Below are 57,671 nucleotides of genomic sequence, written 5' to 3' on the forward strand. Positions count from 1 at the left end.
GAGCGTTTTCCTCACCCACAATTAATGCCAGCCGATCCAGTGATGCGCGCTCGTGCTCGCTTGATGCTCTTTAATTTGGAACGCGAGTTATTTATCCACGTTAAAACCCTCGAAGACAGCAGCTCAAGCAAAAAAGCGCTTGAACTAGCACGCACGACCATCCGTGATAATTTAACGCAAATCGCGCCGCTATTTACCAAGCAAAAATTTATCTTGGGTGAAGAATTCTCAATGCTCGACGTTGCCATCGCACCACTACTATGGCGCTTTGAGCACTACGGTATCGAAGTCACCAAAGGCTTAGCGCCAGTGATGAAATATGCTGAGCGTTTATTTAGCCGCGAAGCATTCATTGACTCATTGACTGCCAACGAAAAAGCAATGCGCAAGTAATGCTGTGAAGAGGTGTGAGGCGCAAGCCCCACCTCACACTGCTCACGGAGAATCTTATGCAAATCGTGTCAACCAAACCTTATTTATTACGTGCGATCCATGAATGGTGCACCGACCAAGGCTTCACCCCCTTTTTAGTCGTTGCAGTTCGCGGCCAGATGCAAGTGCCGATGGAATACGTTAAAAACGGTGAAATCGTCCTCAATATTAGCTATAGCGCTTGCCGAAATTTAGAGCTAGCCAATGACTTTATTCAATTTTCGGCTCGATTTAATGGCGTATCACGCGATATCGCCATCCCTGTCGGCGCAGTGATTTCTATTTTTTCGCGCGAAAATGGCGAAGGAATGGGCTTTGAATACGAAGATAATTTTGCAGAAGCCGATAGCGCACCAGAAAGCGCGCCAGAATCATCGGACGATCCAAAAGACCCGCCGCCGCGCCCAACCGGCAAGCCGCAATTACGCGTCGTAAAATAAGTAACTGTTCAGATAATAAAAGTTCAGCCAATAAAAAAGACCCTTGCGGGTCTTTTTTATTGGCTGGTGCTTATTTATTCAGCTGCTGGCGTTTCTTCAGCAGGGGCAACAACCGCCGTCGGTACTACTCGCGTCATCACCGCAGCAAAAAAGGCGTCGGTATGGTGCTGCTGTGGTGTGAGTTGCAAATATTCATTCGCCAATTCAATCTCAACGCGCTCTTTTTTCAAGACTTCACGCGCATCAAGCAATTGGAAATCGGTATGATTGGCTAAAAATTGAGCCACAATCGCTTCATTTTCACTCGGCAAGAAGCTGCATGTGGCATACACCAGACGACCGCCGGCTTTTACCATGCGCGCTGCTGATTTCAAAATACTGCTTTGCTTGGCATTTAATTCCAATACGCCCTCAGCCGTTTGACGCGCTTTAAGGTCAGGATTGCGGCGCAATGTGCCCATACCAGAACACGGTGCATCCACTAAAACCACGTCCATTTTGCCAGCCAAACGCTTGATTTTTTGATCCGTTTCACTCGAAATCAATTGCGGATGCACGTTCGACAAACCCGAACGCGACAAGCGTGGTTTCAGGTTTGACAGTCGTTTTTCTGAAATATCAAACGCATATAAGCGGCCAGTATTTTGCATCATTGCGCCCAGCAATAATGTTTTGCCACCGGCACCAGCGCAAAAATCCGCCACCATTTGACCGCGTTTTGCGCCACACAGTAAGCCCAACAACTGACTCCCTTCGTCTTGCACTTCAACGCGGCCTTCCATAAACGCTTTGTATTTATTAATCGCCGGTTTGCCTTCAACGCGTAAACCCCACGGTGAAAATGGCGTTGGCGTGGTATTAATATCGCCAGCAGCTTTTAATTCTGCGGCCACGGCATCGCGCTTGGCTTTAATGCCATTCACCCGCAAATCGAGCGGTGCCGCTTGCAGCATCGACTGACCCAAAGCCAAGACTTCATCTTCGGTTTTACCTGAAGCCAACAGCGCATCAATCGCCCACTGGGGTAATGCTGCACGCACGTGGAGTGGTGCATCACGCAGCGACATACCCTTCATACCAGCAGCACGTTCTTTATCATTATCACCAAATACGCCTGGCAACTCACGCAGATTTAAATGCTTTATGCGGGTAAAAAACGCCAACAATAAATCGCGTGTGCTCGGTAATTTGCTCCCTGCATCACCACCGGCTAACCAATCGAGCTGTGGCAAATGGCGCAATACACCAAACACGGTTTCAGCCACGACGGCACGATCTTTAGGGCCTAGATTTTTATTTTCACGAAAATGGCGTGAAACCACGGCATCAGCAGGCGCATTAAAACCCAGCGCGGCGTTAAGCACATCCAAAGTAGCGGAAAGCTGAATAGGGGTCATGATTTACTCTCTTTATTAAATACGTTTCACACTCAAATGAGCGCTCATTCATTACTGATCATCGACATTAAGGTCGGCGCTGCTGCTGATTTTGCGGGCTAATCCACTCTAGCACTTTACGCCCATCCAACGTCACTTCCTTGGCCAAAATTTCAAAACTACCATCTTTGCCTAAATTGACCGACATTTTCACCGGCAGATTATTCCATTCCGGTGCCAACCAAAAATCAACTTGGCGATCACTCCATTGTGCGCGCATCAAAACCGCATCGACTTTAGTGGTGCCTAAAGTCAAAGTGGCCTCGCCTTTTAGTTCAAATACCACATCAGGGTAGCGTTTTTTGCCACTGAACAAGGACATGCCATAGCTCGTTTGTCGGCTGCCCATCAGCGCCAAATGCAAGGCGGCAGACAATAAATCTTGGTCACCTGCCTCTAAAGGCTCGGTTTTTTGAGCATTCGGTGGCCCGACCACGGCAGTTTGCGTGGCCCAATTAAAATCAACCGAATTTTTAGGTACGCTTGAGCCCAAACTCAAATCGGCAAAGCGAATTGGCGTAACACCCTGTTTGGCGCTAATTTTGCCTTCACTCAAATACTCAATTTTTTTGCCGACTGGATTGGCTTGTAAGCGCAAAACATATTGATCTTTATCGATTTTCCACTGCATTCGCGCATCAAACACCGTCCAGTAATAGCCAATATCCACCACTTTGGGAAAGCGTTTACTCGCTTCACGATTCAGTTGCGCCATCACCCGCGAGGCTTTATTGGCCACCTTACTCGCTGACTCGGCCACCGCAGTGGCGGCGACTGCCGGCTGACTGCTACTGGCGGCTTGATTTTCTGCCACCGCACTGGCGACATTCACGCCCAAACTATCACTGCCATCGACGCTCACCGGCATGTTTTCGCTAGCCACGGCGGAAGCAACAACGACTTCGGATGCGACAAGCGCAGCCGGTTTTGATGCGGTATTGAGTCGCGGCTTTGGCTCCGCGCTGGCGACTTTCGTTGCTATTGGTTTAACGATATTTTTAGTTGTATAAAGTGGCGCTAAAAACACTTGTTGCTGATCAGCTGCTTTCACATTCGCCAGCTCAGCCGGTTTTTCGCTCTCGTCTAAGCTTTGTTCGGCCAATTTACGCTCGGTTTTTCTCAGCGCAGTTTGCTCAAACTCCGGCTGCGTCCACCAATCATAAATCGGCCCAGCCAGCAGCAAGCCCAAATGCAGCAACACCGAAGCCAGCAAAGCCAATCCCAATAGATAGCGCCAAATTTTCATCCTTTAGCCACCCGGCGCTTGCAAAAAAGCGGCCGCATCATTGCCCGCGCTGACGCGTACCCGCGAGCCCAGCACTTCAAGCTGACCCGATACAAACCATTGCACCACTTTGGGATACAGCTGATGCTCTTGCTGCAAAATCCGTTGCGCCAAACTATCGGCACTATCGTCCAGCAGTACCGGCACGGCGGCCTGCGCAATAATCGGCCCGCTATCGAGCTCGGCCGTCACAAAATGCACGGTGCAACCAGCTAATTTAACGCCTTCATCAATCGCCCGTTGATGGGTATTCACACCGATAAACGCCGGCAATAATGAAGGATGCACATTGATCAAACGATTGGCGTAATGCTTCACAAAATCAGCAGTTAAGATCCGCATAAATCCAGCCAGCACCACCAAATCTGGCGCAAAGCCATCAATCAAGTTTTGCAACGCCGCATCAAACGCGTCGCGCCCCGCAAAGGCTTTATGGTCGAGCACCGCCGTGGTAATGCCACGCTCAGCCGCCCATGCCAATCCAGCAGCATCGGGCCGATTGGAAATCACCGCCGCAATCTGCGCGCCGGCAATCTGTGCGTTCACAATCGACTGCATATTGCTGCCACGACCTGAAATTAAAATAACAATATTTTTTGGCATAAATTTTAAACAATAAGTGAGGTATATGAATACAAGCTAGATACTAAAAAGGCTACATTCGTATACCCACTAAACGTCATACGATGGATTTAAAAATAAAAAAGCGAGACCGACCTTGGTCTCGCCTAGCACCTCGCAAAAAAGGCCGGCATCCATATTAATGTTTGCCTACCCATTCGCGATCAGCTGCGCTGTAACTTACGCCACTTGTGTTTGATGCTCTTCACCCACGCGAGCGCGAACTGTACCCATTTGGTAAACCGTTTCGCCTTCAGCTTCGAGCAATGCCGTTGCTGCAGCTGCGTCTTGCGCCGACATAATCACCACCATGCCCACGCCGCAGTTAAAGGTTTTGTACATTTCTTGTGGCGCAACATTGCCTTCTGTTTGCAACCATTGGAACAATTTTGGCATCGTCCAGCTAGCCGCATCGATTTGCGCCACGACATTGGCTGGCAATACGCGCGGAACGTTCTCAGTAATGCCGCCGCCAGTAATGTGTGCCATGCCTTTGACCGTCATTTCAGCCATGAGTTTCAACAATGGTTTCACATAGATGCGCGTAGGTGCCATCACCACATCGCCCAAGCTCTTGCCGCCATCAAATTCTGCCGCGTAGTCGGCATCGGCCAAATGCAAGATTTTGCGAATCAGCGAATAACCATTTGAGTGCGCGCCATTGGATGCCAAGCCCAACACCACGTCGCCAGCAGCAATCGTCGTGCCGTCGATGATTTTGCTTTTTTCAACGACGCCAACGGCAAAACCCGCCAAGTCGTATTCGCCAACTGGGTACATCCCTGGCATTTCAGCGGTTTCGCCGCCCGTTAAAGCGCAACCGGCTTGCTCGCAACCCGCTGCAATGCCTTTGATGACTTCAGTCGCGCTGGCAACGTCCAACTTGCCGCAAGCAAAATAATCAAGAAAGAACAATGGCTCAGCGCCTTGCACCAAAATATCATTCACACTCATACCCACCAAATCAATCCCCACGGTATCGTGACGATTGAGCTCGAATGCGAGTTTGAGTTTAGTGCCCACACCATCGGTGCCAGACACCAACACCGGCTCTTGGAATTTTTTGCTGATTTCAACCAGCGCGCCAAAACCGCCGATGCCGCCAAGCACTTCTGGGCGCATCGTACGTTTAGCAAACGGTTTGATGTTTTCAACGAGCTGGTCACCAGCGTCGATATCAACACCGGCATCGCGGTAACTCAGACTTTGTTTGGACATGGATTAAGGCCTCGTACTGGAGTGATCTGGGCTGAGCGCGGATGGCTTGGTAATGAGTTAACTCATTGACTGTCAAAACACCCGCCGTGTGCGTTAGAATAGAGAGCACATCAGCTAAACCACGCATTTTATATCAAAATTGACACTTCGCCTGCCCCCATTCACAGGAAGAATGCGTTTTCAGCGCATAAATTGCCTCCAAAACCGACAAGGTCGCCCTGAATGAATCAGCTCGTCCTTGATCTGCACCTGCCACAACCGAAAAGTTTTGATGATTTTGTGCGCGGAGAAAACGCCGAGCTGCTGTTTCAACTCAGCCAATGGGCCAGTGGCGATCGTACCGTTCGCGCAATTTATATCTGGGGTGAACACGGCGCAGGTAAAAGCTATTTGCTCGCGGCGGCCAAAGAACGACTCATCGACGCGCACACGGTGTATTTAGTCAATGCCAAACGCGATATGCTGCCGCAGACCCTTGCCAGCAATGCGGCGTTGATTGTTGATAATGTCGAAAACCTCGACGCCGAGCAGCAAATCGTTTTATTTGATCATTACAATACACTGCGTGAAGGCAATGGCCGGATTTTAGTCAGCGGCCATTTACCGCCGATGTTGCTGCCGCTGCGCGACGACTTAACCACTCGTTTGGGTTGGGGTTTGATTTATCAACTCAAAACGCTGTCAGATACCGATAAAGCCGCCGCATTACAACGCCACGCGCGCAGTTTGGGTTTTGAGCTCAGCGAAGAGCAAGTTGATTATTTAATGCGCCATGCCGAGCGCGACCTGCCCAATCTGTATCGGCAAATCGACACCATTAACGCCCTGTCTTTATCCAAGCAACGCCCAGTCACGCTCGCCCTATTGCGCGAAGCACTCAAAAACTAGCGCCTGTTGACGTTGACTTTGCTCGTGCATCGTTGCAGAGATTGGCCCAGCACAAGTCACTTCGCGCATCACTGAATCGCGTCAACTATCGCCCTCAATCAACGCCCCTCGCCATAAACTCAAGGCAAAATCCGCACGCCCATCGTGACCTGTGTCGCGCCTTGCCAACAGTCCGATGTCGCATCGTAACTGGTGCCAGTTGCCGTGACCGCCCCTGCGGTGGCCGAGCTGCGCATTACCCCTGAGCTGGGAATACCATCGTCAATTAAACGATCCAGCGCACACACAAAGCGCAAATCCACCGCCCCCGTGCCCGGCTGCATATAGTTGGTATTGGCCGCATAATTGCCGCTCGCCGCGCCAGCGACTGAGATCTGCCACGGCACACCAAAAATACTATTTAAATCGGCGGCAGTCAGCGTATTGGTGTTTTGCAATAAAATCAGCGCATCACTGGCTTCGGTCGCGTCACTCAGTAAGCCATTACGACTACCCGCAACACACAGACTCACGCCATTGCCCAATGCGGGCGCGGTGCCGGTACCCGGACAGCCATCCCCCGGATACGCACCGTATTTATCAAAATACGCGTTAAACGCGGTTTGCATTTTATTGACTTGCGCCGCCATGTTTTTCACCTTGGCGCTATCAATCAAATCTTTGCCCTTAAAAGCGCCCCCTAAAATCAAACCAATAATCACCAGTACAATCGCCATTTCAACCAAGGTAAAGCCCTGTTTTTGCCGCATTGTTGTTACTCCTATCCCATGCAAGATAAACCCGTCAATCCAGTTAAACCGACCAAATTCTTTCTTGAACCAGTCAAATAGCATTCAATATTTGTCATAATTAAAAGCAAAGCAAGGCCATTTGCGATAGCCCGTCACCAAAATCGTCAGTGTTCAAGCCCGACGCAGCACTTTTAAAACACGCACTCGGGTATAATCGGCAGATTGTTGTCAGCCATCCGCAGGTCCATTCACATGCAAGAACAGTATTCACCGTTTGAAGTCGAAGCCGCCGCCCAACAGCACTGGGAAGATGCACGCGCGTTTGAAGTCACTGAAGACGCCAGCCGTCCTAAGTATTACGCCTGCTCGATGCTGCCTTACCCATCGGGCAAGTTGCATATGGGCCATGTGCGTAACTACACCATCAACGACATGCTGGCGCGCCACCTACGGATGAAAGGCTTTAATGTTTTGATGCCGATGGGCTGGGATGCATTTGGCTTGCCCGCAGAAAACGCGGCCATCGCCTACAACAAATCGCCAGCGGAATGGACTTACGCCAATATCGCCGACATGAAGTCGCAAATGAAACCACTGGGTTTGTCATTTGACTGGTCGCGTGAAATCGCCACTTGCGACCCTGAATACTATAAGTGGAACCAATGGTTCTTCTTAAAAATGCTGGAAAAAGGCGTTGCCTACAAAAAAACCCAAGTCGTGAACTGGGATCCAGTCGATCAAACCGTGCTGGCGAACGAGCAAGTGGTGGATGGCCGTGGCTGGCGCTCTGGCGCTTTGGTCGAAAAACGCGAAATTCCAGGCTACTACTTTGGCATCACGCAATACGCCGAAGAACTGCTGGCCGACATCGATCAGCTCACCGGTTGGCCCGATATGGTCCGCGCCATGCAGCGCAACTGGATTGGCAAATCGGAAGGCGTGCGCTTTGCGTTTAATCACGACATCAAAGACGCCAACGGCAATCTCGTACAAGACGGCAAGCTGTTCGTGTTCACCACCCGCGCCGACACCATTATGGGCGTGACCTTCTGCGCGGTGGCAGCCGAACACCCACTGGCAACACGCGCTGCTGAACTGAAACCAGAATTACTGGCGTTCATCGAAGAATGCAAGCAAGGCGGCGTTTCCGAAGCTGAAATCGCCAGCCAAGAAAAACTCGGTAAAGCCACTGGCCTATTCGTCACTCACCCACTGACTGGCGAACCAGTTGAAGTGTGGATCGGCAATTACGTGTTGATGGGCTACGGCGACGGCGCAGTGATGGCCGTACCCGCGCACGACGAGCGTGACTTTGGCTTTGCCAAAAAATACGATCTACCGATCAAACAAGTGATTGCGATTGAAGGCGAAAACTTCAGTACGGATGCTTGGGCAGAATCCTACGGCGACAAAACGCGTGGCGTAACCATTAACTCGGGCAAATACGATGGCTTGAGCTTTAAAGCCGCTGTCGATGCAGTTGCTGCTGACTTGGCTGCTATCGAGGCAGGCGAGAAAAAAACCACTTGGCGTTTACGCGACTGGGGCATTTCACGCCAACGTTATTGGGGCACGCCAATCCCAATCATCCACTGCCCATGCTGCGGCGATGTGCCGGTACCCTACGTGCAATTGCCAGTCGTGCTTCCAACCGACTGCATTCCCGATGGCTCGGGCAATCCGCTCAAACAGCGCGCCGACTTTTTAAATGTCGACTGCCCAACATGCGGCGCAGCCGCACAGCGCGAAACCGACACTATGGATACTTTTGTCGATTCAAGCTGGTATTTCATGCGCTATTGCGACCCGAAAAATACCGATGCCATGGTGGGCGATGGCACCCAATACTGGATGGGTGCCGGTGCCAATACGGCAGGCGGTATGGATCAATACATCGGCGGCATTGAACACGCGGTATTGCATTTGCTGTACGCGCGTTTTTGGACCAAGGCGATGCGCGATGAAGGCTTGATCAACTTTGACGAGCCATTCAAAAACCTATTTACCCAAGGCATGTTGCTGCGCGATTGCTATTACCGCGAAGAAGCTTCGGGCAAAAAACGCTGGTTCTACCCGGCTGAAGTAGAAGTACAACACGATGAAAAAGGTCGCCCGATTTCAGCCATTTGCGTCGAAGATGGTCTGCCCGTGGTGATGGGTGGCATCGAGAAAATGTCGAAATCGAAAAACAACGTGGTTGAACCCAAAGACATTATCGAAAAATTCGGTGCCGATACCGCGCGTCTATTTACGATGTTTGCTGGCCCACCCGAGCAAAGCGCGGCATGGTCAGACAGCGGCGTAGAAGGTGCTTATCGCTACCTGCGTCGTCTATGGGGGTATAGCGTTAAACACGCTGATGTAATTAAATCAGCGAGCAATACCCTTGATGGCATTGAACTCAGTAAAGCGGACAAAACCTTGCGTTTTGAAATCCACAACACGCTCAAGCAAATCAATAACGACTACGAACGCCTGCAATACAACACCATCGTGTCCGGCGTGATGAAAATGCTCAATGCGCTTGATGCGTACTCGGAAAGCAATGCCGCAGTGATGCGTGAATGCTTTGGTCTGTTGCTGCGCGCGATCTACCCTGCTGCGCCGCATATTGCACACACCTTGTGGCTCGAGCTTAACTTTGCCGGTGAAATCGCGCATGCAGCATGGCCAGAGCCCGCTCTGGATGCGCTCACGCAAGACGAAATCAAAATGATGGTGCAAGTGAACGGCAAAGTGCGTGGCGAGATTTTTGTCGCCAAAGACGCCAGCAAAGACGCAATCGAAGCCGCCGCATTGGCTGATGAAGCGGTGCAAAAACACTTGACGGGCACGCCCAAGAAAGTGATTGTGGTGCCGAATAAATTAGTCAGCATTGTGCTCTAACTCTGCGTGGATGAATGGCCGTACCCGCTTTAGCCTTAGGTAAAATTAAAGCGGGCACGGCCAGTACTGCAATAAAACAGATTTCACAGAACCGATACATCAACGAGCAGCAGCGGCCGGTAGCAGTCAAAGCATCGACTTAATCCTGCGCCTTAAGCCGCCAGCATTAAGCACCACCTTTTTTGGAGTACCACATGCCCTTACGTTTGAAAACCCTCGTCCTTCTTGGGCTCTGCCTTAGCCTAATGGCCTGCGGCTTTCATTTACGCGGGCAAGGGCCGGCTTCGCAACTGAACTTTAAAACCATCCAAGTCAGCGGAGGTGGCAGCGCCGCGCAAGAGCTACGCAAAGCCATCATCGTGCAAGACAACGTTAAATTAGTGACCAGCGACGCGCAAGTGGCGGTCAATATCGTCAACGAAAGCAGCGACAAGCAAATTTTAAGCGTGAATAGCAAGGGCCAAGTGGTGCAATACCGCGTGTTTTACCGCGTTCGCTTTACCGCCACGCTCGACAAACAACCACTGATCGAAGACGGCAGCATCTCGCTGAGCCGCACCTTGCAGTGGGATGAAAACAATATCCTCGCCAATGAAAGCGAAGAAGGCAAACTGATTACCGAAATGCAGCGCGATTCTTCGCAGCAAATCATTCGCCGCATCAATGCCGCAGCCAAAGACGTCAATAAAGCTTCAGCGGCATCGGCAGCATCAGCGATTGCGCCAACACAGCCATAATGCGTAGCGAAGATTTAGCCGCCGCAGCCAAACGCAAACTCGCCCCACTGTATATTATTCATGGCGATGAAGCGCTATTGAGCCTAGAAGCGGTGCAAACGCTCAGAGACATCGCGCGGCAGCAAGGCTATAGCGAGCGCGAAGTGCTCACCGTGGAAAACGCGGCACAGTTTCAATGGGAACAACTCATCTCGGCCGGGCAATCGCTGTCTTTATTTGCTGAACTGCGGATTTTAGAATTACGCATCCCGAATGGTAAACCCGGTACCGAAGGGGGTAAAGCCCTAGAAGCCTTTGCTAGCAAGCTCCCCAGCGACACACTCACTATTATTACCCTGCCTCGACTCGATAAAACTGCGCTCAATAGCAAATGGATGTCGGCGCTGGCCAAAGCCGGTGAAGTCATCGAAGCCAAGGTCATCGAGCGCAATGCCTTACCGCAATGGATTAGCAAACGGCTCGCCGTCCAAGCGCAAAGCCTCAGTCCCGAGGCGATGGCGTGGTTGGTCGATCGGGTTGAAGGCAATTTATTAGCCGCATTGCAAGAGATCCAAAAACTCGCGCTATTACACCCGGCGGGCCTGTTAACGCTAGACGATCTGACGGCGGCCGTCGCCAATGTGGCGCGCTACGATGTGTTTCAATTGGGCGAAGCGCTGCTGGTCGGCGACGCCGAGCGCATCGTGCATATGCTGAGCGGCCTCAAGGCCGAGGGTGAATCGGCGGTGCTGGTACTGTGGGCGCTGACTGAAGAAACGCGTAATCTCTATCGTTTTGCCCAAGGCCGAGCGCGCAATATCCCCACCGCGCAACTGATCAAAGATTTACGCCTGTGGGGCAATAAGCAAAAACTCATCGAAGCCGCCGCCGCCCGCGTTAACCGCCGCCAACTGACCAATGCACTACAACAGGCCGCGCGCATCGACAGTTTGATCAAAGGCATTGGCGAAGGTGAAGTTTGGCATGAGCTGACCGCAATGGCGCTAAGTTTAAGTAGAGTGAACAATGCGAATCACCGCTAAGCAACACAGCGCCATCCAAAAAGCCGCTCAACAACACTTCGGCCCTAGCGCCACAGTCTGGCTATTTGGCAGCAGAGTCAACGATGCCGCCAAAGGCGGTGATTACGATTTGCTCATTGAAGCCGATTTAAACGCGGCGCAATTAATCCAAGCCAAATTAGCATTTTTAGTGCAACTGCACAGCCAGCCTTGCCTTGAAGATGAAAAAATCGACGTGGTACTCAGCAGCCCACAACTCACACAAGCCCCCGCCATTGTTGCGGTCGCCAAGCGAGAAGGAATGATCTTATGAACCCACTTAAACTGCGCAGCATCTTTCAAAGCTGCCAACTGCATGCCAGCACCATGCAAAATGCGCTCATGCAGCTAGATCAATTTGATCATCCCGACTGGGGTAATCTGACGATGGAACAACGCCAAATACTAGATCAACTGGCGTATCGCTTTGGTAAATTACAAGACACATTGGGCATGCTACTGCTCCCCGCAATCTGTGACTTAGCTGGCGAAGCTTTTCCACCCAATACGCCATTCGCCGAAAAGCTACAAAGATTAGAGCGTCTGACCGTCATTCCTAGCGTTAGCGAATGGAAAACACTGCGTGAAACCCGCAACACACTCGCCCATGAATATCCTGATGATCCGCAACTGAGTGCCCAATTGATTCAACAGTTTCTAACGGGAACACAGCATTTATTAAGTATCTGGCAGCACATCGCTACGCACCCACTGAGCCAGTCTTTGAGACCACTATGAAAGAACAAATCCTCGTCAATATCACCCCGCAAGAAACCCGCGTCGCTAGCATTGATGAAGGTGTAGTTCACGACATTCATATCGAACGCGCCGCGCATCGCGGCTTGGTCGGCAATATTTATCTCGGCATGGTCAAGCGAGTGCTGCCCGGCATGCAAAGTGCCTTTATTGAAATCGGCCTTGAGCGCGCCGCTTTTTTGCACATTGCCGACGTGATCGAGCAGCGGCAAAACCCCAGCGAAGTGCAGCGCATCGAGCGGCTGATTCATGAAGGCCAAGCCATTATGGTGCAAGTGGTTAAAGACCCGATCGGCAGTAAAGGCGCACGGCTCTCGACGCAAATCAGCATTGCTGGCCGGTTTTTGGTGTTTTTACCGCAAGATACGCACATTGGGATTTCACAGCGCATTGGCAACGATCAAGAGCGCGACCGTTTGCGCGTTCGGATGGAAAGCCTATTGCCCGACAATCATCGCGGCTACATTATTCGCACCAGCGCCGATCATGCCTCAGACGACGAGCTGCGCGCCGATATTGAATACCTCAGCTTGATTTGGGCCGACATCAAAACCAATTCGATCACCCTACCGGCGCGCTCGCTGTTATTTCAAGATTTATCGCTGCAATTGCGCGCGCTGCGCGATATGGTCACTACCGAAACCGACAGCGTTTGGGTCGATAGCCGCGAAAACTTCGCCAAAATGACTGAATTTGCCGGCCGTTTTGTGTCCGACGTGTTGCCGCGCATTCAACTGTATTCGGGCGATCGCCCCTTGTTTGAGCTGCACGGCGTCGAAGCTGAAATCGAGCGCGCCATGAGCCGCCGCGTGAACCTCAAATTTGGCGGCTACCTGATCATCGATCAAACCGAAGCCATGACTACCGTGGACGTCAATACGGGCGGCTTTGTCGGCACCCGCTCATTTGACGACACCATCTTCAAAACCAATCTCGAAGCCACCCAAGTCATCGCTCGCCAACTGCGACTTCGCAATTTAGGCGGCATTATCATCGTTGATTTTATCGACATGGATAATGAAGAACACAAAACGGCGGTGCTGAGCGAACTGAATAAAGCGCTAGACAAAGATCGCACCAAAATCACCGTTTCTAATTTCACCAGCCTCGGCTTAGTCGAAATCACCCGCAAACGCACCCGCGAATCCCTCGCCCACGTGCTGTGCGAGCCCTGCCCCACCTGCCAAGGGCGCGGCGAAATCAAAACCGCACAAACCATTTGCTACGAAATTTTGCGCGAGATTTTGCGCGAAGCCCGGCAATTTAACGCCAAAGAATACCGCATCCTCGCCGCACAATCGGTGGTCGATATGTTTCTGGACGAAGAATCGGCGAGCCTCGCGCAACTGGCCGACTTCATCAAAAAACCGATTTATCTGCAAGTAGAAACCGCGTATACGCAAGAGCAATTTGATGTGGTGCTGGTGTAAAAGAAATAAGGGTATATCTAGCTAAACCTTAAAGATAAAGGCTTAGCTAGATATACCCAAATAAACTAAATCAAACACCGTAAGCGAATACATCAGCTACATAGGGTCGCCTTCAGGCGACGAACAAGCCGGCGAAAGCCGACCCTACAAGACGCCACTTAGCATGAGCGACGACTATGTAAATTCATGCAAATGATCGCGTACCGCTTGGTCGGGTTTAAAGCCAGACACACAGCGCTGTAAAATGCCAATGATTTGCGTTGAATCATTGCCCACACAGGCAATGCTGAGATCGGCAATAATTTGCTCCAGCTCATCGAGCGTTAAGCATTGTTCGTTGGCTTTCATAATCCGGGCGTGCTCGGTGCCGCTAACATTGTCGCCAATCAGCAGTTCTTCATACAGCTTTTCACCGGGGCGTAAGCCAGAAAACTCAATGGCAATATCGCCCGCTGGATTGGCATCATCTTTTACCTTGTAGCCCGATAGATGAATCATCCGCCGTGCCAAATCCACAATGCGAACAGGCTGCCCCATATCCAGCACAAACACTTCGCCACTACCGCCCATGGCCCCCGCCTGAATCACCAATTGCGACGCCTCGGGAATCGTCATAAAAAAGCGATTAATCTCGGGGTGAGTCACCTTAACAGGCCCACCTTCTATAATTTGCTTACGGAACAAAGGCACCACCGAGCCGCTTGAACCCAGCACATTGCCAAAGCGCACCATACAAAAACGCGTTTTGACCGAAGGATCGAGCGCATACGCTTGTAAGGCCAACTCGGCCATTCGCTTACTCGCGCCCATGACATTGGTCGGGCGCACCGCTTTATCGGTTGAAATCAATACAAAAGATTCAACCCCAGCATCAATCGCCGCCGCCGCCGCTGCGCGAGTGCCAAAGGCATTATTTAAAATCCCCTCAGTAATATTAAATTCCACCAAGGGCACATGTTTATACGCTGCAGCGTGATACACCGTTTGCACCCCATAGCGCGCCATAATCGCCGCAAGGCGTAAGCCATTTTGTACCGAGCCCAATACCGGATGCAGCTCAATCGGCAAAGCGTGTTCTCGAATGATTTGGCTGAGCTCTTGCTCAATGGTGTACAAAGCGAATTCAGAAAGCTCGTACAACACCAAATGCGTGGGTTGATTTTTAATAATTTGCCGACACAACTCCGAGCCAATCGAGCCGCCAGCGCCGGTGACCATCACCGATTTACCGCTAATATTGCGGGCGAGTAATTCGTAATTGGGCGGCACCGGTTCGCGGCCCAATAGCTCATCAACGCCTACTTCGCGCGCATCGGCCAAACGCACTTCGCCACTGACCAAATCGGCCATTCCCGGCAAAATCCGCACTTCGACCGCTAAAGGCTCTAGCTGATTTACAATCTCGATTTGCCGCGAGCGCGGCGCAGAAGGCATCGCCAATAACACTTGATCCACCCGACCCAGCGTAATTTGGCCGTGCATTTGATCATTGCTAAAGACTTTAAGGCCGCCAATTTGCAGCCCTTGCTGAGCGACTGAGTCGTCGACAAAGCCAATCGGCTCGTATTCTTGCCCAGTACGCAAAGCCACCGCCAATTGCCGCCCGGCGCTACCAGCACCATAAATTAATACCGTCTTTCGCTCTTTGGATAGTGGCGCTAATTTGCGTAAAATACTCCGCGCAGCAAAACGGCTAGCAATAATAATCGCCATGGCCAATAGCCAAAAAATCACTAAAGAACCACGTGGAATACCGGTAATTTGCAACAGCTGAATCGCAGCAACAAAACCCAACAGCGCCAAACTCACCGCAGTGGCAATGGTTAACACCGCCCTATCCTCGATATATCGAATCACCGCCCGATACAAACCAAAGCGAATAAAAATCGGCGCGGCAATCATAGACGGCAAGAAAAACACCCACCAGGCAAATTGTGTAGGATAAGACCAATCATCTAAACGCAGTGCAATTGCAGCCCATAAAGCCAGGGGCAATAAAATAAAATCCAGCACTAAAATCAATAGACTTTTAGTTGTTCTAGGTAATGCAATTGCTTTATTTAACATAACTTACCTGAGTTTTGGAGCAAAACCAGCCTATTAATAACGCAGAATAAAAAAATAAAAATCAATGCGTTATCCCATCACGGCGAATAACCTTTAAAAAAGTCAGCAGTAGGATTTTTAAATCAAACACAAATGAGCGTCGCTGCAAATACGCCACATCAAAACCCACCTTAACCGGAATCGGCAATTCATCACGACCATTGATTTGCGCCCAACCAGTGAGGCCAGGCCGAATACGATCAACGCCTTTTTCAGTGCGAAGTGCAATTAAATCGTCTTGATTAAACAGCGCAGGCCGTGGGCCAACAAAGCTCATATCCCCGACCAGAATACTCCACAATTGCGGCAATTCATCCAAACTCGATTTACGCAAAAAACCACCAATCGGCGTTAAGCATGCCTTGGGATCGGCCAATAAATGCGTCGCAACGGCGGGGGTATCAATCCGCATCGAGCGAAATTTAGGCATTTTAAAAATGCGATTATTCACCCCGACTCGATCGGACCAATATAAAGCAGGTCCTTTCGAAGTCAGCCGAACCAATATGGCGACAACAATAATCGGTAAAATAAAAAATAAACTAACTAATAAAGCCAGCAAAAAATCAAAACCACGCTTCAACATAAACTCAAATCATCCTTGCTAACATATTTTCTATTAAACGAATCAGTGTTTCTTTTTGATCTGGCGCGGATTCAGCCACCAGCAAAGCTAAAGCAGCAAGGCCCACATCATTAATAACCGGCTGACCATCACGCATCAACGCGCCATTGCGATGCAAAAAATCCACGAACATAAATGCGCCAGTCCGCTTATTACCATCCGATAGCGGATGATTTTTAATCACAAAATACAGCAGATGGGCCGCTTTACTCTCAATGGTCGGATAGGCAGACTCACCAAAGACCGATTGATCCAAATTACCTAAAATCGCCGCAATGCCATCATCGCGCTCGCGCCCGAATAGATCAGTTGCCTCGCCACGGCGCATCAAATCGGCTTTTAATGCAGCAATAGCTGAACGCGCCTCAGTGAGAGTTGGTAGCACACCGCCAGCCGTACCGGCGGGCTCAGTCAACAAACCTTCGTCATAGCGTTGCAACAGCAGAAATGTTTGCGTGTAACGACTGACTATCTCAACCAAACCACGACCAACATCTGCGGTGAGCTCAGGCGCTTGCGCCGTTTTTCTAACTAAAGCTAAAGCAGCCTCTAGCTCGGCAGCGTTGCGCTCTAGCCGCGCCCGATCTAATGTCCAGCCTTGGGAGAGGTGATCCCGCAGCACGCCAGTCGCCCACTGACGGAAACGTGTTCCTTGCTGCGACTTAACCCGATAACCCACTGAAATAATGACATCGAGGCTATACACATCAACAGGCTTGTCCGAAGAAGCAATATGCATTTTTTGCATATTGCCCTCTTTACCTAGCTCGCCTTCCTTAAATACATTACCAATATGCCGCGATACTACCGACTGATCTCGACCGAACAAAGCGACCAATTGCGCTTGAGTCAGCCAAACCGTACCTTGCTCTAACCGAACATTCACCGCGCCATTAGCGGCCTGATAGATCAAGATTTCGCTCATTAATTACAATCCCCAGTAACGAATATTAAAGCTTTGCTACTTTCTGTAGATCCAAAAAGCCCCGCGCCGTCTTGCGCAAAGCCTCATCCACACTCAGCGGCGGCGTCCAGCCTAATACATCTCGTGCCTTAGAAATATCCACTTGCAAAGAGCCACATAAACGCTGCGCCATATCGGATTTACCCAATATGCGCGCACCAGACTGCAACATCCACATCGGCACAGGAATCAAACGACTCGGAACATTTAAAGCATTAGCCATTTTTTGAAAAAGTTCGGTCGTTGATAAATCCTCACCATCGCCAGCCAAAAAAATCTGATTAGCTGCAGCAGGATGATCAATACAAGTAAAAATCAAATCCACTAAATTATCTAACGCCACCAAACTACGCTGATTATGAATTGCGCCTAATGGCAGTGGAATGCCTTTTGCGACAGCTTGAATTAATCGGCCAAAATTGCCTGGCGCTTTCGCCCCATAGACCAATGGAGGCCGAATAATAACCAATTCCATCGAACTACCTGCAAGCAAATCCCGCAATCCAATCTCTGCCTCTAGTTTTGAAAGCGCATACGGCTCAATTGGATTAGGTTGATCAGACTCTAAAAATGGCTGTGACGACTGATTGCCATTAACACCGATTGAACTAATAAAAATAAAACGACGAACACCAACAGCCAAAGCCTGCCTAGCAAGATTCAATGTACCTTCTACATTCACCTTGCGAAACTCAGCTAGCGGATCAAGGCAAACATCATTCAGAATATGAGCACGCGCGGCAGTATGCACAATCACATCAATATCAAGCAATGCATCAGACCAGTTCGTATTACCATCAATACTGCCAACTGAAACGGCATCGTTATTATCTCGTCTTGCGACAGCACGAAATTGAATTTCTTCATGGCTTAAAAAAGCGCACAAAGTACGACCAACAAAACCATTTGCACCAGTGATTAAAAGCTTATTTTTCATGTTGACGCAGCATCAAAATAAAAACAATAAAACCTAAACGATCACGAAACCGACGGCGACACTTTGATACAGAAACTAATAATTTAAATTTATTCAGCAACGATGGATTCTTGATCCACTGAATAGGCATTACATCAACTGCATTGATTGCAGTAGAAATCAACATAATTTGATTTAAATACCAGCCATCATTCAATTTATTAAATCTAGACTTAGCGGCTGCGAGCCCCTTATTAACGCCAATCACATTAGTGGCATGCTGCCGATAGCGCATACTAGGCACGGGATCAATAAACCAACGCAAGCCATTGTGTCTCGCCCATGCATAGATAAACCAATCATGCAGCTCAATGCCGTTCATTGCATCTGCTTCCTGGGTAATAATTGCTTTTAATTGATTAGCAACTGCGGCCTGCATCACATAAGTACAACCAGGCCCTGCAGCCTCAAAATGGTGGTCCCATTTCATCTGAGGCTGAGCTTTATCAATCAGCATTTCACGGCCACTCTCCCAAAAAGCCGTTACATTACTTGAATAAACATTAGCTTTTTTTTCATCAAGAGCATTAATAGCACGAATTAACTTATCCTCAGTCCAAATGTCATCTTGATCTGCAAATGCAACATAATCAAACTCTTCAAATGAGACATCTCTCAACAATCTAAAGAAATTTGCACCCGCTGATCCAAAACTTTCTCCTGTGCTTAATATTTTAAGTTTTGGATACTGGTTAACTAGATCAAAAACATATTGTTCTGTGCCATCACTAGATCTGTCAACGCTAATAAAAACTGTAATATCTACACTACACTGCAAAAAAATAGTTTGCAATTGCTTCGCAATACTTCGCTTACCATTATATGCCGCAAGTAAAATTGCAACGCTAAAATTTTCAAAAATCATTTCGAAATTACATTCCTTAACCAGTTTCTGGCATACCTAAATGGAGGGAAAACCACTAACATCCCTAAAATATATTTAGCATTTAACGTTCTCATAAAATACATATACATAAAAGCAGAAATTTCAACAAAATGAGTAAATGATTTTGAAGAGTTAGTTATCTGAGCCCCATGCCGACGGTACTGTAGTACAGGATAATCAATATTAAAAAACTCATACCCAGCTCGCATCATGCGAATAAATAGCTCATGATCTTCAGACATAAAACTAAACTTATAACCTCCAATATCAATTAATGACTGCCTAACAAACATTAACCCTGGATGACAAAGTGGATTTCGATAAGGTAATACATTGTAAATTTCAGCATTTGTTTTATAAAAATTAAACTTCTTCATCAACAAATTACCATTTTCATCAATTAACTCAACTCGGCCACCAACAACACTAAAATTTGGATTTTTTGAGAAAAAATCAATTTGCTTCAAAAATCTATCAGACGAACTGATATCATCAGCATCCATACGTGCAATATATTTTCCAGATGCCAACTCCAATCCATAATTTAATGCAAAAACCAAACCACGGAGGTTTAATCTGATCAACTTGACACGAAAATCAGAACAACAAACTGCACTAATTTTTTCATACTCATGGTCATCCACACCATTAACTAGAACTATCAATTCAAAATTTGAATACGATTGATTCAAAATACTATCAATAGCGATCGGAAAATATTCATCGAAAGAAGAAACTGGAAGAAGCACAGAAATAAGTTCAGAAAATTGATTCATAAGAGACCATTAAAAAATCACGAGTTGTCACATTAAAATAAAACATTACAAAAGAATAAAAAAACACTAAAAAAGCACCAAGAACTCTCCGAGATCTTATAGATAAAAAATAAGATGCTAGAAAAGCATCAACTGAAATGAAATATCCACCAATCCTCTGAGAGAGCACGGGAATCTCAGAAAAGACCAAATAGGATACTATTGAAAAAAATACGGATAATAACAAAATATTGATTTTTACATTTTTTTGCTCTCTCAAGATAAAAAGAGCGGAGAAAAGAAAAAATGTAGCCCGAAAAACTGCAGCAAACGAAGAGTACTGAGAAGGATCTATAAAGTCAGAACCATTATACTGAGCCAACATCCCTACGCTACCAAAGATATAAATTAAGTTATTAAAATTTAGCAATGGATATATAAAAAACAAGATCGGTATCAATAATAAAAAAGCTTTCTTTCTATAAAAAAATGCAGGACCAAGAGCGAGAAATGAAAAATATTGAAAACAAAATGCACTAAACATAGCAGCATATAACGCACGACGAGTCCAAAGATTAAGTAAAACATATACCACTAATAAACTAGCTACTGAATTTCTAATAGCGGCCAAATCTTTCAGCAGAAATGAGTTTGAATAATAAACTAACCAAACCACTGAAAAATTTAAATCATGCTCTTTACAGATAAAAACAAGAATAACAAATGACAACAAAGACATCATTATCATTAACAACAAAGGATCACTACCAAACATAGACAGTAATTTTATTATAATTTTAAAGCCCAACTCTCCATGAGCTTGAAAAAAACCATCAGAAAAAATAGCCGAATTACTCACACTATTAAATATAGATACATACTCTTCATAATCTGGAAATTTTTCAGCCCTAAACGCCGCAAGTAAAAATGACAAACCAGCCACAAATAAAGAGCAAAAAAAAGCAAGCTGTTTGTTAAAAAAAACAACAAAAAAACTAATTAATGATAGCAAATAGATAACAAAATAAATATTAAGACTATGCATATTTAATTGCCAGACCATCTTTTTATAAAGCTATGTGCCACTTTAGTTTTATCATGTTGGTGCACAACAAATTTACGTGCATTTTGAGATATTTTCTCAACATCAATCTCCCCGTCAGAAATACGCCGTAACTTATCAACAATATCTAAATGACTAGGTAGAGCATTAATCCCAACAGGATCAATCAAACCATACCCCTTGTAAAAATATTCTGAAAAACCAGAAAAGACTACTTTCCCACATGCCATAGCATAGAGTGCATTCATTCCCTGGTCCCTAGAATAAACCTGATCAAAAAACACATCGCAATTATTTATTTTTTTAAGATATTCAACATAAGGTACACCACAAACTCGCTCGTAACTAAATCCTTTGATCATGCGAACAGCCTTCTCGAAAAACTCATCACCTTTTCTAAGCGACTTACCAGGCTGCACTCCATGCATAATCTGATATACCTCTTTGGACTCAAGTGGCTTAAATTCAAATGGAGAAAAGTCCACTGGAAAGGGAATAATTTCATGCTCAACCCCTAATCCAAGGCACCAATCATAGTCAAAACTTCCTGGAATTATTGCATCTACTTCTGAATATATTTTTTTTGACAATCGTCTTATTGCAGGATTTGCCAAATATTTGATGGGATGTACAATTTCCCGACTTAAATACAATCGTGAATCTTGAAACATTGATTGATATGACGCAGTCGATAAACAAGCGGAGACCCAATTCAAATCATCTCCGCAAGAATATAGAAAAACTTTACTATTTTTCCTCCTAAGAATATCGAAAAGAATTGAATTGTTCGATATTGAACATTCATCAACAATCACAGGATTAACAATCTGAACAATATCAAACCCACTCATTAAATCAATCAATTCTTTATTTCTCAAAATGAATTCAGAATCATGAATACCTAGCAATCTAGAAATTTTTCCGGACACGCATACTTTCCAATAATAATCAGAAGGGATTTTTTTGAATCCATCTCCAGCTGAGACAAGCATTACATCATGGCCGAGCTCAGCCAATCCTTTTGAAAGATTCAAATGAACACCACTGTAATCACCAACCAATAAGACACGCATTCAAAGCTCACTAAAATTATATTAAATACAAAGATTGAGCTACAAAAATACAGACAACCACTCATAACTCAGTTAAATAAGTAGGTTAACCTAAGTTTTCTTAGGGTAAGGCTATGTAAAGCAAGATTTAGCAGAAATAAAAAACAAGAAAAAATTTGTGTAAGTACTTAAGTGATTGCTCATAAATTAATAAATAAGTTAAGTTTATTCATAACAATAAAAAACCATGGCACATAGAAATCCAACCCAACGGTAAAAAATAATTTACTCGACAGATTGTCTATTATCAACGAGAAATTTTTCTCACGTTAAAAAACAAAAACAAAAAATATAAAATATAATTCAACAAATAGGCAGAATTAGCCCCTTGCGTGCCAAACTGACCAACTAAAAAATATGAAAACATCACAAACATACCTGAAAAAAATACTTCCGTGACCATAAACCATTTCGTAGCTCCTCGCGCAAGCATGGGATAGGCATATAACCAACTGGCAATCTTAATAACATCCCCCATCAGTTGAATGGCAAATAAATCACGAGCAGAACGGAATGCCTCAGTAAATAGCAGACTAATTGCAATATCGCGCAGGAAATAGACCGCTAAAGCCATAATGGCAACAATGGGGATAATAATCCGAGCTGTGCTATTAATTTCTTTCAGGATTGCATCTACGCCTGATAATGAAGCGAGTTTAGGTAAATAGTAAGTTCCCAAGGCCATCGTAATGACACCAAGATACACTTCGGATATTTTCCACACCGCTTGCCATTGCCCTGCTTGCTCCCAGCCAACATGAGACACTAGGATATTACGCACCATCACGAGTGAAACTGGGATGGTGAGGGCGCTGGTGACCGCCATCAAAATATATCCGCCAATCGCTTTTCTTTCTTCACTCGCTGATTGGCCCCACCAATACCGCAACTTGAACCAAGGTTGGCGCAGTGATGCGATCAGCATTACGACACCAATTAACCCTGCCTGCAACGCCGCGGCTAACAACGCTCCCATCAGATTTTGCTTGATGATTAAAGCAATCATCACCAGCGATGAAATCACCGTAGAAACCATGCCAAGGCCAATATAGCGGCGATATTGCTGCAGACCATTAGTCACGGAAGTAATTAACGTTCCCATTGCGGTAAAGGGCAATGCCAAAACAGTAATTATGATTAGCCAAGCATAATCACCACTGGCAAATAGCCAATGTGATAATGGTTTCGCCAATACCAATCCCAGCGGGATAAGTATTGCCAGCAAGATCACAATCCATCTCACACTGGCTCGCCACCAAGGAGTGCAAGCATCAAAACCCTGTTCTTGATGCTGGGCGGTAAAGCGAACGACACCCGCGCCCGCTGGCGCATTGATCATGCCATTCAGGATGGCAACCATGCTTTGCACTTGCCCCAGCATCGCCATTCCCGTGGGGCCGGTATAAATTGCGACCACTTTGGCAATCACAAACCCCATTGCCATTCGCAGTAAAGTCAATAAACCCGTAAACAATGTAACGGTTAATAGCTTTTTCACGCGAGGTTGGTTATTGCAGCAATAACGGTTTGCACTTCGCCATCACTCATTGTTGGCCCTAACGGTAGACTCAACACTTGCTGATGAATCTGCTCCGCAATAGGAAAGCTGAATTGATTAAATTCACAATATGCGGGCTGTTGATGCGGGGGAATTGGGTAGTGAATCATGGTTGCCACACCAAGATCAGACAGTGCTTTTTGCAAAGCATCTCGATTCGGGGTACGCACTACATATAAATGCCAAGCCGATTCAGCGCCATCCATGATGGTCGGTAAAACTAATGGCAAGCCTTGCAAACCCAAATTATATTGCCGAACAATTTCTTTACGGCGTTGGGTTTCCTGATCTAAATAAGGCAACTTTACCGATAATAATGCCGCTTGTAATTCATCAAGGCGGCAATTAAAACCTTGTACTTCATTATGGTATTTCACTTTTGAACCATAATTGAGCAAGACTCGAATTTTTTCTGCAAGTTCGGTATCATTCGTCGTTACTGCACCCGCATCTCCCAATGCACCCAAATTTTTCCCTGGATAAAAACTAAATCCAGCGGCATGCCCCAAGCTACCTACTTTACGGCCTTTATATAATGCGCCGTGCGCTTGAGCAGCATCTTCGATTACTTTCAAGCCATGCTTTTCAGCAATCGCCATAATTGGATCCATATCCGCAGGCTGACCATAAAGATGCACCGCTATAATTGCTTTAGTACGAGGGGTAATTGCGGCCTCAATCAGACTTGGATCAATATTGTAGGTATCTATGCACGGCTCAACTGGTACGGGCGTTGCGCCTGCATACGTAGCAGCTAACCAAGTAGCAATATAGGTATTGGTCGGTACAATGACTTCATCACCAGCACCAATACCATAAGCACGTAAAATCAAATGCAATGCATCCAAACCATTGCTCACACCAACACAATGATCTGTGTTGCAGTAATCTGCAAATGAAGCTTCGAACTGTTTAACTTCATTACCTAATACATACCAACCAGAGTCGATAACGCGAGTAAATGCATTAATTAATTCATCACGGTGCGCTAAATTAATGGCTTTTAAATCAAGAAATGGAATCATTTTATTCAATACTCTTTACAAAACGTGCAGGAACACCAGCCACTAAAGTTTTTTGTTTCACATTTTTGGTAACAACAGACCCCGCACCAATGGTCGCTCCTTCGCCAATTACCACTGCAGGTAATAATGATGCGCCAACGCCAATTACGACATTATCTTCAATGATCGGGCCAACGACATGATCAGAATATCCGGCACGGACTACATTATCGTTTGTTGTGCCCACTAATAAACTAATAAATACATCATTGCCAATAACGGCATTGCCGGTAATATGCGTGCAATCCATAACTTTAGTGCGATCGCCAATTTTGGTATTGTAATTCACAGTTACATAGCGACTTAAAATGCAGCGGCTACCAATTGTGCATTTTTCTCGAATTGAGGCACCATCGCCTAGTAATGTATTATTGCCAATGGCCACATCATAAAAAATAACTGCATTCGGTCCAATCGAACATTCATTGCCGATTTTTACAATCCGTTCAAATTCTGGTTGACGAGCTAAAGCACCTGCGCCTTTTGGCTCTTTACCAATAAAAGCACCTGGAAATATTTCCACTGCATTACCCAAAACAATACCATCAGCAATAACCACATGTGGATGAATAATACAATCATCACCAATAGTTACATCACCAATAACTGCAAATGGCATAATCGTTACATTCTTACCGATGACAGCTTTATCGGATATAACTGCGGTTTGATGTATCATTTAGTTTCACCATTAACAATATTAATAAATTCTTCATGCTTTCTTAAATAATCACTTTCACAATAATAATCATCAGCTAAAACCATCAATACGCAATCTTCACTAAAGTCATACATTTCATGCCAGACTAATGGTTCAATCAGCAAGCCCTGTGCAGGGTTATCAAGCAGCAGTTCTATTTTTTCTTTGCCATCATCCAAATGGAAACGGCAATAGCCTCGCATAACAATTGCAACTTGTTTTAATTGCTTGTGAGCATGAAACCCACGCCGTACACCTTGCTGTGTTCCAAACAAGTAATACACGCGTTTAATTGGGAAAGGAATGTTTTTATTCTCTTCCAAAGCCACCAAAGCACCACGCTCATCACCATGTTTTTGCAACTGTATTAATTTAATTTGCATTAAAAAACCTCTGCTAAATTGAGTGGACACCCCAATTGATCTTTCATAGATAAACTCGGCATTGTTGAAGTCCCCCAATCAATTGCCAATTCTTTATCATTCCATGCAATTGTTCTTTCATGATCTTTATACCAATAATCCGTCGTTTTATATAAAAACTCAGCAGTCTCACTCACCACCATAAATCCATGGGCAAAGCCTTCTGGGATCCAGAGTTGGCGTTTATTTTCTTCGCTCAATGTAACGCCAACCCATTGACCAAAAGTCGGTGATGATTTACGCAGGTCCACCGCCACATCAAATACTTCGCCTTGTGTACAACGAACTAATTTGCCTTGTGGATGCTGGATTTGATAATGCAGCCCGCGCAATACGCCTTTGACTGAGTTGGAGTGATTGTCTTGCACAAACTCTACTTTTCTACCAATAGCGGCTTCAAATTTAGCTTGATTAAAGCTTTCATAAAAAAAACCACGTTCATCACCAAATACTTGTGGCTCAATAATTTTAACGTCTGGGATTTGGGTATCGATGATATTCATAGTTCAGGGAGTAGGGGGCGGGGAATAGGGATTAAAAATCACCTGTAATCCAACGCCCAATTCTCAATTCCTTTTTTATTTATAGGTCGGGGGGCAGTTCGCGTCGCGCAATGCGCCCTACTTTTAATAAATTATTATTTAATCATGCGTAGCAGATATTGGCCGTAGGCGTTTTTCTTTAGCGGTTGGGCGAGTTTTTCTACTTGAGCAGCGTCAATCCAGCCGTGACGATACGCAATTTCTTCTGGGCAGCACACTTTTAAGCCCTGGCGCGCTTCGATGGTTTGAATGAATTGGCTGGCTTCGAGCATCGATTCATGCGTGCCGGTATCTAACCATGCATAGCCGCGACCCATGGTTTTGACGTCTAATTGGCCTTGCGCTAAATACACGCTATTGACATCGGTAATTTCTAATTCACCACGTGGCGAGGGTTTAATATTTTTGGCAATTTCAATCACGCTATTGTCGTAAAAATATAAGCCGGTTACCGCGTAATTGGATTTCGGTTTGAGTGGTTTTTCTTCAATCGACAGCGCTTTACCACTCGCATCAAAATCAACCACCCCATAGCGCTCTGGATCATTAACGTGATAAGCAAAAACGCTAGCGCCGTTTTCTTTATCCGCAGCGGTTTTTAATAAATCAGCAAATTCATGGCCATAAAAAATATTATCGCCCAACACCAGTGCCACATTATCTTGGCCAATAAATTCTTCACCAATAATAAACGCTTGCGCCAGACCATCTGGACTTGGCTGTACCGCGTATTGCAGTTTGATACCCCATTGGCTACCGCCACCGAGCAATTGCTCAAAGCGTGGGGTGTCTTGTGGGGTAGAGATAATCAAAATATCGCGAATTCCCGCCAGCAATAGCGTGCTCAGCGGGTAATAAATCATCGGTTTATCGTAAATCGGTAGCAATTGCTTGGATACGGCGATGGTGGCGGGATAAAGTCGAGTACCCGAACCACCGGCTAAAATAATACCTTTACGGCTAGGATTTGCGATTAGGGATTGGGGATTAGTCATTTTTGCCATTTTTTGTCATGGGTTATGCTTGTTTAAGCCACGAAACGGTTTTACCCGTCGCCATTTCATACAGTGTTTCTGGGCTCACATCAAATCCGCAGGGCCACGCTAACGTGGGCCATTCATCAAGATAAAATTGCGAAAATAATGCTTTATCTTTCAGTTGCTGGGCAATTGGGTAGCGATTAATCAACTCAGTTAAATCAACAATACCGATTTCATCGGTATTGAATTTCAATTGAATACAATAGCCATCCAAATATTTTGCGGATTCAATATGTATCATGATTTATCCTTCACACTCGTGGTGCGACTTTATGGAATTCTTTACATGCCCACATTGCCATTAATTCAAAGTTGCACTATCACCGGGTAGCCAATCCCCCAACACTTCATCACTCGTCCATGGGCAAGCCTCTGGAAAAATATCAAATCCAAGTTGAGTTTCTTTATCGGCAGCTTCTCGTGCATCTAGCCATGCATCGTCCCACCAGCCGCGATCATTCAAACTCGCTTTTAGGCTGGGGGTATTTTCTAGGCGTCGGCTCAACGCCTTGCGCTGTTCACGGATCGTATTTTTCCAGCTGCTTCCCTGTCTGTCTGGCTGATATTGCCATTTGAGCAAGTGCGCTAGTAGTAATGCCATTCGGTTCGCCAATTCACGTTGTTCGCTTTTACCCACGTCTTCAATCTCCTCGGCAATATGCGCTAAATCCAGCAGTTCAAAGCGCCCAGCACGAATCAACCTCGCTTGCTCGCTGGCCCACGCAACAATGTCTTGTTCATAAGAAATAGTCATTGCAATCTCCTTCACTTCATAGCCATTAATTGCGTCATCACTTGCTGCACACCAACTTGCCAATCGGGTAGCACTACGCCAAAAGTGCTTTGCAACTTTTGCGTATTCAAGCGTGAATTGGCTGGGCGTGGTGCGGGGACAGGGTAGTCGCTAGCGGGAATCGCTTTAATCGCTTCGCCAGCAATTTTTAGGGTATAGCCCTGCTCAGTAGCAATTTTGTTGATTAGCGACGCATACCCATGCCATGAGGTTTCCCCTGAGGCGACGAGGTGATAGGTGCCATAGAGGTCAGGGATTGGGAATTGGGGATTGGGGAATGAGGACGCGGCACTACCTGCTACTCCCAAATCCCCACTCCCTACTCCCCACCCACTATCCATCACCTGCCGTATCGCATGTGCGGTCACATCCGCGATTAAACTCGCTGAAGTCGGCGCGCCGATTTGATCGGCCACCACACTCAGCGCATCGCGCTGCTGCATTAAGCGCAGCATGGTTTTCAAGAAATTAGCGCCATGCGCGCCAAAAACCCAACTAGTGCGGAAAATCAAATGCCGGCAACCGCTGGCGCGAATCGCCTCTTCACCGGCTAACTTAGTTTTGCCGTAAACCGATTGCGGATTTGTTACGTCGTCTTCCAAATACGCGCCGTCTTTGCTGCCATCAAACACATAGTCGGTCGAATAATGCACCAGCAAGGCACCGAGCTTGGCGGCTTCTTCGGCAAAGACTTGCGGTGCTGTGGTATTGAGTAACGTCGCTAGCTCAACTTCAGATTCGGCGCGATCGACCGCCGTATGCGCGGCGGGATTCACGATGATGTCTGGGCGAATGCGTTGCACTACTGCACGGATGGCGTCGGGATTGGCTAAATCGCAATCATTGCGATCCAGCGCAATCACCTCGCCCAGTACGGCCAGGCTACGTTGCAGCTCAAAGCCCACTTGGCCGTTTTTACCCGTGAGTAGAATGCGGGGAGTTGGGAGTGGGGATTGGGGAGTGGTCATACGCTTTGTCCAATTTTTTTATGTAAGCCACTTAACAGGCGACCAACTAAATTCATTTGTTCAAAAAGAGCTAAATCCTTAGGAACATAACCCAGCATTAAAGCAATTTCAGCTTGCGTATCTAACTCACTTAAGGAACCACGTGCGATGTTTAAAAAATGCAAATATTCTTTACTTGTTCCTCGCGCCACACCTTCCGCAATGTTTGATGGAATAGAAACTGCAGCACGCCGCATTTGGCCAGTCAAACCAAAACGTTCATCATTTGGAAATAGTGCGGTTAACTCATAGATCGTTTTGACTAACAGCATGACTTGTCGCCATGTTTCCAATTGCTTATGCGGTTTATCCATTCCCCACTCACCGTTCACTATCCAAAGCCATTTGCAAACTATTTTCTAATTGCATAAAACCTGCTACATATTGATCGACTTTATCCAGCAAAACTGACACTTCGCGTTCGTCATAAACATGACTCGATAAATTACGCATTTCAATCATATCAAGCCATAGCGCATCATCTTGCAATAAACCCTGTGCGAAAGCATCTTTAAAAATCGCTCGCGGATTTTTGCTATCGATACCCACAAAATCTAAATATCTTTTTAATGCTTTCCAAGCCATTTCAAATGTGAATTCAAATCGTTGCACATTCAAATCAAGCACAACATCACCAAAACCCTCTGCACGCAATTGCACACTTTCGGTCTGAATTAACTTCAATCGTGCCAATGCGCGAGAAAAATACAGCAAACCATCTTCAGCGCGTAATTGCTTATTCGCACTAAATAAAACTCGACCGGTTTCCTTTACTCGATTTGCAAATCGTAGCTCGGTATGTGCGATATTAGCGACATCCATTTTTAGTAAAGTCGGCAACTCATCAACTGCACTACGAATTTGTGTTAGCACATCCCAATCGGCATCCGCATCGGCAAATGCAAAGTCATAATCACTCGTTGCTTTGGCCTCACCATCCACACGCGATCCAAATAACCAGATACGACTTGGTTTTGCATGGCGTAAAATAATGCCCACCACGGCATCAATGAGCTTTTTATCCAAAGAAGCCATGTTTTTATTATTTCCCGTACTGTTGATCAAGCCACTCACGATAAGCGCCGCTGGTTACATTGCTCACCCAGTCTTGATTGGTCAAATACCACTCTACGGTTTTACGAATGCCCGATTCGAACGTCTCGGCCGGTTTCCAGCCCAGTTCGCGCTCGAGTTTGCGCGCATCAATCGCGTAGCGACGATCATGCCCAGGGCGATCGGTTACATAGGTGATTTGGCTGCGGTAAGTGGGGAGTAGAGATTGGGGAGTAGTACCCGTCTGCTGACTCACTACTGCCCGCTCTTCACTCCCTACTCCCAACTCCCTACTCCCTATCGGAGCCAGCTCGTCCAGCAAGTCACAAATCGTATGCACCACATCCAGATTGGCTTTTTCATTCCAGCCACCGACGTTGTAGGTCTCGCCCACTTGGCCCGCTTCGAGCACGCGGCGAATCGCTGAGCAGTGATCTTTCACATACAACCAATCGCGAATCTGCTGGCCATCGCCATAAATCGGCAGTGGCTTACCGGCCAGTGCGTTCAAAATCACCAATGGAATCAGTTTTTCTGGGAAATGATACGGGCCGTAATTATTCGAGCAATTGGTAGTTAAGACCGGCAAGCCATAAGTGTGGTGCCAAGCGCGAACCAAATGATCCGACGCCGCTTTTGATGCTGAATACGGGCTATTGGGCTCAAACGCCTTGGTTTCGCTAAACGCCGGATCATCGGCTGCCAGCGTGCCGTAAACTTCGTCGGTCGACACGTGCAAAAAGCGAAACGCGGCTTTTTGTTCCGCCGCCAGCTCAGTCCAATAACCGCGCACGCTTTCTAATAAATTAAAAGTGCCAACGACATTGGTTTGAATAAACTCGCCCGGCCCAGTGATTGAGCGATCCACATGCGATTCGGCGGCAAAATTCAGCACTGCGCGAGGTTGGTATTCAGCGAGCAATTTACTAATAATTTCCCGATCACCAATATCAGCCCGAACAAATATATGACGGGTATCGCCCTCTAGGGCTTTGAGGGTATCGAGGTTACCGGCATACGTCAGCTTATCGACGTTAATCACCACCTCGTCGCAGCCAGCTAGCCAATCTAAAACAAAGTTACCACCGATAAACCCAGCTGCGCCGGTTACTAAAATTGTCATTGAATTATTTACCTTTCATGCAGATTTATATAAACCACAAGGGCCTGATATAAATCAAAAAATAAGTTATTTATTCATTTTATTAGTGCTATTTCATCTCAATAATTAGAGTTTTCACGCACATAAAATTAAGTGGTTAAGAGAAAAATTTTGACTCTTCGTAGAATTTGCTCAGCCAACAAAGCATTGCATTCGCTGGCAAGCCAGCTCCTACAAGTTCCAATCAGTTATTCGTGACCACTTAACATCTTTTATTTTGCTTTCCAAGCCGCACCAATTTTGCTTAATAGCGCTACTGACTGGCTATTTTCTCTTGATTTGGTGATGGCCTCAGCAATAAATGCCCATAAAATACTTAAAAACAGCGCGGCAAATGTGGCCAACAATACAATTAACGCCCGTTTAGGCCCTGATTTTTCATCCGGCACTTCGGCGGCGGTCATTTTTAATTCATCGCGTTCTTGTTTTTTTAATAATTCAATGCGGCGATCAAGTCGCTCGATTAAAGCATCCCAATACGCTTGTTGCTGCAAAGCGCCGACGGCGGCAATCCATAAACCGGTATTATTGGCATTGGCTTGTTTTTTCATACTATCAACGACCAAGCGCTGCAAACTCGAGAGTTGATCTTGCATCCGTACCAATTCGTTTTGCATCATATCGCTCACCCCACCTTGCAAGGTCGATTCAGCTTGAATCGCGGCTAAGCTGGTAATGCCATAACGATCTGCCGCCGACAACTGATTAATCATTGCGGCTAAATCGGCTTGTTGAATTTCGGCATCGTATTTATTTTTATTTTTTTGCGCCATTTCACGGCGAGTTTCTAATTCATAGCGATACTTAGAGCTATCCAATAAACGCATGCTATATAAATTTTGCTGTAGCGCTAAACCCATTTTATTGGCCAATAAAGCAGCAAATTCTGGATCATCATCGGTGACATTAATATCTAAAAAACCATCTTTAGCATTTAACACAACCTTAACCGATTGCCCCATCGCCTTTCGCGTTGCTTGGCGGCCTTTAGTCTCAAAATGCTCAGCCAATTTCATTTCTTTAGCGATGGCTTCTTGCACCTGATCGTTGCTCAATACCCAGTTGTAAACCGCCGCATTTTTCGACGGGGCAATTTTTAGCGTAGCCGTGTACTGATTGGGCAAACTGAACGCCACCGCAGCCGCAATCACTGCCACCAAAATCGGTAGGCCAATAATCAGTTTTTTGTGTTTGGTCAGTACGAGGGCCAGATCCAATAAAGAAATTTCATCTTCGGTATCTAGCTTACGATTAGATTGCTCGCTGGAGTTGACTGCTGTCATTGGCGTGTATTCTGTAAAAGAGTGAAAAATTCAAAAACATCGACTAAAAGTGGGAATTATTATAATCGACGAACTGTATATTTTTGTCTTTTGTAAGAAAAAAGCCAGCAATTATGCTGGCTTTTTGATTGAAAACATACACAACATAATGCACATGTTAAAATTCACAGTAAGATTTGCAACCAAAAGCATCGCAGTATCATTTCACTTTATTTCGTCAAATAGTGAGAACAGAGGATGCAAGCCCTTAAAATTCAAACACCGGCGTGCTAACCCGCATTCTTGGTAAGTTGTAATCAAAGACTTGTTTTTGCTCGAGCACTGCGCCGGCCTGGTGATATAAAGTGGCATACATCATCGGCTCTTCACCAATAATGGCGAGTAAATGGCCATCATTGGCTAATTGGGCCAACAAACTGGCTGGCGCTTGATCGAACGACGCGGTGGCGATAATGGCGTCAAATGGCGCTTGGCCATTGGGCGCCAAGGCATCGCCCACTTCGGCGCGGGCGTTTTTAATGCCGGCGGCTTTCAGTTGCGCATTGATAAAAGCCACATACTCAATATCGGCATCCACCGCCACCACCTGCGCGCATAAGCCGGCAGCCAAGGCGATTAAGTAAGCTGCGCCGGGGCCAGCAATCAGCAATTTATCGGTAGGCTTTAAGTCGATTTCTTGCAATAAACGCGCTTCAACCTTAGGTGCAAGCATCAGCTGGCCATGCGCCAATGGCAGTTCAACGTCAACAAAAGCCAATTCTTTTTTGTCCGCTGGCACAAAGTCTTCACGGCGAGTATTCAGCACCCGCGCTAGAATCACAGGATTTAACACATTCCACGGGCGAATTTGCTGCTCAACTAAAAGATAACGTGCGTTTTCCCAATCCATGTTTGCTTCACCTCAAGACAAGCCGACTACGGCGATTAGATTATTCAATATGTCTTGCAATTATCCCACAACTCTTTTAATTTCACATTCATGAATCGCTAGGGGTTCCGATTTAAGCGACTTTTCGGGGGTTAACGCCATGTTTGGCCAACACCACGAGAAGCAATGTCAGCAAATCGGATGAGATATACCCTTGGAACCTGACCCGGCTAATACCGGCGTAGGAAAGCGAGTCGCTGACTTTTTGCGCCCTGACTCCTATGCCGTCTTTTTAAATCACGCGCCAGCGAGCGCGACTGAATCACACTCACCTGAGTTTGAATCAGTGCACAGGAGAACACCATGAACGCAAAAGTAGAATTTTCCGCCGATTCGGCCGTCGTCGATGAAGCCGCCATCAAGCCACTGCCTAATTCACGCAAAATCTATGTCGCCGGTTCACGCAGCGATATTCAAGTGCCGATGCGCGAAATCAGCCAAGCGGATACCCCATTGCAAATGAGCATCAGCGGTGCGGTGGAAAAAAACCCACCGATTTTCGTCTATGACTGTTCTGGCCCTTACACTGATCCTGCGGCTAAAATCGACGTGCGCAAAGGCTTAGAGCCAATTCGTGCGGCGTGGATTGCCGAGCGCAACGACACCGAAGTGCTAGCGGGCCTGACCAGCGAGTTCGGCCGCATGCGCGAAGCCGATCACAGCCTTGATGTATTGCGCTTTGAGCTCAAACGCCAACCGCGTAAGGCGCAAGCCGGCAAAAACGTCTCGCAAATGCATTACGCCCGCCAAGGCATCATCACACCTGAAATGGAATTTGTATCGATTCGTGAAAACATGAATCGTGCCAATTATCTACAAAGCTTACGGACCAGCAGCCCGACTGGCGAAAAAATGTTGGCGATGATGAATCGTCAACACCAAGGCGAAAACTACGGCGCCAATATGCCCGACGAAATCACGCCAGAATTCGTGCGCAGCGAAATCGCTTGCGGCCGTGCCATCATCCCTAACAATATCAATCACCCAGAATGCGAGCCAATGATTATTGGCCGTAATTTCTTGGTGAAGATTAACGGCAATATCGGCAATTCAGCGGTAACGTCGTCGATCACTGAAGAAGTCGACAAAATGACTTGGGGTATCCGCTGGGGTGCTGACACGATTATGGATTTGTCGACTGGCAAAAACATCCATGAAACCCGTGAATGGATTTTACGTAATTCGCCCGTACCCATCGGCACCGTGCCGATCTACCAAGCACTAGAAAAAGTCAACGGCAAGGCCGAAGACCTGACTTGGGAATTGTTCCGCGACACGCTGATCGAGCAAGCCGAACAAGGCGTGGATTACTTCACCATTCACGCTGGCGTATTGCTGCAATACGTGCCGATGACGGCAGGCCGCATGACCGGCATTGTGTCGCGCGGCGGCTCGATTATGGCCAAATGGTGCTTGGCGCATCACCAAGAAAACTTCTTGTACACGCACTTTGAAGACATCTGCCAAATCATGAAGGAATACGACGTCGCCTTCAGTTTGGGCGATGGCTTGCGCCCAGGCTCAATCTGGGATGCCAACGATGAAGCGCAATTGGGCGAACTGAAAACGCTCGGTGAATTGACGCAAATCGCGTGGCAACACGATGTTCAAGTGATGATCGAAGGCCCAGGCCATGTGCCGATGCAATTGATTAAAGAAAACATGGATAAAGAGTTGGACTGGTGCCATGAAGCGCCGTTCTACACCCTTGGCCCATTGACCACCGATATTGCACCGGGTTACGACCACATAACTTCGGCGATTGGCGCGGCGCAAATTGGTTGGTACGGCTGCGCGATGCTGTGCTACGTGACGCCAAAAGAGCATTTAGGATTACCCAACAAAGCCGACGTGAAAGAAGGCATCATCACTTACAAATTGGCCGCGCACGCCGCCGACTTGGCTAAAGGTCATCCAGGCGCGCAGATTCGCGACAATGCACTCTCAAAAGCGCGTTTTGAATTCCGCTGGGAAGATCAGTTCAATCTCGGCCTTGATCCAGACCGCGCGCGTGAGTTTCATGATGAAACGCTGCCCAAAGACAGCGCCAAAGTCGCGCATTTCTGCTCAATGTGCGGCCCACATTTCTGCTCGATGAAAATCACCCAAGACGTGCGCGAATTCGCCGCCAAACAAGGCATCAGCGAAATCGACGCGCTCAAAAAAGGCATGGAAACCAAATCCATCGAATTCATCAAAACCGGTGCCGAGGTATATCACAAACAGTGATACCAGCCGTGGGCTCGAATGATATACCCATAAAAGCATGCGCTATTCAGATGGGGTATTGATACAGTAAAAAGATGTCCATATTGAGTCGATCTCATTCGCTAAATGAGCGCGACTGTTGCTCCTTCCCCCTTGATGGGGGAAGGCTGGGATGGGGGTGAGCTGCACGCCGTCGGATCACCCTCACCCTAACCCTCTCCCATCAAGGGAGAGGGAATGCCGCGATACTTTGGCTACCATCACATCATCTGAACAAGCATCAAAAAAACGCAGCGCCAAATCCTTGGCTGCTGCGTTTTTTATTTCCTGCCAGTCTGAATTCAATCTGACTTACCACACGTGTGACAGCACCAAGGAAATCTCTCGCTCTTTGCTTGAGCCTTGCGCGGTGCTAATCGGCCATTCGCCGACAATACGTACGCTATTGCGGCCCGGTAAGCTGATATTCATCGCCGCGCCAGCCAGCCAATTATCAATTCGATCATGATCGGTTTGGCCGCCACGCGTCACCATGCCGCCGGTTTGATATTCTAACGTTGCCGCCAACCACATCTGGGGGATTACGCTGAAACTCGCCATGGTTTTAAAGTGATATACATTTTTTTGCTCAAATCGACCGATTTTATAATCGGCATTGTCGCCAAACCACGACAGCCCAGCCAAGCCCTCAAACACCCATTGATTCATCGTCCAAGCCAATTGGCATTCGGGCAAAACCATCCAGCGATTGGCGCTGACATTAACGGATTGATTTTTTTGATACGCCGCCGTCGGAATATTAACTTGTAATCCGCAAGCACTGCTGAGCCCATTACGATCGTAGTTTTTTAAGGCATTTCGATCCAAAGCTGGCCGGCGATACAGCCCCACACCAAAGCCCAACATCACATCGCCCACACCATCAGCCTCAGCCGGTTTGCGGCGGCTATTGGTAAACGATTGATCCACCGTGACATACGGCAATTGCACCGCCACATACGCCAATTGCCCTGCAAGATCAAAATATTGCGCCTGCCGCAAGCTCACGCTGTTTTTGTCGACAATCTCGATTTCTCGTGGGCCGCGTGGTGATTCAATCGATTGCTGGCGAAAGCGCAATGAGCTGCGACTGGTATCGTCGGCAACCAAACCAAATTGACGCGGATCTGCCGCATGCGTTGGCAAACTCAGCAGGGCCAACGCCCAAATGCAGTGCCACTTTAATCCATTCATCCACATCCACCGGCCTAAAATCCAATCAAACAATATACGGACTTTACCTTATATGGCAGCAACACTTACAAACAAAATTAAAATCAGCCGTGGATTGAGTAAGGCAAACAACAGACCCACGATCTTTGCTTTAACAGCAGCAAAATCAGCCTAGCCAATCACACCGCTAAGCCTTTGAATACGTTATACTTCTGCCCCTTCGCCTGACTTGCTCTGGATTGCATTATGCTTTTGCCGCACCAACTTGAATTACTTGCCCCAGCCAAAACCGCCGAAATCGCCCGAGAAGCCATTTTGCACGGCGCAGATGCGGTGTATATCGGCGGCCCAAGTTTTGGCGCGCGGCACAATGCCAGCAATCCGATCGAAGACATCAGCGCCTTAGTTCAATTTGCCCATCGCTATCATTCACGGGTGTTTGTCACGCTCAATACCATCTTGCACGACAACGAACTCGAACCGGCGCGCCAGCAGATTATTCAGTTGTATGAAGCCGGCGTGGATGCGCTGATTGTGCAAGACATGGGCGTACTTAAACTCGATATTCCACCGATTCAGCTGCACGCCAGTACGCAATGCGATATTCGTAACCCTGAAAAAGCCAAATTTTTATCCGATGCCGGTTTCTCGCAAATCGTGTTGGCGCGTGAATTGGGCGTAAAGCAAATCCGCGACATCAGCGCCGCCGTGGGCGATAGCGCGACGATTGAATACTTTATCCACGGCGCTTTATGCGTGGCGTTTTCTGGCCAATGCAATATCAGCCATGCGGCAACCAATCGCAGCGCCAATCGCGGTGATTGCTCGCAAGCTTGCCGCCTGCCCTACACCTTGACCGACCACAAAGGCCAAGTGGTGGCGTTTGATAAGCATTTGCTGTCGATGAAAGACAACGACCAAACCGATAATCTCGCGTTGCTGGTCGACGCTGGCGTGCGCTCGTTCAAAATCGAAGGCCGCTATAAAGACGCGCAATACGTTAAAAACATCACCGCGCATTACCGCCGCCATCTGGATGAAATCCTCGAACAACGCCCCGATCTTGCGCCCGCATCGAGTGGCCGCAGCGAGATTTTCTTTACCCCCAACGTCGATAAAACTTTCCACCGTGGCCATACCGATTATTTTGCCACTGAGCGCAAAACCGATATTGGCGCGTTTGATTCGCCCAAATACGTCGGTCTGCCAGTGGGTACCATCACTCGCGTCACCGACAAGTTCTTTGAAATTCAAATCATCGATGCGAGCGAGCCGCTGGCGAACGGCGATGGTTTGAATTACATGAAAAAACGCGAAGTGGTCGGCGTGCAAGCCAATATCGTTGAAGCCATTGATAAAGCGACTGGCTTATTCCGCGTATTCCCGAATGAAGCTATGAGCGAGCTTGTTGGCCTTAAGGCAGGTATTGGCATGAACCGCAATCGGGATCATGCTTGGGAGCAGATACTCAATAAAAAATCCGCTGAACGTAAAATCGGCGTGTGGCTCAATTTGTCTGAAACTGCGACGGGTCTTGCGCTCACGATTACCGATGCCGATGGCTGTACGGTGACGGTTGATGCGCCGATGCCACTCGAAGTTTCACAAAATGTAGATAAAGCATGGAGCGGTTTGATTGGCGGCCTCGGTAAACTCGGCAATACGATGTTTTACGCCGAGGACGTATCACTCAATCTGAGCCAGCCTTGGCATGTTGCCGCCTCAGCGATTAATGCGCTGCGTCGCGAAGCGGTTGAGCAACTGGAAGTCGCCCGCGTTGCCGCGTGGCCGAAACAACAACGCAAAACGCCAGTTGAACCGCCAGCAATCTATCCCGATGAAACGCTGTCGTTTTTGGGTAATGTGTATAACAAAAAAGCACGCGAATTTTACCAAGAGCACGGCGTAAAACTCATTGCTGCAGCCTACGAGGCACACCAAGAAGCCGGTGAAGTGCCGTTAATGATTACCAAGCATTGCCTGCGGTTTTCGTTTGAACTGTGCCCGAAACAAGCCAAAGGCGTGATCGGTGTCAAAGGCCAAATCAAAGCCGAGCCGATGACATTATCCAACGACAAAGAAAGCTATACGCTCAAGTTTGATTGCAAGCCGTGCGAAATGCATGTGATGGGCAAAATGAAACCGCATATTTTAAAATCGCCGCCACCGTCGATTATTCCAGTGCAAACCATTACCTTTCACAAAGCCAAACCAGAACCGGAAGGCTATAGCCATTAAACAACGCCACAAAAAAATGCCGCCCTAGCGGTAATGCCGTTCACTTAAGCCAAGTGAACGGCATTTTTTTCCTCGATTTCATTGCAGGTATCGCTTTTAACGCAAAGGTACAGAGAAAATCAACTGAAAAACCCTGATTTTCCTCCGCGCCTCTGCGCCTCTGCGTCAGGTTTTCAGGGTTTGTCGTTAAGTGAACTGTATTTGCCCTAGGGCGGCATTTTTTTGCCGAAAGATGTCAATCTTTAACTTAAGGTTGCGCCGCTGCATCCAGCGGCGTGCGCCACGGCGGTAAGGGCGCATATTGCGTCAATAATTGACTCACTCGCGCTACCCCATCGGGCGAGCCGACCAGTGAGGCTGGCGAGACGCCATTGAGCTCCACATGTGGGCAGGTAATCCACTTCACCACCGTATCTAAATCACCCAATTTTGTTTCAGCCATATCAATCACCGCCAGCCAAGGCATGAGCAATTGCGGCTCAAATTGCACTACCGCCATTAAATCAGCATGCAAATCAGGCTGGCCTGCCAGCTCTCGCTCGAGTAATTCAAAAAAAATGCCAATTCGCGTTAAATCCATCATGGCCTCTACTGGCGACATTAACTTTGAGTATAGCGATCAAGCGCATAAAATTCAGTGCTTAGCGACATATACCGACGATTAATAAGCAATGTTCAGATTTGATGTTGATTGCTTACATCACAAGCGCTTGAGCCGATCGACTGCAGCCCCTTCCCCCTCGATGGGGGAAGGTTGGGATGGGGGTGTTGAGCTTACAAAACACGCCGGCGGATCACCCTCACCCTAACCCTCGCCCATCAAGGGAGAGGGAATGCCGCGACGCTGAGCATCAACACGTAATCTGAACACCATCAGGCGTCAACGCCATCGATGCTCAACTCCCACCTCTCAATAACGCGCCATATTCGGCTCAACATCATTGGCCCACGCCGCAATGCCGCCGTCTAAATTAATCATATTTTCAAAGCCTTGCCGCTCCAAAAATCCCGCCACCTGATAACTGCGCACGCCGTGATGGCAAATCACCACGTAAGTGGCATCTGGATCTAAGCGCGTTTGCTCGCTGGGGATGTGATTCATCGGCAGATTTTGACTGCCGTTAATTTGGCATAAAGCCACTTCCCAAGGCTCGCGAACGTCTAATAATTGAGGCGCTGCACGGCTTGAATCTTGCAGCCAGAGGTAAAGATCGTTTGGACTAATATGTTGCATTTTTGCTGGCCTTTGCATACCACGACAACGCAAAAATAATGCGTTGCGTATTTAAAATCGATTCAGTTTGAGCGCCAGAGATCGCGACTCCCCCCAAGTTTGCTGACCAATCCTTACCATAACAGCGAGTACATCGATGACGAGCAAACCACGATGCAAACCCACTTTGGCTCAACGATTTGGCGCATGGCGCGCAAATTAAATCAGTTTCAGCCTAGAGGCAATCAATTTAATTGATTACCATGGCCGCTGCTCGCTTTCGCAAGCCTTTTTTGGAGTTGTCATGACTTATCTTTATAGCTTATTCGCACTCACCATTGGCCTCATTATTCCCTTGCAAGCCGCCATCAATAACCAGCTCAAGTCGATCATCGGCCACAGTACTTTACTCGCTGCCTTAGTGTCTTTTTCGGTTGGTACGCTGGCCTTACTTTGCATTAGTCTGGCGACTGGGCAAAAAATCAGCGCCTTGGCGCAACTACCCAAAGCCGAACCGTGGATGCTGCTCGGCGGCCTGCTTGGTGCGGTATTTGTTTTTGGCACCACCTTGATTGCCCCCAAGCTGGGTGCGGCGACGATGTTGTCGCTCATTATCACCGGACAAATTATCGCTTCGATGCTGTTTGATCGCTTTGGCTGGTTTGCCATGCCGATGAAAGACTTGAGCTGGCCACGCTTACTCGGCGCGGCCTTGATTATTGTCGGTGTGCTCTTGGTGAACTTTGGCAATGATTGGCTTAAAGCCAAAACTTAAGCCCCAAGCGAGCGCGCCCAATGGCCGTACTTGTTAAATCGGCGGCAAAACGTCGACAGAGCCTAGACCAAGCCTTTTTGCTGCGCCCAAAATACGCCAGCAATGGTTTTGGCATCGGTAATGCGGCCATCGAGCACGCCAGCGACCAGCTCAGACATACTCATCGTAATGCTTTCTAAAAATTCACCGTCATCGAGTTGGCGCTCACCGGCGGTTAAGTCTCGCGCCAAATACAATTTAATTTCTTCGTCGGTATACGAAATAATCGGGTGAATCACCCCCAGATATTCCCAAGACGCGGCGCTATAGCCGGTTTCTTCTAATAATTCGCGCTGCGCGCAAGCCAAAGGATCTTCGCCAGCATCGAGTTTGCCGGCAGGAAACTCAATAAATACCCGATCTAATGGATAACGAAATTGCCGCTCAAGCAATAATCGGCCATCGGCCAACTGTGGAATCACCATCACCGCGCCCGGATGCTTGATGTATTCACGCGTTGCGGTGCTGCCGTCGGGTAAACGCACGGTATCGCAAAAAGCATTGAGCAATTTGCCTTTAAATAAGGGCTGGCTAGAGAGCGTTTCTTCGATTAAATGGCGATCTACTGACATGATATGGATCCATAAAAAAAGGCGACCTTGCGGCCGCCCAGTTTAACCCGTTTTGTCAGTCATTCCGCAACAGTCTGCAGGCTGCGTTGCCGCGCCATACCATTGATGACGCCTACTAATTGCTTAAAGTTTCACCGCTTGGGTATGCCAAATGCGATCGGCGTATTCTTTAATTGTTCGATCCGATGAAAAATACCCCATTGCCGCCACATTTAAAATCGCTTTTCGCGCCCAAAGATCGGGCTTGGCAAATAGCGCATCGACTTTGGCCTGCATGGCAACATAGGCTTCAAAATCGGCCAATAATTGGTAATGATCGCCCCAATTGACCAAGGTATCAAAAATCACCCGATAACGCTCTGGCTCAGTCGGGCTAAAAAAGCCCGACGCCAACATATTGAGCGTATCGCGTAGCGCTTTATTGTTTTCATAAATGCTGCGCGGATTGTAACCATCGCGGCGTAATGCGCTGACTTCTTCGCTGGTATGGCCAAAGATAAATAGATTATCGCCACCGATGGCCTCTTGCATTTCCACATTAGCCCCATCCAAAGTGCCAATGGTTAATGCGCCATTGAGGGCAAATTTCATATTGCCGGTACCCGAGGCTTCGGTGCCGGCGGTGGAGATTTGCTCGGATAAATCAGCCGCCGGAATAATCATTTCGGCCAAACTCACGCTGTAATTGGGTAAAAACACCACCTTTAATCGATCGCCAATTCGTTCGTCATTATTGATCTTAATGCCGACATCATTAATCAATTGAATAATCAATTTGGCCATATGGTAGGCCGACGCGGCTTTACCGGCAAAAATCACCACGCGTGGTTGCCATTTTTTATCGGGCTCGGCCAAAATTTGGTTATATCGCGTAATTACGTGTAATACATTAAGCAACTGGCGTTTGTATTCATGAATTCGTTTGACTTGCACATCAAACAAAGCATTTGGATTAATCACGCCGCCTAAAGTACGCGCCACATACATGGCTAAGCGTTTTTTATTGGCTAATTTAGCCGCGCGAAACTCAGCAACAAACAATGGAAAATCAGCGTGCGTTTTAAGTTCAACTAATTCATTTAAATTAACCCGCCAAGTTTGGCCGATGGTTTTATCAATTAAACGCGATAAATCCGGATTGGCCAAAGCCAACCAACGGCGCGGCGTTACGCCATTGGTGACATTGGTAAATCGATCGGGATATAAACGGGCAAAATCAGCAAAAATTGATTCCACCATCAACGCCGAATGCAGCGCCGACACGCCATTCACTTGATGGCTAGCAATCACCGCCAAATACGCCATTCTGACTTTTCGTTCGCCCTGCTCATCAATTAAAGACACGCGGCGTAAAAAATCAAAATCATTGGGAATAATTAATGCCACTTCTTTTAAAAAAGCTTCATTTAAATCAAAAATAATTTTTAAATGTCGTGGCAATAAGCGCCCCAGCATATTGACTTCCCAAGTCTCTAATGCTTCAGACATCAAAGTATGATTGGTATAGCTAAATACTTTACCGGTAATGGCCCAAGCTTCTCGCCATTCATAATGATATTCGTCGATTAATAAGCGCATTAATTCCGGAATCGCCAACACCGGATGAGTGTCATTTAAATGAATCGCGACTTTATCGGCCAAATGATCCAAATTTTCATGAGTACTTAAATAGCGATGAATAATATCTTGCAAACTGGCAGCAACAAAAAAATACTCTTGCCGTAAACGCAATTCTTTACCGACTAAAGTGGAATCATCAGGATATAACACTCGAGATACGTTTTCAGAGAGATTTTTTTCTTCTACTGCCGAGAAATAATCGCCCTGATTAAACTTAGATAAATTAATTTCACGCGTCGAGCGCGCCGTCCACAGCCGCAAGGTATTGGTCGATTTAGTGGCAAATCCAGGAATAATAATATCGTGCGCCACCGCCAAAACATCGTGCTGGCTATCGAGCCAGCGCACACTGCTGCCTTCTTGCTCCAATCGACCGCCAAAACGCACGCGGTAACACACTTCATCGCGCGGAAAATCAACAATATTGACCGATCCCAACCAAGTATCGGGCACTTCAACTTGGCGGCCTTCAATAATGCGCTGCTTAAACATGCCAAATTGATAGCGTATGCCGTAGCCCATGCCCGGAATACCCAAGGTCGCCATCGAATCCAAAAAACACGCTGCCAAACGCCCTAAGCCGCCATTGCCCAACGCCGCATCGGGCTCTAAACCCACTAACTCATCGTAATCAACACCCATTTCATCGAGCGCAGTACGCACCACGTCTTCCATATCCAGCGCCAATAAGGCATTGGATAAGGCGCGGCCAATCAAAAACTCCATCGATAAGTAATACACCCGCTTTAAGTCTTGCGAGTACTGCGCTCGGGTGGTTTCCATCCAGCGCTCGACCATTTGATCGCGCACCGCTAAAAACGTTGCCTCCATCCAATCTTTGGGCTGGGCGGCGCGCGGATCTTTGCCGATGGAATACATTAATTTATTGGCAATGGCTTTTTTCATCAGTTCGGCATCATACAAAGCCGCCGAGTCATACTGGAAAGGCAAATTCATCAGCAATACCCCCAAACGAAAGCAATGGCAAAAACCACGCGCCATCGGTTTTGAACGAACAATTAAGCGCCTAAGCTGCGATACAAATCGTGGTATTGCAAGGCGGCACTATGCCAGCCAAAGTCGGTGCACATGGCTTCTTGCCGCACGGCTTTCCAGTCTTTCGGCCTGGCCCACAAGGCAAAGATGCGGCGAATACCCTGGGTGAGTTCTTCTTTGGAGAACGCATTAAATACCGCGCCGGTGGCAATACCGTCTTGTAAATTTTCTAAAGAGCAATCCATCACCGTGTCGGCCAAGCCCCCCACTCGGCGCACTAAGGGCAGCGCACCGTATTTCAAACCGTAAAGCTGCGTTAAACCACACGGCTCAAAGCGACTTGGCACCATGATCACATCGCTACCGGCCATAATTTGATGCGAAAGTGCTTCGTCGTAACCGATTTTGACCGCTACTTGCAGCGGATTTTCGGCGGCAGCGGCGACAAAAGCCGCTTCCATTGCCGCGTCGCCGCTACCCAGCAACACAAACTGCCCGCCGCGATCGGTGATTTCATTGAGTGCCGCCAGCACCAAGTGCAAACCTTTTTGCTCTGTTAAACGGCTGACAACGGCAAACAGCGGTTTTTCCGTGGCATGCTCTAAACCCATTACCACTTGTAATGCCGCTTTGCACTTGGCTTTGCCGGCTAATTTATCCGCGCTATAGTTCGCGGCAATCAAGGCATCATTGGCCGGATGCCAAACCGCCTCATCCACGCCATTTAAAATGCCAGACAACACGTCTTGCCGTGCGCGCAATAAGCCATCTAAGCCACAGCCTTGCTCTGGCGTGGTCATTTCTTGGGCATACGTTGGCGACACCGTCGTGATTCGGTCGGCGTAATAAATGCCCGCTTTCATAAACGAGATTTGCCCATGAAATTCCAAGCCATTTAATGCAAAAAAATGCGCGGGTAACTCAAGCTGCGCAAAATGATCGGCGGGGAAAATTCCCTGATACGCCAGATTATGAATCGTAAACACGCTCGTCGCTGGGCGTCCTGCTGCAGCCAAATACGCTGGCACTAAACCAGCATGCCAATCATGCGCGTGCACAATGGCTGGTCGCCAATAGGTGTCAACCCCCTCAGCAATGCGCGTTGCCACCCAAGCCAGCAGCGCAAAACGCAGATGATTATCGGCATAGGGATGATGGTTACCATCTTGATACGGATTACCGCCTCGAGCGTATAAATGCGGTGCGTCGATGACATACACGCCAATCTCATCTGGCGTGCGCCCAAATTTTAACGTGACCGTGCCGGCCAATGCTTCAAACGTGGCCACATCGCTCATCGCCGTTAAACCCGCCAAAATCGAGGGAAAACCCGGCAATAACACCCGAACATCGCAGGCCAAAGGCGCCAAAGCCAATGGCAGCGCCCCCGAAACATCCGCCAAGCCACCGGTTTTGAGTAATGGAAACATTTCGGCACAAACATGAAGCACTCGCATTATTTAAAACCTTGTCGAAAGTTAATCGTTGGCGCTTGAAGGACTGGAATTGGGGATTGGGGATTGGGGATTGGGGATTTGGAAAAATACTTCATTCCCCATTCCCCATTCCCCATTCCCTACTCCCCATCCCCCATTCCCTACAACTTATCCAGCATATCCCGCGTCACCAAAACAACGCCGGTTTCGGTGCGGTGAAAGCGGCGTTCGTCGTCTTCGGCGTTTTCACCAATGATGGTGTTTTCGGGGATTTCACACGCACGGTCAATGATGCAGCGCCGAATGCGCGAGCCTCGGCCGATCACCACTTGCGGCAAAATCACCGTGGAATCCACGGTGCAAAATGAATGAATTCGCACTTGCGAAAACAGCACCGAATTAATCACCAGCGAGCCCGAAACAATACAACCGCCCGAGACCAAAGAATTAAGCGTCATGCCGTGGCTGCCATTACGATCTTGCACAAACTTGGCAGGCGGCAATTGCTCTTGTAGCGTCCAGATCGGCCAATTGGTGTCATACACATCGAGTTCAGGCGTGACGGAGGCCAAATCTAAGTTAGCCGCCCAATACGCGTCCACCGTCCCCACGTCGCGCCAATACGGCTCGCCGCTGGACTCGGTCATCACGCACGACAAACTAAACGGATGCGCAAACGCCTTGCCTTCTAAAACACTTTTGGGAATTAAATCTTTGCCAAAATCATGGCTAGAACCGGCCAGAACAATATCTTCTTCAAGTAAACGCTCTAAATAACGGGTATTAAAGATATACACCCCCATTGAGGCCAAAGAGACATTGTCATTGCCCGGCATGGCGGGTGGCGATTCGGGTTTTTCGATAAAATCGATGATTTTTCGCGATTCATCGACGGCCATCACGCCAAATGCGCTCGCTTCGGCACGCGGCACTTCAATGCAAGCGACAGTGACTTCGGCGCCAAGCAATACGTGGTCCACCAGCATCCGTGAGTAATCCATTTTATAAATGTGATCACCCGCCAAAATCACCACGTATTCGGAGCGATAGGTGCGCAAAATATCTAAATTTTGATAAATCGCATCGGCGGTGCCGCGATACCAATGCGCTTCGTCAACCCGCTGCTGCGCGGGCAGCACATCAACAAATTCATTCATTTCATTGCGTAAAAAAGACCAGCCGCGCTGTAAATGACGCATTAAAGAATGCGATTTATATTGTGTAATCACCCCAATTCGGCGCACGCCCGAATTAATGCAATTGGATAAAGCAAAATCAATAATGCGAAACTTACCGCCAAAATGAACCCCAGGCTTGGCGCGATGATCGGTCAATTGCTTGAGCCGAGAACCGCGCCCGCCCGCCAACACCAGCGCCACCGCACGGCTAGGTAATTGACGCGCTAAAGTGGCTTTATCTATCAATTGCATTTCCATGGGTCTTGCTCCGTGTGATTTAGGCGCTGCGACGTTTTAAGTGCCGGCCGTGCCGCAGGCACTTAAAAATCAGTCCGTAAAACGAATCTATTTAAGTCACAACGGTGGCCACTTCGCGGCCAGTGCGTTGTTCGATTTGCGCCAATTGCTCAGCAATGGCAATTAATCCAGCCAAAGCCGTTTGCGTTGGCACGGCATGCCCAGCGGCATCGGCGACGAATTTTTCGAGGTAAACGCGCAGCGTTGCGCCATCCGTGCCGGTGCCCGACAAGCGAAACACCACACGGCTGCCATCGGTCATCACCACGCGAATGCCTTGCTGCTCGCTGCTTGAACCATCAATCGGGTCGTCATAGGCAAAATCATCAGCCAGTTGCACCGTGAATTCACCGAGGATTTGCCCCGCCAACGTCGGTAACTGACAGCGTAAATGCGCCATCAAGTCATTGGCCGCCGCCGTATCGAGCGCTTCGTAATCATGCCGCGAATAAAAATGCCGGCCATATTCTTGCCAATGCTGCTGCACAATGGTTTCAACCGACAAATCGGTCACGGCGAGTAAATTGAGCCAAAACAGCACGGCCCACACGCCGTCTTTTTCGCGCACATGGTCCGAGCCCGTGCCATAGCTTTCTTCGCCGCACAAAGTGACTTGGCCAGCATCAAGCAAATTGCCAAAAAACTTCCAACCGGTTGGCGTTTCAAAGCAGGCAATACCGCGCTTTTTGGCCACCGCATCCACGGCGCACGACGTCGGCATTGAGCGGGCCACGCCAGCAAGACCGCGCACATAGCCCTTGATTTTCTCGGCATTGGCCGCCATTACCGCCAAACTATCGGATGGGGTGACAATAAAATGCCGGCCTAGAATCATATTGCGATCGGCATCGCCATCACTGGCCGCGCCAAAATCCGGCACGATGCTGCCGCGCTCGCCAAACAAATGCGCCACCAAATCATCGGCATACACTGGATTGGGGTCGGGATGTAAACCGCCAAAATCGGGAAGCGGAATACCATTGACCACCGTGCCTTGTGGCGCGCCGAGTAAATCCTCAAGAATGCGCTTGGCATACGGACCAGACGCGGCGGACATCGCGTCAAATCGCATCTGATGGCCAGCAGCAAACCAAGCGCGAATCGCGGCAAAATCAAACAAATCAGCCATCAGTTCGGCGTAATCGGCAACCGAGTCGAGCACCACCACCTGCATATTGCCAAGGGTATATTCACCGATGACATCAATATCAAGGTCTGGCGCGGTATACGTCTTGTATTCATTGATCGTTGTCGTGCGGAAATAAATCGCTTCGGTGATTTTTTCCGGCGCTGGCCCGCCGTTACTGACGTTGTATTTAATGCCGAAATCACCATCGGGCCCGCCTGGATTGTGCGAAGCCGATAAAACAATGCCACCCACCGCTGCGTATTTGCGAATGAGGCAGCTCACCGCTGGTGTTGAGAGCAGCCCTGCTTGGCCAACCAGCACCTTGGCAACGCCATTGGCGGCGGCCATTTTTAAGATGGTCTGCACCGCGACGCGGTTATAAAAACGACCATCGCCGCCCAGCACCAGCGTCGCGCCGTTTAATTCGGGCACCACATCAAAAATCGCTTGCACGAAGTTTTCTAGGTAATGCGCTTGCTCAAACACCGTTACTTTTTTGCGTAAACCTGAAGTACCAGGACGTTGACCAGCATAAGGCTGGCTTGCTACGGTTAAAACACCCATTCGATCCTCTTTAATCGCCTTGATTACGGCTTAAATCTCTTTGTAAAATCGTGACGCTGCGCGCCGCAACGCGGCAGTCTTTGCCACTAAAGTCTGACTGTGGGTCGCCCGTGCTGGCTAAGCGTATGGCCCAAATCCCAGCAGGCAAATGAAAATGAATCTGATGCGCAGAAGCATTCATCAACACCAATAGATTTTTGGCTAAACACACCATCAACGCGCGCCCTGCAGCGTCTTCCCAGTCGTGCGCTTGCAATGGTTGGCCCGATGGATTGAGCCACACCACATCTTGAATCTCATCTTCGTCGGGCTGACCCGTCCACCAACGGCTGTTTTGCAACACCGCGCATTCTCGACGAATTTTAATCAGTTCGGCGACATAATCGGTCAGTTTGTGATCAGCTTGCGACCAATTTAACCAAGAAATCGCGTTATTTTGACAATACGCATTGTTATTGCCTTGCTGAGTGTGGCCAATTTCATCCCCAGCAAGCAACATCGGCGTGCCTTGGCTGAGTAATAAAGTGGCTAAAATCGCCTTGGTCGCCCGCATCCTGAGGAGCAAAATCCCCGGATCTTCGCTTGCCCCTTCCAAGCCACAATTCCAACTGTAATTGTGGCTATGTCCATCGCGATTATGTTCTTTATTAGCCAAATTATGCTTGTGGTTATACGACACCAAGTCGCGCAAATTAAAGCCGTCGTGCGCCGTAACAAAATTAAGCGACGATTTAGGACTACGGCGTTGTTTATGAAAAATATCGCTTGAGGCCGCAAACCGCCGCGTAAATAAAGCGCGATTCACCCCGTCATGCAGCCAAAATTTACGCATGACATCCCGATATTGATCGTTCCATTCGGTCCAAGTTTGCGGAAAATGCCCGACTTGATAACCGCCCGCGCCAATATCCCAAGGTTCGGCAATCATTTTCACCGTCGATAGCTGCGGATCTTGCGCGATGGCGGCAAAAAATGGCGCGTTGCTGGTAAATTGCCCCTCCAATCGCCCCATAATCGGCGCTAAATCAAAACGAAAGCCATCGACATGGCATTCGTTCACCCAATAACGCAAGCTATCCATCACCAATTGCAACACCCGAGGATGCGAGACATTGAGCACATTGCCGCAACCGCTCCAGTTCTCATAATGTGCGGCGTTGTTGGGATTGAGCACGTAGTAATTGGCGTTATCAATGCCGCGAAATGACAGCGTTGGTCCGCGATGATCTTGCTCGGCAGTATGGTTAAACACCACGTCCAAAATCACTTCGACACCGGCTAAATGCAAGGCTTTGACCATATCGCGAAATTCTGACAAGGGCGTAGTGCCAGCGCGGTGCGACCAATAACTGGCTTCAGGGCTAAAAAAATTAATGCTGTTATAACCCCAGTAATTTTGCAACTCGAGCTGCATTAAGCGCGGCTCATCCAAATGACAATGCACCGGCAGCAATTCAATGGCGCTAATGCCAAGTTTTTTAAAATGCGCCAGCATCACCGGATGGCCAATGCCCGCGTATGAGCCGCGAATCTCGGCCGGAATCTCTGGGTGCAATTGCGTTAAGCCGCGCACATGCGCTTCGTAAATCACTGTTTTTGACCAATCGGTATTGGGCGCCTCATCCCCTTCCCAATCATAAGCTTCGTGGATCACCCGCCCTTTTAATGCCACGGCAGTATTGTCATCAACACTGGCTAATTCGGGCTTGGCAGCCTGATACCCAAAGTGCAAGGCGCTATCACACCACTGGCCAACCACTGCTTTGGCATACGGATCGAGTACGATTTTATGCGGATTAAAATACTGCCCTTCTGCCGGACGATAAGGACCACTCACCCGATAGCCATAAATAAGTCCCGGCTGGGCATCGGGTAAATAGCCGTGCCAAATACCATGACTACAATGGGCAACGGGCAAGCTGGCGCTTACAACTTGCCCACTGTGATCGAACAAGCACAAGGTCACGGCGCTGGCGTTTTCGCTAAAAAGCGCAAAATTCACCCCGTCACCATCAAATGTCGCCCCCAAAGGATAAGGGGTTCCTTTGCTTAGCATGCAGTTTCACTCCAGCGTAAATACAGCGTTGCTAATGGGGGTATCGTCATGCAGATAGAATCTACTCTGCCATGCGCTGAAATACCCTCACTTAAGAGCAGAACATTCCCCAGATTACTGCCACCATAAAAATAGGAATCGCTATTGAGTATTTCTTGGTAAAAACCCGCCTTGGGCACGCCAAGACGATAACCATGTCTGGGCACTGGCGTGAAATTACTCACCACCACCACAAATTCATCGGCCACGTCGCCGTGGCGAATAAAACTAAAAATCGACTGTTCGCCCTCATCATGCGCAATCCACTCAAAGCCGCGCGGTGCAAAATCGAGCTGATACAGCGCGGCTTGCTGGCGGTAAGTGTGGTTTAAATCCTTCACCAATTGCTGCACACCCCGATGATGGCCGTGTTCGGCGTCGAGTAAATGCCAATCCAAACTGGTTTCGTGTTGCCACTCGGCCACTTGCGCCAGCTCGCAGCCCATAAACAGTAATTTTTTGCCCGGATGGCCCCACATAAAGGCGTAATACGCGCGCAAATTGGCAAATTTTTGCCAATCATCCCCGGGCATTTTGCTCAATAGCGAGCCCTTACCATGCACCACTTCGTCGTGCGATAAAGGCAATACAAAATTTTCTGAAAAAGCGTACACCAAGCCAAAAGTCATTTTGTGGTGATGATATTGACGGTTAATTGGGTCTTCTTGCATGTACGACAGCGTGTCGTTCATCCAACCCATATTCCATTTGTAATGAAAACCCAAACCGCCCATCGCTGGCGGGCGCGATACCGCAGGAAATGACGTTGATTCCTCGGCCAAAGTCACGGCTGATGGCCGCTCAACGCCAACGACTTCATTCATCCGGCGGATAAAATCAATCGCTTCAAGGTTTTCTCGGCCACCAAATTGATTGGGAATCCATTCACCGTCTTTGCGCGAATAATCGCGGTACAGCATTGAGGCCACCGCATCCACCCGCAGCCCATCAATGCCATAGCGTTCCAGCCAATACAGCGCATTGCCAATCAAGAAATTACGTACTTCATTGCGGCCAAAATTGTAAATCAGCGTATTCCAATCGGGATGAAAGCCCTCACGCGGATCGCTGTGCTCGTACAAAGGCGTGCCATCAAATTGCGCCAAACCATGCCGATCCGCCGGAAAATGCCCCGGCACCCAATCTAAAATCACCCCAATGCCAGCGGCTTGGAATGTGGCCACCATAAAGCGAAAATCATCAGGGGTACCATATCGGGAGGTTGGCGCATAAAGACCTAGCGGCTGATACCCCCATGAACCATCAAATGGATGCTCGCTAATCGGCAATAGTTCAATATGGGTAAAGCCCATATCGAGCACATAGGCGAGTAATTCGGTTGCCAATTCGCGATAAGTCAGCCAGCGATTGTTGTCTTCAGGGCGTCGCCGCCAAGAGCCCAAATGCACTTCATAAATCGAGATCGGAGCGTTGAGTGCATTGGCCGCCTTGCGGCTTGCCGTACCTTCAATCCATGCCGGTAATTGCGCCACTCGCGACGCTGTAGCTGGGCGTAATTCCGCCGAAAAAGCATACGGGTCGGCCTTACATTCAACCTGACCTTGTTGATCGATAATTTGATATTTGTAGGCTTGGCCGACTTCCACCTGCGGCAAGAAAATCTCCCATACGCCGCATTCTTTGCGTAAGCGCATGGCATGGCGCCGACCATCCCAGCAATTAAAATCGCCAACCACCGCCACCCGCCGCGCGTTGGGGGCCCACACCGCAAAACTCACGCCAGCAACGCCGTCTTGAGTACAACAATGCGTTCCCAATCGCTCGTAAGGACGTAATTGATTGCCTTCGGCCAATAACCATAAATCCATCTCACCCAAAATCGGCGCAAAGCGGTATGGATCGTCAATATCAACGGTCTTATCTTGCCATTGCACGCGTAATTGATACGCAAAGCAATGCACCCGGCGTGGCACCACCACGGCAAAAAAACCACGCTCATCGATACAATCAAAATCCGCTAGCTTTTTACCGGTTTTGCTTTCAATTAAACTACAGTGCCTCGCCGTAGGTAGCCAGGCTCGCACTTGCACTGTGTTGTCAACGATATGCATACCCAAGAAAGAAAATGGGTCCGCTTCCTGACCAGAACAAACGGCGGCAACGCGGGCTAAATCAACTGAAATCATCGAAACCTCGATCGGCGGTAGCTTGCGCAATGATTGTTTATAGTCAAACCTAAGACTAACTGCTGAGTTAGCAGGGCTTATCGATCTTATGTGTTTGCAATGAACTTACGCAAGACGAAATGAAGCGGCGTTCTATATTGCCGACACACAGTAAGGAATATCAACCATGAAAAAGTCCGATTGGTGGCGCGGTGCAGTCATTTATCAAATCTACCCACGCAGCTTTATGGATAGCAATAATGACGGAGTTGGTGATTTGCGCGGTATTTTGCAGCGTTTACCTTATTTGCAATCGCTTAATGTTAATGCCTTGTGGATTTCGCCATTTTTTAAATCGCCAATGGCCGATTTTGGCTACGATGTCAGCGATTATTGTGCGGTCGACCCGCTGTTTGGCGACTTGACCGATTTTGATGCGCTGATTCAAGCAGCGCACAAAGCCAAACTCAAAATCATCATCGACCAAGTGCTATCGCATACGTCTGATCAGCACGAATGGTTTATTGAGAGCCGCAGTTCACGAAACAATGCCAAAGCCGATTGGTATGTTTGGGCTGATCCACAACCGGACGGCACGCCGCCGAATAATTGGTTGTCGGTGTTTGGTGGCAGCGCTTGGCAATGGGATGCGCGCCGCTGCCAATATTATTTGCACAATTTTTTAAGCAGCCAGCCGGATTTAAATTTCCATTGCAAAGCGGTGCAAAAAGCGCTGCTCGCTGAGCTGGAATTTTGGTTGCTACGCGGCGTAGATGGCTTTCGATTTGATGCGTGTATTTTTCATTTTCATGATGCGCTATTGCGCAACAATCCACCGGCGCTGGTCGCCGACACCACCAGCGTTGCGGCGAGCAATCCTTATGGCATGCAGCAGCATTTATACGATAAATCGCAGCCCGAAAATTTGGCCTTTTTAAAAAAAATCCGTAAACGACTCAATCGCTATCGCGCCACCAGCATTGGTGAAATTGGCGACGATGATTCACCGAAACGCATTGCTGAATATACCGAGGGCGGTGACAAATTCCATCAAGCGTATAGCTTTGATTTACTCACCGAAACCTTTAGTGCCGCGCATATTCGCCAGCGCGTAGAAATCATGGAAAGCCAATTTGCCGCACTGGCCAACCCCGGCTGGACGTGTTGGTCGCTGGGCAATCACGATGTACCCCGCGTTGCCACGCGCTGGGGCAAAGGCCGCGGCGGCGCGCCCTTTTCTAAGCTAATGATTGCCTTGCAAGGCAGCTTGCGTGGTTCGGTGTGCTTATATCAAGGCGACGAGCTGGGTCTACCCGAGGCCGACATCCCATTTGAATTATTGCAAGACCCATATGGCAAAACATTCTGGCCCGAATTTAAAGGCCGCGATGGTTGCCGCACGCCCATGCCGTGGCAAATAGACGCGCCTTTTGCTGGCTTTAGCGGCACCACGCCGTGGTTGCCGATCTCGTCAGAGCAGCAAGCACTCAGTGTTAATGTGCAAGATAAACCGCGTGACTCGATATTAAACTTCACTCGGCGGTTTTTCGCTTGGCGACGGAAAAATCGATTATTAGTACTCGGCGACATCACCTTTTTGGCCGCGCCTGAACCGATTTTGCTGTTTGAGCGCAGCGGCAATGGCGAAAAAATGTTAATCGCGTTTAACCTCAGCAAGGACGAGCACCGCATCAAACTGCCCAAACAATGGCAAAACATCGCCACCATGGATGGCCACGGTTTAATGGGCGGCGCCATCGTCAAGCAGCAGATTGTGCTACAAGCTTGGGGCGGTTATTTCGGCAAAGTTGAATAAGACGATCGTTTGCCGATTTGGTGTTGATGCAGTGCCACTCGCACTTAAAACCATCCACACCAAATCAGCACTGAAGCTACAAAGTATGTGTATATGCTGGTAGCTGCCATTAAATAATAGCTAGCGGCATATACCATCGAAAATACACAGATTACGGATTCATCCAACTCCAAATCACAAGTCACACTGCTACTTCATTCAATGTCGCTCAATCTCAAGTCACCAAGCTCAAGCCGTGCCGCATTAAAAACTCAATCCCGCATCCAGCCGTGCCCTACTCAACAAAGCAACAATCGACAGCGATTGGCAATAAGGGCTGTAGAGCACTCGCTGTAGGGTATAAAACCGAGTAAAATAGTCAGCTTTTCAGCTCCCATTGAAATCAATCCCATGCTTGAGCGTTTGCGTGAAAATATCCGCGTGGTTTTTGACCGCGATCCTGCTGCCCGTTCAACACTCGAAGTGATTACGTGTTACCCGGGATTTCATGCGCTCACTTTGCATTTAATCGCCAATAACTTATGGCGTCGCGATTGGAAACTGCTTGGGCGTATCATCTCGCACACTTCGCGTTTTTTGACTGGCATCGAGATCCATCCGGGCGCAACCATTGGCCGTCGGGTCTTTATCGATCATGGCATGGGTATGGTGATTGGCGAGCACGCCATCATTGGCGACGATTGCTCGCTCTACCACGGAATTACTTTGGGCGGCTTAGGGCTGGCATCCAAACCCGGTAAGCGCCACCCGACGCTCGGTAAAGGCGTGGTGATTGGCGCTGGCGCTAAAATCATTGGCCCGATTGACATCGGCGACGATGCCAAAATCGGCCCCAATGCGGTGGTGATTAAAGACGTGCCAGCGGGCGCGACGATGGTGGCCAATTTAGCGCGCATGGTCGACAAATCGCTCGATCAACAACGCGCCGAAAAAGCCGAGCAATTGGGCTTTTCAGCTTACGGTGTGGGCAGTGATATGAATGATCCGATGGTGAAAGCGATTCATGCGCTACTGGATCATTCGGTCACCACCGATCAACGCCTAGAAATGGTGCTACAGCGCTTAGAACAACTCGGCGTAGACTGCAGCCAAGAAAGAGCCAGCGTAGATCAATTTGACCCCAAACATCTGAATGAAATCGTCGATTAAAATACCGATTAGGTGGTTCGGATTGTGCGCAAAAACGCCGCCAAATCGCATTTTTTAAGTGAAATCAAAGGCCTGTCGCCGAGCAATAATACGCCCTCGAAAGTCAAGCTTAATCCCGACTAATTTAGTCGGGCTTTTACTTGACTAAAATAGTCGGGATTTGATACCATCAAAACAAGATAAATCAGCAGAGAAACCTCATGCGCTTGACCACCAAAGGCCGCTTCGCCGTTACCGCGATGCTTGATCTGGCACTACGCCAAGCCGGTGGTCCCGTTACGCTTGCTGGAATTAGCGAGCGGCAACATATCTCACTGTCTTATTTAGAACAATTATTCGGTAAATTACGTCGCCGCGAATTGGTTGAAAGCGTGCGCGGCCCAGGCGGCGGTTATTGCCTTGCTCGGCCCGCAGCCAAAATCAATGTCGCCGAAATCATTCAGGCGGTGGACGAGCCGATCGACGCTACGCAATGCGGCGGCAAAGAAAACTGTCGTGACGAAGGCCGCTGTATGACCCACGATTTGTGGAGCGATTTAAGCAGCACCATTTTTGATTATTTATCTGGGATTACCTTGGGTGATTTAATCGATAAACAAAACAATAAATTAAAGCGCTGCAGTGATAAAACCGGTGTTTTACAAGACAAGCGCGCCAGCAATACCGCTAGCCACTGAGCGGCAAATGACTACACGGGGCCAACCCCATCGATTTTGAAATTGGAGCAAGACCTATGAATCTGTCACATCCGATCTATCTTGATTACTCGGCGACAACGCCAGTTGATCCACGCGTTGCGGCCAAGATGATTCCTTATCTAACCGAAATGTTTGGCAACCCAGCAAGTCGCTCGCATCCCTTTGGCTGGGAAGCTGAAGCGGCTGTCGAAGAAGCGCGGGAACAAGTAGCGGCTTTGGTTAATTGCGACCCCAAAGAAATCGTTTGGACTTCGGGTGCGACAGAATCAATTAACTTGGCACTCAAAGGTGCGGCGCACTTTTATAAAGCCAAGGGTCAACACATCATCACAGTAAAAACCGAGCACAAAGCCACGCTAGACACCGTGCGT

The 57,671-nt window shown here is 48.0% G+C and carries 52 protein-coding genes, 1 pseudogene and 1 riboswitch (2 of these 54 cut by a window edge); of the genes and pseudogenes, 16 read left to right on the forward strand and 37 right to left on the reverse strand.

The features are described 5' to 3' along the window. Positions 1–393 carry the 3' portion of a glutathione S-transferase N-terminal domain-containing protein gene (locus LG219_RS07350; RefSeq protein ID WP_226763869.1) on the forward strand. The gene continues 213 nt to the left of window position 1, outside the view, so 393 of the gene's 606 nt are visible here — the last part of the coding sequence; the start codon falls outside the window, past its left edge; its stop codon occupies positions 391–393. Between the two features lie 56 nt (positions 394–449). After that, on the forward strand, positions 450–872 hold the full coding sequence (locus LG219_RS07355) for a ClpXP protease specificity-enhancing factor (RefSeq protein ID WP_226763870.1): 423 nt from the start codon (positions 450–452) through the stop codon (positions 870–872). A gap of 74 nt (positions 873–946) precedes the next feature. On the opposite strand, the gene LG219_RS07360 is transcribed toward LG219_RS07355, so the two are convergent. From LG219_RS07360 to purM, 4 genes are all read right to left on the reverse strand, one after another. Next, positions 947–2,269: an RsmB/NOP family class I SAM-dependent RNA methyltransferase gene (locus tag LG219_RS07360; RefSeq protein WP_226763871.1), complete on the reverse strand. Its 1,323-nt coding sequence runs from the start codon at positions 2,267–2,269 to the stop codon at positions 947–949. Positions 2,270–2,336: 67 nt separating this feature from the next. Then, complete coding sequence (locus tag LG219_RS07365) at positions 2,337–3,554, reverse strand: DUF3108 domain-containing protein (protein WP_226763872.1); 1,218 nt, start codon at positions 3,552–3,554, stop codon at positions 2,337–2,339. Between the two features lie 3 nt (positions 3,555–3,557). Then, positions 3,558–4,196: a phosphoribosylglycinamide formyltransferase gene (purN, locus tag LG219_RS07370; protein WP_226763873.1), complete on the reverse strand. Its 639-nt coding sequence runs from the start codon at positions 4,194–4,196 to the stop codon at positions 3,558–3,560. Between the two features lie 198 nt (positions 4,197–4,394). Then, positions 4,395–5,432: a phosphoribosylformylglycinamidine cyclo-ligase gene (purM, locus tag LG219_RS07375; RefSeq protein WP_226763874.1), complete on the reverse strand. Its 1,038-nt coding sequence runs from the start codon at positions 5,430–5,432 to the stop codon at positions 4,395–4,397. A gap of 222 nt (positions 5,433–5,654) precedes the next feature. Here purM and hda point away from each other — a divergent pair, with 222 nt between their 5' ends. Then, the gene (gene hda / locus LG219_RS07380) at positions 5,655–6,320 is read left to right on the forward strand and encodes a DnaA regulatory inactivator Hda (RefSeq protein WP_226763875.1); all 666 of its coding nucleotides are present in this window, start codon (positions 5,655–5,657) and stop codon (positions 6,318–6,320) included. A 119-nt stretch (positions 6,321–6,439) separates the two neighbouring features. On the opposite strand, the gene LG219_RS07385 is transcribed toward hda, so the two are convergent. Then, a complete protein-coding gene (locus LG219_RS07385; protein WP_226763876.1) occupies positions 6,440–7,069 on the reverse strand; it encodes a type II secretion system protein in 630 nt (209 codons plus the stop codon). A 234-nt stretch (positions 7,070–7,303) separates the two neighbouring features. Between LG219_RS07385 and leuS the strand changes: the two genes are divergently transcribed. From leuS to rng, 6 genes are all read left to right on the forward strand, one after another. After that, positions 7,304–9,937: a leucine--tRNA ligase gene (gene leuS, locus LG219_RS07390; RefSeq protein ID WP_226763877.1), complete on the forward strand. Its 2,634-nt coding sequence runs from the start codon at positions 7,304–7,306 to the stop codon at positions 9,935–9,937. 194 nt (positions 9,938–10,131) lie between these two features. Continuing rightward, positions 10,132–10,674, forward strand: coding sequence for an LPS-assembly lipoprotein LptE (locus LG219_RS07395; RefSeq protein ID WP_226763878.1), 543 nt, complete (start codon positions 10,132–10,134; stop codon positions 10,672–10,674). Next, a complete protein-coding gene (holA, locus tag LG219_RS07400; RefSeq protein WP_226763879.1) occupies positions 10,674–11,696 on the forward strand; it encodes a DNA polymerase III subunit delta in 1,023 nt (340 codons plus the stop codon). The genes LG219_RS07395 and holA overlap by 1 nt, the downstream gene beginning before the upstream one ends. Further along, complete coding sequence (locus tag LG219_RS07405) at positions 11,680–11,988, forward strand: nucleotidyltransferase domain-containing protein (RefSeq protein ID WP_226763880.1); 309 nt, start codon at positions 11,680–11,682, stop codon at positions 11,986–11,988. Before holA ends, LG219_RS07405 begins: the two co-directional genes overlap by 17 nt. Further along, complete coding sequence (locus tag LG219_RS07410) at positions 11,985–12,452, forward strand: hypothetical protein (RefSeq protein ID WP_226763881.1); 468 nt, start codon at positions 11,985–11,987, stop codon at positions 12,450–12,452. The genes LG219_RS07405 and LG219_RS07410 overlap by 4 nt, the downstream gene beginning before the upstream one ends. Continuing rightward, entirely contained in the window at positions 12,449–13,900 is a 1,452-nt protein-coding gene (rng, locus tag LG219_RS07415) for a ribonuclease G (RefSeq protein ID WP_226763882.1), read from the forward strand. The genes LG219_RS07410 and rng overlap by 4 nt, the downstream gene beginning before the upstream one ends. A gap of 174 nt (positions 13,901–14,074) precedes the next feature. On the opposite strand, the gene LG219_RS07420 is transcribed toward rng, so the two are convergent. From LG219_RS07420 to LG219_RS07525, 22 genes are all read right to left on the reverse strand, one after another. Next, entirely contained in the window at positions 14,075–15,967 is a 1,893-nt protein-coding gene (locus LG219_RS07420; RefSeq protein ID WP_226763883.1) for a nucleoside-diphosphate sugar epimerase/dehydratase, read from the reverse strand. Positions 15,968–16,028: 61 nt separating this feature from the next. Beyond that, positions 16,029–16,592 carry a sugar transferase gene (locus LG219_RS07425; protein WP_226763884.1) on the reverse strand — a complete coding sequence of 188 codons (564 nt, stop codon included), beginning with the start codon at positions 16,590–16,592 and terminating at the stop codon, positions 16,029–16,031. A gap of 4 nt (positions 16,593–16,596) precedes the next feature. Next, complete coding sequence (locus tag LG219_RS07430; protein WP_226763885.1) at positions 16,597–17,556, reverse strand: virulence RhuM family protein/type II toxin-antitoxin system death-on-curing family toxin; 960 nt, start codon at positions 17,554–17,556, stop codon at positions 16,597–16,599. A gap of 25 nt (positions 17,557–17,581) precedes the next feature. Continuing rightward, positions 17,582–18,532 carry a UDP-glucose 4-epimerase family protein gene (locus LG219_RS07435; RefSeq protein ID WP_226763886.1) on the reverse strand — a complete coding sequence of 317 codons (951 nt, stop codon included), beginning with the start codon at positions 18,530–18,532 and terminating at the stop codon, positions 17,582–17,584. After that, entirely contained in the window at positions 18,522–19,436 is a 915-nt protein-coding gene (locus LG219_RS07440) for a glycosyltransferase (RefSeq protein ID WP_226763887.1), read from the reverse strand. Before LG219_RS07440 ends, LG219_RS07435 begins: the two co-directional genes overlap by 11 nt. Beyond that, positions 19,433–20,233, reverse strand: coding sequence for a glycosyltransferase (locus LG219_RS07445; RefSeq protein WP_226763888.1), 801 nt, complete (start codon positions 20,231–20,233; stop codon positions 19,433–19,435). Before LG219_RS07445 ends, LG219_RS07440 begins: the two co-directional genes overlap by 4 nt. After that, positions 20,217–21,257, reverse strand: coding sequence for an EpsG family protein (locus tag LG219_RS07450; RefSeq protein ID WP_226763889.1), 1,041 nt, complete (start codon positions 21,255–21,257; stop codon positions 20,217–20,219). Before LG219_RS07450 ends, LG219_RS07445 begins: the two co-directional genes overlap by 17 nt. 2 nt (positions 21,258–21,259) lie before the next feature. Beyond that, positions 21,260–22,348 (reverse strand): glycosyltransferase family protein, encoded by a 1,089-nt coding sequence (locus LG219_RS07455; RefSeq protein WP_226763890.1) that lies wholly within the window; start codon positions 22,346–22,348, stop codon positions 21,260–21,262. Positions 22,349–22,634: 286 nt separating this feature from the next. Then, the gene (locus LG219_RS07460; RefSeq protein ID WP_284691626.1) at positions 22,635–23,774 is read right to left on the reverse strand and encodes an O-antigen translocase; all 1,140 of its coding nucleotides are present in this window, start codon (positions 23,772–23,774) and stop codon (positions 22,635–22,637) included. A 107-nt stretch (positions 23,775–23,881) separates the two neighbouring features. Next, a complete protein-coding gene (locus LG219_RS07465) occupies positions 23,882–24,970 on the reverse strand; it encodes a DegT/DnrJ/EryC1/StrS family aminotransferase (RefSeq protein WP_226763892.1) in 1,089 nt (362 codons plus the stop codon). A 1-nt stretch (position 24,971) separates the two neighbouring features. Beyond that, positions 24,972–25,688, reverse strand: coding sequence for a DapH/DapD/GlmU-related protein (locus tag LG219_RS07470; RefSeq protein WP_226763893.1), 717 nt, complete (start codon positions 25,686–25,688; stop codon positions 24,972–24,974). Next, the gene (locus LG219_RS07475) at positions 25,685–26,092 is read right to left on the reverse strand and encodes a sugar 3,4-ketoisomerase (RefSeq protein WP_226763894.1); all 408 of its coding nucleotides are present in this window, start codon (positions 26,090–26,092) and stop codon (positions 25,685–25,687) included. Before LG219_RS07475 ends, LG219_RS07470 begins: the two co-directional genes overlap by 4 nt. Beyond that, positions 26,092–26,634 carry a dTDP-4-dehydrorhamnose 3,5-epimerase gene (rfbC, locus tag LG219_RS07480; protein WP_226763895.1) on the reverse strand — a complete coding sequence of 181 codons (543 nt, stop codon included), beginning with the start codon at positions 26,632–26,634 and terminating at the stop codon, positions 26,092–26,094. Before rfbC ends, LG219_RS07475 begins: the two co-directional genes overlap by 1 nt. Before the next feature lie 134 nt (positions 26,635–26,768). Further along, positions 26,769–27,668 carry a glucose-1-phosphate thymidylyltransferase RfbA gene (gene rfbA, locus LG219_RS07485; protein ID WP_226763896.1) on the reverse strand — a complete coding sequence of 300 codons (900 nt, stop codon included), beginning with the start codon at positions 27,666–27,668 and terminating at the stop codon, positions 26,769–26,771. Positions 27,669–27,690: 22 nt separating this feature from the next. Further along, entirely contained in the window at positions 27,691–27,954 is a 264-nt protein-coding gene (locus LG219_RS07490) for a DUF2442 domain-containing protein (protein ID WP_226763897.1), read from the reverse strand. A 60-nt stretch (positions 27,955–28,014) separates the two neighbouring features. Then, on the reverse strand, positions 28,015–28,467 hold the full coding sequence (locus LG219_RS07495) for a DUF29 domain-containing protein (protein WP_226763898.1): 453 nt from the start codon (positions 28,465–28,467) through the stop codon (positions 28,015–28,017). An 11-nt stretch (positions 28,468–28,478) separates the two neighbouring features. Beyond that, positions 28,479–29,474 (reverse strand): dTDP-4-dehydrorhamnose reductase, encoded by a 996-nt coding sequence (gene rfbD / locus LG219_RS07500; protein WP_226763899.1) that lies wholly within the window; start codon positions 29,472–29,474, stop codon positions 28,479–28,481. Then, the gene (locus LG219_RS07505; RefSeq protein ID WP_226763900.1) at positions 29,471–29,827 is read right to left on the reverse strand and encodes a four helix bundle protein; all 357 of its coding nucleotides are present in this window, start codon (positions 29,825–29,827) and stop codon (positions 29,471–29,473) included. The genes rfbD and LG219_RS07505 overlap by 4 nt, the downstream gene beginning before the upstream one ends. Positions 29,828–29,834: 7 nt before the next feature. Beyond that, entirely contained in the window at positions 29,835–30,587 is a 753-nt protein-coding gene (locus LG219_RS07510; RefSeq protein WP_226763901.1) for an HI0074 family nucleotidyltransferase substrate-binding subunit, read from the reverse strand. Next, positions 30,556–31,689: a dTDP-glucose 4,6-dehydratase gene (gene rfbB, locus LG219_RS07515; protein ID WP_226763902.1), complete on the reverse strand. Its 1,134-nt coding sequence runs from the start codon at positions 31,687–31,689 to the stop codon at positions 30,556–30,558. Before rfbB ends, LG219_RS07510 begins: the two co-directional genes overlap by 32 nt. Before the next feature lie 251 nt (positions 31,690–31,940). Continuing rightward, positions 31,941–33,011 carry a Wzz/FepE/Etk N-terminal domain-containing protein gene (locus LG219_RS07520; RefSeq protein ID WP_226763903.1) on the reverse strand — a complete coding sequence of 357 codons (1,071 nt, stop codon included), beginning with the start codon at positions 33,009–33,011 and terminating at the stop codon, positions 31,941–31,943. A gap of 247 nt (positions 33,012–33,258) precedes the next feature. Beyond that, positions 33,259–33,900, reverse strand: coding sequence for a protein-L-isoaspartate O-methyltransferase family protein (locus LG219_RS07525; protein WP_226763904.1), 642 nt, complete (start codon positions 33,898–33,900; stop codon positions 33,259–33,261). A 90-nt stretch (positions 33,901–33,990) separates the two neighbouring features. Beyond that, positions 33,991–34,144: riboswitch (TPP riboswitch) on the forward strand. A gap of 98 nt (positions 34,145–34,242) precedes the next feature. Between LG219_RS07525 and thiC the strand changes: the two genes are divergently transcribed. After that, a complete protein-coding gene (gene thiC / locus LG219_RS07530) occupies positions 34,243–36,168 on the forward strand; it encodes a phosphomethylpyrimidine synthase ThiC (protein WP_226763905.1) in 1,926 nt (641 codons plus the stop codon). Between the two features lie 330 nt (positions 36,169–36,498). Here thiC and LG219_RS07535 read toward each other — a convergent pair whose 3' ends face one another. Continuing rightward, a complete protein-coding gene (locus tag LG219_RS07535; RefSeq protein WP_226763906.1) occupies positions 36,499–37,380 on the reverse strand; it encodes a transporter in 882 nt (293 codons plus the stop codon). A gap of 225 nt (positions 37,381–37,605) precedes the next feature. On the opposite strand from LG219_RS07535, the gene LG219_RS07540 reads away from it, so the two are divergent. Continuing rightward, positions 37,606–39,597 carry a peptidase U32 family protein gene (locus LG219_RS07540; RefSeq protein ID WP_250647234.1) on the forward strand — a complete coding sequence of 664 codons (1,992 nt, stop codon included), beginning with the start codon at positions 37,606–37,608 and terminating at the stop codon, positions 39,595–39,597. Between the two features lie 247 nt (positions 39,598–39,844). Here the strand turns inward: LG219_RS07540 and LG219_RS07545 are convergent, their stop codons facing one another. Beyond that, positions 39,845–40,180 carry an antitoxin Xre/MbcA/ParS toxin-binding domain-containing protein gene (locus LG219_RS07545; RefSeq protein WP_226763907.1) on the reverse strand — a complete coding sequence of 112 codons (336 nt, stop codon included), beginning with the start codon at positions 40,178–40,180 and terminating at the stop codon, positions 39,845–39,847. A gap of 327 nt (positions 40,181–40,507) precedes the next feature. Beyond that, positions 40,508–40,831, reverse strand: coding sequence for a rhodanese-like domain-containing protein (locus LG219_RS07550; protein WP_226763908.1), 324 nt, complete (start codon positions 40,829–40,831; stop codon positions 40,508–40,510). A gap of 283 nt (positions 40,832–41,114) precedes the next feature. Between LG219_RS07550 and LG219_RS07555 the strand changes: the two genes are divergently transcribed. Then, on the forward strand, positions 41,115–41,585 hold the full coding sequence (locus tag LG219_RS07555; RefSeq protein ID WP_226763909.1) for a DMT family transporter: 471 nt from the start codon (positions 41,115–41,117) through the stop codon (positions 41,583–41,585). A 62-nt stretch (positions 41,586–41,647) separates the two neighbouring features. On the opposite strand, the gene LG219_RS07560 is transcribed toward LG219_RS07555, so the two are convergent. From LG219_RS07560 to glgB, 7 genes and pseudogenes are all read right to left on the reverse strand, one after another. Further along, positions 41,648–42,196, reverse strand: a complete 549-nt coding sequence (locus tag LG219_RS07560) for an NUDIX domain-containing protein (protein WP_226763910.1) — start codon at positions 42,194–42,196, stop codon at positions 41,648–41,650. Positions 42,197–42,319: 123 nt separating this feature from the next. Beyond that, positions 42,320–44,773 (reverse strand): glycogen/starch/alpha-glucan family phosphorylase, encoded by a 2,454-nt coding sequence (glgP, locus tag LG219_RS07565; protein ID WP_226763911.1) that lies wholly within the window; start codon positions 44,771–44,773, stop codon positions 42,320–42,322. 62 nt (positions 44,774–44,835) lie between these two features. After that, a complete protein-coding gene (gene glgA / locus LG219_RS07570) occupies positions 44,836–46,269 on the reverse strand; it encodes a glycogen synthase GlgA (RefSeq protein ID WP_226763912.1) in 1,434 nt (477 codons plus the stop codon). Positions 46,270–46,409: 140 nt separating this feature from the next. Continuing rightward, positions 46,410–47,684: a glucose-1-phosphate adenylyltransferase gene (glgC, locus tag LG219_RS07575; protein ID WP_226763913.1), complete on the reverse strand. Its 1,275-nt coding sequence runs from the start codon at positions 47,682–47,684 to the stop codon at positions 46,410–46,412. Positions 47,685–47,775: 91 nt separating this feature from the next. Next, on the reverse strand, positions 47,776–49,416 hold the full coding sequence (locus tag LG219_RS07580; RefSeq protein WP_226763914.1) for an alpha-D-glucose phosphate-specific phosphoglucomutase: 1,641 nt from the start codon (positions 49,414–49,416) through the stop codon (positions 47,776–47,778). 10 nt (positions 49,417–49,426) lie between these two features. After that, on the reverse strand, positions 49,427–51,472 hold the full coding sequence (gene glgX / locus LG219_RS07585; protein ID WP_226763915.1) for a glycogen debranching protein GlgX: 2,046 nt from the start codon (positions 51,470–51,472) through the stop codon (positions 49,427–49,429). After that, a pseudogene (gene glgB, locus LG219_RS07590) lies at positions 51,466–53,634 on the reverse strand (1,4-alpha-glucan branching protein GlgB); the annotation flags it as partial. The pseudogene glgB and the gene glgX, both read right to left, overlap by 7 nt. A 190-nt stretch (positions 53,635–53,824) precedes the next feature. Between glgB and LG219_RS07595 the strand changes: the two are divergent. The 4 genes from LG219_RS07595 to LG219_RS07610 form a co-directional block, all read left to right on the forward strand. After that, positions 53,825–55,453 carry an alpha-glucosidase gene (locus tag LG219_RS07595; protein ID WP_226763916.1) on the forward strand — a complete coding sequence of 543 codons (1,629 nt, stop codon included), beginning with the start codon at positions 53,825–53,827 and terminating at the stop codon, positions 55,451–55,453. Between the two features lie 390 nt (positions 55,454–55,843). Continuing rightward, on the forward strand, positions 55,844–56,602 hold the full coding sequence (gene cysE, locus LG219_RS07600; RefSeq protein ID WP_226763917.1) for a serine O-acetyltransferase: 759 nt from the start codon (positions 55,844–55,846) through the stop codon (positions 56,600–56,602). A gap of 200 nt (positions 56,603–56,802) precedes the next feature. Then, positions 56,803–57,279: a Fe-S cluster assembly transcriptional regulator IscR gene (iscR, locus tag LG219_RS07605; protein WP_226763918.1), complete on the forward strand. Its 477-nt coding sequence runs from the start codon at positions 56,803–56,805 to the stop codon at positions 57,277–57,279. A gap of 56 nt (positions 57,280–57,335) precedes the next feature. Further along, a protein-coding gene (locus tag LG219_RS07610; protein ID WP_226763919.1) for an IscS subfamily cysteine desulfurase crosses the window boundary here: on the forward strand, positions 57,336–57,671 show its beginning. 879 nt of this gene lie beyond the right edge of the window; only the first 336 of its 1,215 coding nucleotides appear in the window; its start codon is at positions 57,336–57,338; its stop codon lies off the right edge, out of view.

The sequence above is a fragment of the Deefgea salmonis genome, from assembly GCF_020531905.1.
GTDB classification, from domain to species: domain Bacteria; phylum Pseudomonadota; class Gammaproteobacteria; order Burkholderiales; family Chitinibacteraceae; genus Deefgea; species Deefgea salmonis.

Coding starts and splice junctions, on each gene's coding strand:
- LG219_RS07355 (WP_226763870.1), top strand. CDS start 450: ATGCAAATCGTGTCAACCAAACCTTATTTATTACGTGCGATCCATGAA.
- LG219_RS07360 (WP_226763871.1), bottom strand. CDS start 2,269: ATGACCCCTATTCAGCTTTCCGCTACTTTGGATGTGCTTAACGCCGCG.
- LG219_RS07365 (WP_226763872.1), bottom strand. CDS start 3,554: ATGAAAATTTGGCGCTATCTATTGGGATTGGCTTTGCTGGCTTCGGTG.
- purN (WP_226763873.1), bottom strand. CDS start 4,196: ATGCCAAAAAATATTGTTATTTTAATTTCAGGTCGTGGCAGCAATATG.
- purM (WP_226763874.1), bottom strand. CDS start 5,432: ATGTCCAAACAAAGTCTGAGTTACCGCGATGCCGGTGTTGATATCGAC.
- hda (WP_226763875.1), top strand. CDS start 5,655: ATGAATCAGCTCGTCCTTGATCTGCACCTGCCACAACCGAAAAGTTTT.
- LG219_RS07385 (WP_226763876.1), bottom strand. CDS start 7,069: ATGCGGCAAAAACAGGGCTTTACCTTGGTTGAAATGGCGATTGTACTG.
- leuS (WP_226763877.1), top strand. CDS start 7,304: ATGCAAGAACAGTATTCACCGTTTGAAGTCGAAGCCGCCGCCCAACAG.
- LG219_RS07395 (WP_226763878.1), top strand. CDS start 10,132: ATGCCCTTACGTTTGAAAACCCTCGTCCTTCTTGGGCTCTGCCTTAGC.
- holA (WP_226763879.1), top strand. CDS start 10,674: ATGCGTAGCGAAGATTTAGCCGCCGCAGCCAAACGCAAACTCGCCCCA.
- LG219_RS07405 (WP_226763880.1), top strand. CDS start 11,680: ATGCGAATCACCGCTAAGCAACACAGCGCCATCCAAAAAGCCGCTCAA.
- LG219_RS07410 (WP_226763881.1), top strand. CDS start 11,985: ATGAACCCACTTAAACTGCGCAGCATCTTTCAAAGCTGCCAACTGCAT.
- rng (WP_226763882.1), top strand. CDS start 12,449: ATGAAAGAACAAATCCTCGTCAATATCACCCCGCAAGAAACCCGCGTC.
- LG219_RS07420 (WP_226763883.1), bottom strand. CDS start 15,967: ATGTTAAATAAAGCAATTGCATTACCTAGAACAACTAAAAGTCTATTG.
- LG219_RS07425 (WP_226763884.1), bottom strand. CDS start 16,592: ATGTTGAAGCGTGGTTTTGATTTTTTGCTGGCTTTATTAGTTAGTTTA.
- LG219_RS07430 (WP_226763885.1), bottom strand. CDS start 17,556: ATGAGCGAAATCTTGATCTATCAGGCCGCTAATGGCGCGGTGAATGTT.
- LG219_RS07435 (WP_226763886.1), bottom strand. CDS start 18,532: ATGAAAAATAAGCTTTTAATCACTGGTGCAAATGGTTTTGTTGGTCGT.
- LG219_RS07440 (WP_226763887.1), bottom strand. CDS start 19,436: ATGATTTTTGAAAATTTTAGCGTTGCAATTTTACTTGCGGCATATAAT.
- LG219_RS07445 (WP_226763888.1), bottom strand. CDS start 20,233: ATGAATCAATTTTCTGAACTTATTTCTGTGCTTCTTCCAGTTTCTTCT.
- LG219_RS07450 (WP_226763889.1), bottom strand. CDS start 21,257: ATGCATAGTCTTAATATTTATTTTGTTATCTATTTGCTATCATTAATT.
- LG219_RS07455 (WP_226763890.1), bottom strand. CDS start 22,348: ATGCGTGTCTTATTGGTTGGTGATTACAGTGGTGTTCATTTGAATCTT.
- LG219_RS07460 (WP_284691626.1), bottom strand. CDS start 23,774: ATGGCGATGCTGGGGCAAGTGCAAAGCATGGTTGCCATCCTGAATGGC.
- LG219_RS07465 (WP_226763892.1), bottom strand. CDS start 24,970: ATGATTCCATTTCTTGATTTAAAAGCCATTAATTTAGCGCACCGTGAT.
- LG219_RS07470 (WP_226763893.1), bottom strand. CDS start 25,688: ATGATACATCAAACCGCAGTTATATCCGATAAAGCTGTCATCGGTAAG.
- LG219_RS07475 (WP_226763894.1), bottom strand. CDS start 26,092: ATGCAAATTAAATTAATACAGTTGCAAAAACATGGTGATGAGCGTGGT.
- rfbC (WP_226763895.1), bottom strand. CDS start 26,634: ATGAATATCATCGATACCCAAATCCCAGACGTTAAAATTATTGAGCCA.
- rfbA (WP_226763896.1), bottom strand. CDS start 27,668: ATGACTAATCCCCAATCCCTAATCGCAAATCCTAGCCGTAAAGGTATT.
- LG219_RS07490 (WP_226763897.1), bottom strand. CDS start 27,954: ATGATACATATTGAATCCGCAAAATATTTGGATGGCTATTGTATTCAA.
- LG219_RS07495 (WP_226763898.1), bottom strand. CDS start 28,467: ATGACTATTTCTTATGAACAAGACATTGTTGCGTGGGCCAGCGAGCAA.
- rfbD (WP_226763899.1), bottom strand. CDS start 29,474: ATGACCACTCCCCAATCCCCACTCCCAACTCCCCGCATTCTACTCACG.
- LG219_RS07505 (WP_226763900.1), bottom strand. CDS start 29,827: ATGGATAAACCGCATAAGCAATTGGAAACATGGCGACAAGTCATGCTG.
- rfbB (WP_226763902.1), bottom strand. CDS start 31,689: ATGACAATTTTAGTAACCGGCGCAGCTGGGTTTATCGGTGGTAACTTT.
- LG219_RS07520 (WP_226763903.1), bottom strand. CDS start 33,011: ATGACAGCAGTCAACTCCAGCGAGCAATCTAATCGTAAGCTAGATACC.
- LG219_RS07525 (WP_226763904.1), bottom strand. CDS start 33,900: ATGGATTGGGAAAACGCACGTTATCTTTTAGTTGAGCAGCAAATTCGC.
- thiC (WP_226763905.1), top strand. CDS start 34,243: ATGAACGCAAAAGTAGAATTTTCCGCCGATTCGGCCGTCGTCGATGAA.
- LG219_RS07535 (WP_226763906.1), bottom strand. CDS start 37,380: ATGAATGGATTAAAGTGGCACTGCATTTGGGCGTTGGCCCTGCTGAGT.
- LG219_RS07540 (WP_250647234.1), top strand. CDS start 37,606: ATGCTTTTGCCGCACCAACTTGAATTACTTGCCCCAGCCAAAACCGCC.
- LG219_RS07545 (WP_226763907.1), bottom strand. CDS start 40,180: ATGATGGATTTAACGCGAATTGGCATTTTTTTTGAATTACTCGAGCGA.
- LG219_RS07550 (WP_226763908.1), bottom strand. CDS start 40,831: ATGCAACATATTAGTCCAAACGATCTTTACCTCTGGCTGCAAGATTCA.
- LG219_RS07555 (WP_226763909.1), top strand. CDS start 41,115: ATGACTTATCTTTATAGCTTATTCGCACTCACCATTGGCCTCATTATT.
- LG219_RS07560 (WP_226763910.1), bottom strand. CDS start 42,196: ATGTCAGTAGATCGCCATTTAATCGAAGAAACGCTCTCTAGCCAGCCC.
- glgP (WP_226763911.1), bottom strand. CDS start 44,773: ATGAATTTGCCTTTCCAGTATGACTCGGCGGCTTTGTATGATGCCGAA.
- glgA (WP_226763912.1), bottom strand. CDS start 46,269: ATGCGAGTGCTTCATGTTTGTGCCGAAATGTTTCCATTACTCAAAACC.
- glgC (WP_226763913.1), bottom strand. CDS start 47,684: ATGGAAATGCAATTGATAGATAAAGCCACTTTAGCGCGTCAATTACCT.
- LG219_RS07580 (WP_226763914.1), bottom strand. CDS start 49,416: ATGGGTGTTTTAACCGTAGCAAGCCAGCCTTATGCTGGTCAACGTCCT.
- glgX (WP_226763915.1), bottom strand. CDS start 51,472: ATGCTAAGCAAAGGAACCCCTTATCCTTTGGGGGCGACATTTGATGGT.
- LG219_RS07595 (WP_226763916.1), top strand. CDS start 53,825: ATGAAAAAGTCCGATTGGTGGCGCGGTGCAGTCATTTATCAAATCTAC.
- cysE (WP_226763917.1), top strand. CDS start 55,844: ATGCTTGAGCGTTTGCGTGAAAATATCCGCGTGGTTTTTGACCGCGAT.
- iscR (WP_226763918.1), top strand. CDS start 56,803: ATGCGCTTGACCACCAAAGGCCGCTTCGCCGTTACCGCGATGCTTGAT.